The organism is Colwellia sp. BRX10-9, from assembly GCF_014077405.1.
Taxonomy (GTDB): domain Bacteria; phylum Pseudomonadota; class Gammaproteobacteria; order Enterobacterales; family Alteromonadaceae; genus Colwellia_A.
In genome coordinates this window covers 1-54,423 of record NZ_JACGVV010000028.1, presented here as the reverse complement: position 1 = coordinate 54,423, position 54,423 = coordinate 1, and the positions used below count along the sequence as shown (strand labels likewise).

Annotated in this window: 48 protein-coding genes and 1 tRNA gene; 23 read left to right on the top strand and 26 right to left on the bottom strand. The window is 37.3% G+C overall.

Annotated elements, in window-relative coordinates:
* Positions 1–175: 175 nt before the first annotated feature.
* Positions 176–844, bottom strand: a complete 669-nt coding sequence (locus tag H4J69_RS15075) for a hypothetical protein (protein WP_182244921.1) — start codon at positions 842–844, stop codon at positions 176–178.
* A gap of 274 nt (positions 845–1,118) precedes the next feature.
* On the opposite strand from H4J69_RS15075, the gene H4J69_RS15070 reads away from it, so the two are divergent.
* The gene (locus tag H4J69_RS15070; protein WP_259364943.1) at positions 1,119–2,198 is read left to right on the top strand and encodes a hypothetical protein; all 1,080 of its coding nucleotides are present in this window, start codon (positions 1,119–1,121) and stop codon (positions 2,196–2,198) included.
* Positions 2,199–2,789: 591 nt separating this feature from the next.
* Here the strand turns inward: H4J69_RS15070 and H4J69_RS15065 are convergent.
* Positions 2,790–3,956 (bottom strand): methyl-accepting chemotaxis protein, encoded by a 1,167-nt coding sequence (locus tag H4J69_RS15065; RefSeq protein ID WP_182218333.1) that lies wholly within the window; start codon positions 3,954–3,956, stop codon positions 2,790–2,792.
* A gap of 662 nt (positions 3,957–4,618) precedes the next feature.
* Here H4J69_RS15065 and can point away from each other — a divergent pair.
* The 5 genes from can (at position 4,619) to H4J69_RS15040 (ending at position 8,979) form a co-directional block, all read left to right on the top strand.
* Complete coding sequence (can, locus tag H4J69_RS15060; RefSeq protein ID WP_070376043.1) at positions 4,619–5,218, top strand: carbonate dehydratase; 600 nt, start codon at positions 4,619–4,621, stop codon at positions 5,216–5,218.
* Between the two features lie 3 nt (positions 5,219–5,221).
* Complete coding sequence (gene cobA, locus H4J69_RS15055) at positions 5,222–6,028, top strand: uroporphyrinogen-III C-methyltransferase (protein WP_182218332.1); 807 nt, start codon at positions 5,222–5,224, stop codon at positions 6,026–6,028.
* A 138-nt stretch (positions 6,029–6,166) separates the two neighbouring features.
* Complete coding sequence (locus H4J69_RS15050; RefSeq protein WP_182244920.1) at positions 6,167–6,730, top strand: PH domain-containing protein; 564 nt, start codon at positions 6,167–6,169, stop codon at positions 6,728–6,730.
* Positions 6,723–8,321 (top strand): PH domain-containing protein, encoded by a 1,599-nt coding sequence (locus H4J69_RS15045; RefSeq protein WP_259367762.1) that lies wholly within the window; start codon positions 6,723–6,725, stop codon positions 8,319–8,321. The genes H4J69_RS15050 and H4J69_RS15045 overlap by 8 nt, the downstream gene beginning before the upstream one ends.
* Before the next feature lie 7 nt (positions 8,322–8,328).
* Positions 8,329–8,979 (top strand): sulfotransferase, encoded by a 651-nt coding sequence (locus tag H4J69_RS15040; protein ID WP_182218318.1) that lies wholly within the window; start codon positions 8,329–8,331, stop codon positions 8,977–8,979.
* Positions 8,980–9,030: 51 nt separating this feature from the next.
* Here the strand turns inward: H4J69_RS15040 and H4J69_RS15035 are convergent, their stop codons facing one another.
* Positions 9,031–9,402, bottom strand: coding sequence for a DUF2750 domain-containing protein (locus H4J69_RS15035; RefSeq protein ID WP_070376038.1), 372 nt, complete (start codon positions 9,400–9,402; stop codon positions 9,031–9,033).
* 139 nt (positions 9,403–9,541) lie between these two features.
* Here H4J69_RS15035 and H4J69_RS15030 point away from each other — a divergent pair, with 139 nt between their 5' ends.
* Positions 9,542–10,741 (top strand): HD-GYP domain-containing protein, encoded by a 1,200-nt coding sequence (locus tag H4J69_RS15030; protein ID WP_182244918.1) that lies wholly within the window; start codon positions 9,542–9,544, stop codon positions 10,739–10,741.
* A gap of 321 nt (positions 10,742–11,062) precedes the next feature.
* Here the strand turns inward: H4J69_RS15030 and secF are convergent, their stop codons facing one another.
* The 5 genes from secF to queA form a co-directional block, all read right to left on the bottom strand.
* The gene (gene secF, locus H4J69_RS15025; protein WP_070376037.1) at positions 11,063–12,010 is read right to left on the bottom strand and encodes a protein translocase subunit SecF; all 948 of its coding nucleotides are present in this window, start codon (positions 12,008–12,010) and stop codon (positions 11,063–11,065) included.
* Positions 12,011–12,023: 13 nt separating this feature from the next.
* The gene (gene secD / locus H4J69_RS15020) at positions 12,024–13,871 is read right to left on the bottom strand and encodes a protein translocase subunit SecD (RefSeq protein WP_182218315.1); all 1,848 of its coding nucleotides are present in this window, start codon (positions 13,869–13,871) and stop codon (positions 12,024–12,026) included.
* Between the two features lie 102 nt (positions 13,872–13,973).
* Positions 13,974–14,309 carry a preprotein translocase subunit YajC gene (gene yajC / locus H4J69_RS15015; protein WP_182171028.1) on the bottom strand — a complete coding sequence of 112 codons (336 nt, stop codon included), beginning with the start codon at positions 14,307–14,309 and terminating at the stop codon, positions 13,974–13,976.
* Between the two features lie 58 nt (positions 14,310–14,367).
* A complete protein-coding gene (gene tgt / locus H4J69_RS15010) occupies positions 14,368–15,483 on the bottom strand; it encodes a tRNA guanosine(34) transglycosylase Tgt (protein WP_182171367.1) in 1,116 nt (371 codons plus the stop codon).
* 126 nt (positions 15,484–15,609) lie between these two features.
* Entirely contained in the window at positions 15,610–16,662 is a 1,053-nt protein-coding gene (queA, locus tag H4J69_RS15005) for a tRNA preQ1(34) S-adenosylmethionine ribosyltransferase-isomerase QueA (RefSeq protein WP_182218313.1), read from the bottom strand.
* Between the two features lie 238 nt (positions 16,663–16,900).
* Here queA and aceK point away from each other — a divergent pair, with 238 nt between their 5' ends.
* From aceK to rimI, 5 genes are all read left to right on the top strand, one after another.
* The gene (gene aceK, locus H4J69_RS15000; RefSeq protein WP_182218311.1) at positions 16,901–18,634 is read left to right on the top strand and encodes a bifunctional isocitrate dehydrogenase kinase/phosphatase; all 1,734 of its coding nucleotides are present in this window, start codon (positions 16,901–16,903) and stop codon (positions 18,632–18,634) included.
* A gap of 152 nt (positions 18,635–18,786) precedes the next feature.
* Positions 18,787–18,863: transfer RNA gene (locus H4J69_RS14995), tRNA-Trp, on the top strand.
* Positions 18,864–19,059: 196 nt separating this feature from the next.
* Complete coding sequence (locus H4J69_RS14990) at positions 19,060–22,221, top strand: EAL domain-containing protein (RefSeq protein ID WP_182244917.1); 3,162 nt, start codon at positions 19,060–19,062, stop codon at positions 22,219–22,221.
* Positions 22,222–22,373: 152 nt separating this feature from the next.
* Complete coding sequence (locus tag H4J69_RS14985) at positions 22,374–22,724, top strand: DNA polymerase III subunit psi (protein WP_182217604.1); 351 nt, start codon at positions 22,374–22,376, stop codon at positions 22,722–22,724.
* A gap of 1 nt (position 22,725) precedes the next feature.
* Complete coding sequence (gene rimI, locus H4J69_RS14980) at positions 22,726–23,175, top strand: ribosomal protein S18-alanine N-acetyltransferase (RefSeq protein WP_182217602.1); 450 nt, start codon at positions 22,726–22,728, stop codon at positions 23,173–23,175.
* Positions 23,176–23,373: 198 nt separating this feature from the next.
* Here the strand turns inward: rimI and H4J69_RS14975 are convergent, their stop codons facing one another.
* The 6 genes from H4J69_RS14975 to napF are packed head-to-tail and all read right to left on the bottom strand — an operon-like array spanning position 23,374 to position 27,977.
* Positions 23,374–23,964 (bottom strand): NapC/NirT family cytochrome c, encoded by a 591-nt coding sequence (locus H4J69_RS14975; protein ID WP_182217601.1) that lies wholly within the window; start codon positions 23,962–23,964, stop codon positions 23,374–23,376.
* Between the two features lie 36 nt (positions 23,965–24,000).
* A complete protein-coding gene (locus H4J69_RS14970; protein WP_182217599.1) occupies positions 24,001–24,459 on the bottom strand; it encodes a nitrate reductase cytochrome c-type subunit in 459 nt (152 codons plus the stop codon).
* A gap of 41 nt (positions 24,460–24,500) precedes the next feature.
* The gene (gene napA, locus H4J69_RS14965) at positions 24,501–26,996 is read right to left on the bottom strand and encodes a nitrate reductase catalytic subunit NapA (RefSeq protein ID WP_182217597.1); all 2,496 of its coding nucleotides are present in this window, start codon (positions 26,994–26,996) and stop codon (positions 24,501–24,503) included.
* On the bottom strand, positions 26,993–27,298 hold the full coding sequence (locus H4J69_RS14960) for a chaperone NapD (RefSeq protein WP_182217595.1): 306 nt from the start codon (positions 27,296–27,298) through the stop codon (positions 26,993–26,995). The genes napA and H4J69_RS14960 overlap by 4 nt, the downstream gene beginning before the upstream one ends.
* A gap of 2 nt (positions 27,299–27,300) precedes the next feature.
* Entirely contained in the window at positions 27,301–27,441 is a 141-nt protein-coding gene (locus H4J69_RS14955) for a TIGR02808 family protein (RefSeq protein ID WP_070376027.1), read from the bottom strand.
* Positions 27,438–27,977, bottom strand: coding sequence for a ferredoxin-type protein NapF (gene napF / locus H4J69_RS14950; protein WP_182222710.1), 540 nt, complete (start codon positions 27,975–27,977; stop codon positions 27,438–27,440). Before napF ends, H4J69_RS14955 begins: the two co-directional genes overlap by 4 nt.
* Before the next feature lie 421 nt (positions 27,978–28,398).
* On the opposite strand from napF, the gene prfC reads away from it, so the two are divergent.
* From prfC to H4J69_RS14930, 4 genes are all read left to right on the top strand, one after another.
* The gene (gene prfC / locus H4J69_RS14945) at positions 28,399–29,982 is read left to right on the top strand and encodes a peptide chain release factor 3 (RefSeq protein WP_070376025.1); all 1,584 of its coding nucleotides are present in this window, start codon (positions 28,399–28,401) and stop codon (positions 29,980–29,982) included.
* 164 nt (positions 29,983–30,146) lie between these two features.
* The gene (gene argS, locus H4J69_RS14940; RefSeq protein ID WP_182250779.1) at positions 30,147–31,901 is read left to right on the top strand and encodes an arginine--tRNA ligase; all 1,755 of its coding nucleotides are present in this window, start codon (positions 30,147–30,149) and stop codon (positions 31,899–31,901) included.
* 109 nt (positions 31,902–32,010) lie between these two features.
* The gene (locus H4J69_RS14935; protein WP_182245046.1) at positions 32,011–33,150 is read left to right on the top strand and encodes an HDOD domain-containing protein; all 1,140 of its coding nucleotides are present in this window, start codon (positions 32,011–32,013) and stop codon (positions 33,148–33,150) included.
* A 75-nt stretch (positions 33,151–33,225) separates the two neighbouring features.
* Positions 33,226–34,044 carry a TatD family hydrolase gene (locus H4J69_RS14930; protein ID WP_182231027.1) on the top strand — a complete coding sequence of 273 codons (819 nt, stop codon included), beginning with the start codon at positions 33,226–33,228 and terminating at the stop codon, positions 34,042–34,044.
* 33 nt (positions 34,045–34,077) lie between these two features.
* Here the strand turns inward: H4J69_RS14930 and H4J69_RS14925 are convergent, their stop codons facing one another.
* Positions 34,078–34,710 (bottom strand): AhpA/YtjB family protein, encoded by a 633-nt coding sequence (locus H4J69_RS14925; RefSeq protein WP_182217587.1) that lies wholly within the window; start codon positions 34,708–34,710, stop codon positions 34,078–34,080.
* A 105-nt stretch (positions 34,711–34,815) separates the two neighbouring features.
* Here H4J69_RS14925 and serB point away from each other — a divergent pair, with 105 nt between their 5' ends.
* Entirely contained in the window at positions 34,816–35,874 is a 1,059-nt protein-coding gene (gene serB, locus H4J69_RS14920) for a phosphoserine phosphatase SerB (protein WP_310733616.1), read from the top strand.
* A gap of 6 nt (positions 35,875–35,880) precedes the next feature.
* Here the strand turns inward: serB and H4J69_RS14915 are convergent, their stop codons facing one another.
* The 11 genes from H4J69_RS14915 to H4J69_RS14865 all read right to left on the bottom strand — a co-directional run bounded on the left by H4J69_RS14915 (position 35,881) and on the right by H4J69_RS14865 (position 49,293).
* The gene (locus tag H4J69_RS14915; RefSeq protein ID WP_182222706.1) at positions 35,881–38,349 is read right to left on the bottom strand and encodes a PilZ domain-containing protein; all 2,469 of its coding nucleotides are present in this window, start codon (positions 38,347–38,349) and stop codon (positions 35,881–35,883) included.
* 1,032 nt (positions 38,350–39,381) lie between these two features.
* A complete protein-coding gene (gene nqrM, locus H4J69_RS14910; RefSeq protein WP_070376020.1) occupies positions 39,382–39,603 on the bottom strand; it encodes a (Na+)-NQR maturation NqrM in 222 nt (73 codons plus the stop codon).
* Between the two features lie 62 nt (positions 39,604–39,665).
* Positions 39,666–40,700 (bottom strand): FAD:protein FMN transferase, encoded by a 1,035-nt coding sequence (locus H4J69_RS14905; protein ID WP_182245045.1) that lies wholly within the window; start codon positions 40,698–40,700, stop codon positions 39,666–39,668.
* 231 nt (positions 40,701–40,931) lie between these two features.
* Entirely contained in the window at positions 40,932–42,155 is a 1,224-nt protein-coding gene (nqrF, locus tag H4J69_RS14900) for an NADH:ubiquinone reductase (Na(+)-transporting) subunit F (RefSeq protein WP_070376018.1), read from the bottom strand.
* 72 nt (positions 42,156–42,227) lie between these two features.
* Positions 42,228–42,851 carry an NADH:ubiquinone reductase (Na(+)-transporting) subunit E gene (gene nqrE, locus H4J69_RS14895; RefSeq protein WP_182175777.1) on the bottom strand — a complete coding sequence of 208 codons (624 nt, stop codon included), beginning with the start codon at positions 42,849–42,851 and terminating at the stop codon, positions 42,228–42,230.
* Positions 42,852–42,855: 4 nt separating this feature from the next.
* Complete coding sequence (locus tag H4J69_RS14890; protein ID WP_146800034.1) at positions 42,856–43,479, bottom strand: NADH:ubiquinone reductase (Na(+)-transporting) subunit D; 624 nt, start codon at positions 43,477–43,479, stop codon at positions 42,856–42,858.
* Positions 43,479–44,261 carry a Na(+)-translocating NADH-quinone reductase subunit C gene (locus H4J69_RS14885; RefSeq protein WP_182245044.1) on the bottom strand — a complete coding sequence of 261 codons (783 nt, stop codon included), beginning with the start codon at positions 44,259–44,261 and terminating at the stop codon, positions 43,479–43,481. Before H4J69_RS14885 ends, H4J69_RS14890 begins: the two co-directional genes overlap by 1 nt.
* Positions 44,254–45,465 (bottom strand): NADH:ubiquinone reductase (Na(+)-transporting) subunit B, encoded by a 1,212-nt coding sequence (locus H4J69_RS14880; RefSeq protein ID WP_182217581.1) that lies wholly within the window; start codon positions 45,463–45,465, stop codon positions 44,254–44,256. Before H4J69_RS14880 ends, H4J69_RS14885 begins: the two co-directional genes overlap by 8 nt.
* Before the next feature lie 2 nt (positions 45,466–45,467).
* Complete coding sequence (locus H4J69_RS14875; protein ID WP_182217580.1) at positions 45,468–46,805, bottom strand: Na(+)-translocating NADH-quinone reductase subunit A; 1,338 nt, start codon at positions 46,803–46,805, stop codon at positions 45,468–45,470.
* Positions 46,806–47,192: 387 nt separating this feature from the next.
* Positions 47,193–48,383, bottom strand: a complete 1,191-nt coding sequence (fabV, locus tag H4J69_RS14870; RefSeq protein WP_182251979.1) for an enoyl-ACP reductase FabV — start codon at positions 48,381–48,383, stop codon at positions 47,193–47,195.
* 586 nt (positions 48,384–48,969) lie between these two features.
* Entirely contained in the window at positions 48,970–49,293 is a 324-nt protein-coding gene (locus H4J69_RS14865; protein WP_182217577.1) for a BolA/IbaG family iron-sulfur metabolism protein, read from the bottom strand.
* Positions 49,294–49,546: 253 nt separating this feature from the next.
* Here H4J69_RS14865 and H4J69_RS14860 point away from each other — a divergent pair, with 253 nt between their 5' ends.
* The 6 genes from H4J69_RS14860 (at position 49,547) to H4J69_RS14835 (ending at position 54,071) form a co-directional block, all read left to right on the top strand.
* On the top strand, positions 49,547–50,698 hold the full coding sequence (locus H4J69_RS14860; RefSeq protein WP_182217575.1) for a methyltransferase: 1,152 nt from the start codon (positions 49,547–49,549) through the stop codon (positions 50,696–50,698).
* A gap of 16 nt (positions 50,699–50,714) precedes the next feature.
* Complete coding sequence (locus H4J69_RS14855) at positions 50,715–51,311, top strand: YajG family lipoprotein (protein ID WP_182245150.1); 597 nt, start codon at positions 50,715–50,717, stop codon at positions 51,309–51,311.
* A 33-nt stretch (positions 51,312–51,344) separates the two neighbouring features.
* Positions 51,345–51,926, top strand: coding sequence for a peptidylprolyl isomerase (locus H4J69_RS14850; protein ID WP_182217571.1), 582 nt, complete (start codon positions 51,345–51,347; stop codon positions 51,924–51,926).
* 260 nt (positions 51,927–52,186) lie between these two features.
* Positions 52,187–52,516, top strand: coding sequence for a hypothetical protein (locus H4J69_RS14845; protein ID WP_182217569.1), 330 nt, complete (start codon positions 52,187–52,189; stop codon positions 52,514–52,516).
* 110 nt (positions 52,517–52,626) lie between these two features.
* Positions 52,627–53,901: an AmpG family muropeptide MFS transporter gene (locus tag H4J69_RS14840; RefSeq protein ID WP_182217568.1), complete on the top strand. Its 1,275-nt coding sequence runs from the start codon at positions 52,627–52,629 to the stop codon at positions 53,899–53,901.
* The gene (locus H4J69_RS14835) at positions 53,898–54,071 is read left to right on the top strand and encodes a hypothetical protein (RefSeq protein WP_170246384.1); all 174 of its coding nucleotides are present in this window, start codon (positions 53,898–53,900) and stop codon (positions 54,069–54,071) included. Before H4J69_RS14840 ends, H4J69_RS14835 begins: the two co-directional genes overlap by 4 nt.
* The last annotated feature ends 352 nt before the right edge of the window (positions 54,072–54,423 follow it).

The window sequence follows — 54,423 nt, the reverse complement described above, 5'->3', positions numbered from 1 at the left end:
AAATCGAGCTTTCATGTGTTACACGCATAATGTCTGAGATTGATCTCTTCAGATCACTTTTACTACAAAGACGACATATCTTAATTTTAATAAGTAGTCCGCTTAGCCACCACAGCGGTCGTTCACGTGATTGTAATGGCATGACTTCAAAGTGCCAACAGTGCTCAAATACTTACTAGTCTTGTTGCTTATAAAATGAAAGCATATCTTGCCTTAGTTTTGCTGCATCAATACTTTTTTCTTTAAAAATCTCATCTAGTTTTATTTGAGCTTCTGCGTCAAAATAATCGTATGAAGCAACAATAAAATATCTACCCCCTAACTTAAAAGCATCTTCTACAGGAATAGAAGTTTCAATTTTAGTAATTAATGATAAGTATGCACCAATAGAATATGCAACCAATTGTTTAGCTTCTTTAACTAATACACCAGATAAAGATTTATCAACATTTAATCTCCATCCATTGTTCGTATTATCAAATGTCAGTGTATTCCCTTCAGCATCCTTTAATGTGAATTGCTCGTTACTTTTTGACTTTAAGGTATAATCACTCAAATCAATGGGAGAGGTGCTGAACTTAAAAGCATCATTAAATTCAAGGAAAGCTTCTTCACCATACGTAGAAGTATATAAAGTTGAGAACTCATTATTAAGTGCCATTAATTTTAAAGTGTCTGCTAATAACAGTTTCGTTTCTGCGGCACCTTTAAGCAAGCTTGTACATGTTAAATGTACCTTTTCTAAGCAAACGGTTTTGAACTGATTGAGGACTTTATGATAATCGGTACTTGCTTGTATGTAAGTTGAAATAGTAATCAGTAAAGCAATGATAACTCGAATCATATAAGTTCCTTTTTATTAACTTTCTTCAATCAGTATTGAGTTGGGGTTATCGCTCTATGCTGACATTAAGCTTTTCAAGTGGTTACGTCAACTATGAGCATTTCAGAAGACATATATTTCAACTAATCAATAATTCATCTCATGATTGGCAACTCGGCCACCACAGCGGTCATAGAGATTTTAAATCAAGGTTACAACTCCTCTACCAATATAGTCTTTCAATTAGATAATAAATAACTTAGATTATTAAAGATAAAAATAATGGATCTCAATAATGAAAAGTTCATGGATAATATTGTTTGGCCTTTTACTAGTAATGCCGAATTATGCAGTATCAAACACTCTTGATAAAATACTTCAGCCTCAAACTTACGTTTGCCCTCCATGCCCTCATGTGAAAAGCCTTTTTAAAACAGAAGTCTTCGAACATAAAGGCATATGTAGTGTTTGCGGTATGCATTTGGTTGAAGACACTCAATCAAAAATTACAAATGATATTGATATCCATAATGGGTCAGGTAATTTCGTCATTGAAGGAAGCAATCATGCTGAAAACAGACCTATACCTGTTTTCTACTATAAGCCTAAGAGTTTTAAAAAGGATTCTCGTGTTTTAATAGTCATACCAGGAGCAGGTCGGAACGCATGGGATTATCGAGTTGCTTGGATTAAATCTGCTGAAAAACACGGTGTTTTGATTCTTTCACCTCACTATTCTGAGAACCATTACCCAAGGTTTTGGAATTATAATATTGGACGAATGATTTCAGATGTAGCAATAAATAAGTCAAAGTCGGCAATTGAAAGCTTTAAGATGAACAAAAATCAACAAGACTGGATATTCAGTGATTTTGATAGAATGTTTTCCAATGTAGTTATAAAGCTAAATATGAAAGCTAAATCTTATGACTTATTTGGTCACTCTGCTGGAGGTCAAATTTTACATCGCCTCGCATTGTTCAATCCCAATAACAAAGCTAATAGGATATTAGCTTCGAACTCTGGTTGGTACACAGTACCTTCTTTTGAAAAAGATTTTCCTTATGGTTTAAGGAAATCATCACTAACAACCAATGAGTTAGAACAGGCATTCAATCAAAAACTCGTTTTGTTTATTGGAGAGCAAGATAATGGAAATGAAATGAGAGGCCATCTTGTAAGGAATGAAGAATTAGACCAGCAAGGAACTCACAGATTAAGCAGAGCCAAGCACTTTTATACTATGGCAAAGCAAATAGCAAAAGAAAGAAAGTTCGATTTCGACTGGAAATTTAAGGTTGTCGCTAATACAGGCCATGATTATAAAGCCATGAGCAAAGCGGCTTCTAATTACTTATATGAAGATGACATTTAGCTTATTGGATTTAATCATTTAGGCTGTGCGATAAGGGCCGATTTTACCCTTTATTACCATTGGCCGGAAACATTACTAACGGCAGTTCATGACAAAAAACAACCAAAAAATGCTTCTACGATTTTACTTTGTTGATGACACCTTTAGGCTAATAGTTACGTTCAATAATCGAATATGAATGGCAGCAATGAGCTTAAAGCGGACTTAGAAATTAATGAATGACTAACTATAATGTACATAAAATGATTATTAGTATTGCTGGCTGAAGATCAGAGGTTTTCACTAAAATGCAATTTCTAAAAAACAAGATAATCTGTTTATCACCTATTAAAAGTCAACTGTCGTATATGATGCCAATATCAAACATTATACTACGTCTGTGGAGCTTCACTCGGTATCGACATACACGAAAGTAATGATGCCATTGAATGGTCTTGCTGCTATAGGCATCGTCACACCTTATGATGATATACAAGGATGTACTTATGATGTTTCGCAAAAATAATCACCGTTCATCCTGAACATAAAAAAGCCCATGTTTAAATGGGCTTATGATATAACGTTACTCTCTGTGCTTTTACATGCTAGTTTTTAAACACAAATCCTATTTAGGGTCGTAGCAACATCAACAGATACCTTTTGCTGTTGCTCTGCATGCTGGGCAACAGAACTTAAGCCATTAGTGATATCTCGACTCAAAGAGGCAACTTCAGCCATATTGGTATTAACCGCTGCAGTTGATTGCTGTTGCTGTTCAGTGCCACTAGCAATTTGAGAGGTTAAGGCATTAACCTCTTTAAAGACTCGACCTATTTGCTCTAACGCTTCAACCACTTCGGCTGAATGCGTTAAACTGTCTTGCGTCAATGCTTGACCACGCGAAATCGCCGTTACAGCATTAGTTGATTTCTCTTGCAGACCTTCAACCATTGAATGAATTTCAACCGTTGCTTCTTGTGTTCTATGCGCAAGAGCTCTTACTTCATCGGCAACAACTGCGAAACCGCGACCTTGCTCACCTGCTCGCGCTGCTTCTATCGCTGCATTTAATGCGAGTAAGTTTGTTTGGTCGGCAATGCCACGAATAACATCCAGAACAGAACCGATATTTGAACACTCTGTTTGCAGTAGCGCTAAGTCTGTCGCCATTTCGGTAACTTCTTTAGAAAAAGCTTCAATGGTTTGCTGACTGGTATTTGAAGAAGTTGTACCTTGCGATAAAATGTCAATAACTTGATTAGTCGTCTCACTTACCTGTGAAGCACTCTCTGAAAGTATACTAGACGTTGACGCAACTTCATCAATAGAGTGAGCCATAAGTTCTATTTGACGGGCAGAATCATCAACGGCTCTCACTGAATCAGTCATTTGTGTGGCCAGTAAAAATGACCCCTCTTTTAACGATTCAGACTCGGTTCGCAATTCAGCAAGCACATCGGATAAATCTCCAATAAATGCACTAAGCTCATTGGTGACTTGAGCGAGTTCATCATTACCTTCATCAACTAATGGGCCAGGAGGCGCCTGCTTGGTACTCACCACAAGCGTTAAGTAATGAAGTAACTTTGTTAATCGAGACGACAGCTGACTTTGAGTAAATATATAACCTGATATTAATTGAGCAATCACTAATAGAGACAATATACCGATAACAGACGACTTACTTAACTCATCTGTAAATAGCAAAATAAATAATACAGCTAATAATCCAAAAACAGCAGTCGGTATAAGTAATTTCACGCTTAAGCGAGTAAACATAGAGTATCCATGATGTTAGTTTAAAAAAAATAGCTGAGATTAAAGCTACTTGTCTTTATTTCCTTATAAATTACCTATTATTTAGCAGTTTTGCTAATAATATTTACTAATTTATACCATTCGACAAAAATCAGCTGTTATTTTAACTATACCAAGTAACAATTGATTGTCGAACATTCAACGTTAACCGCCAGCACTTATAATATAATGATAAGTGCTGGCGGATAAATAAAAAGAGAAAGACAATAAATAGTTTAGCTAAAATCAAAGCCAAACTTTATTTTTATTGGGACATAAACCATTTAATTTTCCCTTTATAACGACATGATTAAAAGTCTTAGCTATTTGCTTTGCTTAAATTCACCTAAATCGCCCTTTTTTAGCTAATAGATAAGTTGATTTCTTCTTAGTCAGTACACCAAACTCAGCTACTTTGATTGTTTTTCTTTTTAGTACAACTGCTTTAGTTTTTGTATTGCTAAAATTGTCGCTCACATAAGGTTGAGATGACTCTGCCTAGTTAAGTTTTCATAATATCGGCAGTTATGGCTAAGTGCCCAACTAAATGGATATACATCATAAATAATTGATATCACATTTATCTTTCACTTTTTGGTGTATTCTCATAAAATCAATGAATAGATTATTTAACAAGGCATTCCGTGACTTCAATTCAACATTTGTTCGACAATAATCAGCAGTGGGCTGAAAAGATAAAAAAAGCAGACCCCGATTTTTTTAAACGCTTGTCAGAACAACAAAAACCGGAATATTTATGGATAGGTTGCTCTGACTCAAGAGTACCAGCCAATGAATTGCTCGGTATGTCTCCAGGCGAAGTGTTTGTTCATCGTAATATTGCTAATCAAGTTATCCATACCGATTTAAATTGCCTTTCTGTTATTCAATTTGCTGTAGAAAACCTAAAAGTTAAACATATAATAGTATGTGGTCACTATGGCTGTGGCGGTATTACAGCATCAATTGATAATAAGCGTCATGGGCTAATCGATAATTGGTTAGGGCATATTAAAGATGTTTATCGTTTTCACAAAGAGCGCCTTGATGCCGTTGAAGACCAGCAAACAAAGGTCAACTTACTTTGTGAACTCAATGTGATTGAGCAGGTAGCCAATGTTTGTCATACCACCACATTAGTCAGTGCCTGGAATGCCAATCAAGATGTCACCGTACACGGCTTTGTCTATAATATACACGACGGTATTTTGAAGAACTTAAACGTTTCTTCTAATGGTAAATAACCAATGACCTTAATAATGCCTGACTCACCTAACAGTAAACAACCTTTTGCTTGTGGCGAAGTCGCTTTAGTTGGCGCGGGTCCTGGCGATCCTGATTTATTAACCATACAAGCTTTTCGTTTTATTAAACAAGCTGAAGTCGCCATTTATGACCGATTAGTAAGTGCTGAAATATTAGCGTTATTACCTGAAAATTGTCAGCGAATTTATGTCGGTAAAAAACAAGCAGAACACAGAGTACCCCAAGATCAAATTAATCAGTTATTAGTTGATTATGCTAAACAAAACAAAAAAGTTTTACGCTTAAAAGGCGGCGATCCTTTTGTTTTTGGTCGAGGAGGTGAAGAAGCACAATATACCTTAAAAAATGGCATCGCTTGTCATATTGTACCAGGAATGACCGCGGCCTCTGCTTGCACTAGCTATGTAGGTATCCCTTTAACGCATAGACAAGTCGCACAAAGTTGCACATTTATTACTGGTAACGTCCAAGACAATGGTGAATTATCACTGCCATGGCACACGCTTAACGATAATAAACAAACCGTTGTCTTTTATATGGGGATCAAAAGCTTACCCATTATCAGTGAGCAACTAATCAAGGCGGGTCGTAAAGCTTCAACACCCGCAGCATTGATTTATAAAGGAACAAATCCAGAACAACAAGTTTACCGTGGTACGTTAGCGGGATTGAACCACTTAGTTGAATTACATGATATAAAACCACCAACATTAGTCATTATTGGTGATGTTATTAACACCTTTGATGAGAAGCGCTTGATGAATTTAGGTTATTTATCACCAGAATAATACTAAACACCCAAAAAATCTTTTAAGAAAATCAAGCTCCGCACTGCGCCAATATTAATCATATTGTTCGGTTTATATTAATAATTATAATAACAATTACCCACTCTTTTGATAATAAAAATAATAGGAATAGCGATTATGCAGGGCACCGAGAATATCCCAGGAACGGTTAACTTTTCAAACACAGGTTTAACGAGTAACGATTTACCAAGATTAGACTCTCTAAAATTTGAAATGTTATCGCCGCTTTATGCAAAAAGTAACCGCTATATCACCTTATTTCTCACCCTGTTTATTATAAGTATTTTATTTATCGTTCAGCTACAACACTTTATTACCTTAACTACTGCAGTAAGTAACTTTGTAAGTTATGTTATTTGGGTAGTAGCTCTAGTTGGCTTTATGAGTACCCTTTACACTATAGTTGCTGATAAAAGAAAGTTTTACGCACTTCGCCAACAAGATCTTAGTTATCAAAGTGGCGTTATTTTTCTCAAAACTGTTAGCCAACCCATGCTACGTATTCAACATGTAGAGCTAAAGCGTGGTCCTATTGATCGAAAAATAGGTTTGGCTAAACTGCAAGTTTTCAGCGCTGGTGGTGCACTGCACACTTTTGAAATCCCAGGTTTACCGTTAGAGAAAGCAGAGAGCATTCGCCAATTTATTCTTGATCACAAAGATGTTAACCATCATGGATAAATCAACACCGACGCTAGAGAGCGACGGAGAAGTAACAATTCCCCCTCTTGGCTCGAAACAAAACACCAAAGACTGGCAGCGTATATCACCTATCGCTATTATTTATTTTTTAGCAAAATTTGTGATGGGATTTTTAAGTAATATCGTCGTTTTTTTACCCGCATTATATTTAGGTTACGATAATTTTATTGCACATCCCCATTTGTGGCTACCAATAGGTTTATCCATACTCGCCATTATTATGATCTCGACCTTTTTAAGTTTCTACTTCTTTCAGTATCGATTATATCAGGATCATATTGAAATACGCTCTGGCGTAATTTCAAAGAAATACGTTAATTTACCCTTTGCTAAAATTCAAAACGTAAAACTAGAGCAGCCGTTGTATTATCGACTATTCGGTTTTACCTGCCTCCAGCTTGATACTGCAGGCTCCGCTATGCAAGAAGCTAAAGTCGTCGCTTTAAAAGTAGACTTTGCCGAACAACTTAAAGTAGAAATTTTAGCTCAGCATAAAATAGCAAGTTCAACAGTCGCCGATGCCGAGACCGAAACAGTTAATGACTTAGCATCAAAGGATCAAAACAACGAAACTATTTTAAACACACGCAGTATTACAGACCTTATTATTCATGGCTTAACTAACAACAGAATCTGGATTTTCCTCGGTGGCTTAGCACCATTTTTTGATGATTTTGGTCGCTATATTGTTGAATTTTTTAATGGCTTAGGTATCGACCTTGAAAAATTCTTAACGTTTGCTGATAAACCCATGTGGCAAGTTGGTTTATACGCACTGACCTTAACTTTTATTATTTTATTACCTTTTACCTTATTTTCTATCGCCGGTTCTATTATTACTTTTTACCAGTTCACCTTAAGTAAAGTCGACGATCGTTATATTCGCCGTAGTGGTCTGTTAACCAAGTATGAAGTGATCATGCGGTTATCCCGCCTGCAAATGGTAGTTCGTCAACAAGATTGGCTTGATGTGATACTCAAACGAATTAACCTTAAATTTGAGCAAAGCAATAGTGCTTTAAATCAGTATCAAGCGAGTGCAGAAAATAATCGTATTATTGTTCCATCAATTAATCCTAGCGAATGTTTGGCGTTGGTTAACAACGTATACCCAACTAATAAAATGATGACTGTTGATTATCAAAGCATTAGTAAACGCTTTCTTTTGCGTAATCTTGGCTATATTCTCACCCCGATATTTATTTCACTGTTAGTCTTTTTCATCACTGTTGATAAAACTAATTTATTAATGGCTATAATTCCGGGTTATTTATTTGTTGGTTTGTTAATTTTTATGCGTTGGTTTCGTTGGGGCTATGCTAAAGATGAAGATTTTATTTATATCCGTAAAGGTTATTTTGGCGTCGACTATTACTGTTTTCCTATTTTTAAAACTCAACAAGTTCAGTTTAAACAAAGTTGGTTTCAAAAGCGCCACCAACTCAGTTCAGTAAGCATAGTATTAGCGGCAGGCGCTCAAGATATTCCTTTTATCAAACAGGAGTTTGCCTACCAATTACTTGATAATGCACTTTACCAAGTAGAAAGCAGCCGCAAATCTTGGATGTAACTAAGAGATGAACAGCACTAAAATATTCATTATCGGCTTACCTCGCACCGGCACCACCAGTATTTGTGCCGCTATGCTTGAACTCGGCTATACCGTCGCACACACAGCTTATACGCAAAAAACTTTTGATCATGCACAAGTGATCGCCGATACGCCCATTTTTGCTGATTTTAAACGTCTAGATACATTTTACCCTAACAGTAAATTTATCTATTTGTCCCGTGAGTCACAAAAATGGTTACCGTCGATTAAGCAATTACTTCAACGAATGTATATCAATGTCACCCGAGATGATGGTGGTTTTAATACGATCATTAAACGCTGTTACCAGAGTACATTTTCACCTTTTACGTCAGATAATATTGAAGATGATAATTTTTTATCATTATGCTACCAGCGGCATAAGAGTGAGGTTGGGCAATATTTTATTGCTCGCCCACAAGACTTACTCACTATAGATGTTAGCGAGTCAGACAGTTATCAGAAATTACTCAACTTTTTATCTTTAGCGCAAGGAAATGAGTCGGCAAGCTTTGAGCGGCTCAATACGGGTGGCAAAGTGACCGCCTGGAAAGATTTAATCAATAAAAATAAAATAGCGTCGACCAAGAATGGTCGAATAAGTTTACTAACTTATTTAGATGTATCAGGCGAATAACAACAGCACGTTGAGCTCTATAATAAAGTCAACATACTGCTTTTTCTAACGTTACAAAGCTTCAATTTCAGCGAGTGCTTGACTAAACTCGGCTAAATCTAACTCAACATATGTATTATCATCTGTATCACTAGTTTCTTCTTGCCAGTTAATACCAACAATAACGCCGTCTTCACTAAGGTCTTCTAACCAAAATTCCAACCAGTCACTTAAAGTTATTTTAGTCGGTACATATTCCTGCCATTCATCAACACAATGCTTCTGAGCGAGTTCTTGGCTTGACCATAATGGCATAACTTCAGTGTTTTCAAAATTAATAGAGTCAAGTACCACCCAATCTTCTGCTGACTTTTCTTGCAGTGCCCAGAACGATTGATTGTTTTTAACGTCGACTAAAAAGGTGCTTAAGATTGTTGAATTCATGATTATTGGTATCAATTAATTAATGAGCAGTCTTTAATTATCTCACACCATCTCATTTGCTAATATAACAATTTATTGTAAAAGTATAAAAAATAAGCAAGTATGAATGAATATGGAACAATAATAATAAAAATACTATATGACTGAAGAAGTTAGATTGAAGACATTAAGCATTGATGAATTAGAAATTGGTATGTTCGTTACCACAGTAATGCTTAAACACAGCAAAACAAAAGTAAAAAACCAAGGCAGAGTTAACTCTCAAAGCACAATAATGTCTTTAAAAAAACAAGGCGTTACTCAAGTTATTATCAAACTTGAGTCTGATAAGGAACAAAATAAAAATTTAACAGCTAAAGAAGAGAAATTATCAACTGCAGAGTCAGTGACTTTACCTTGCTCATTAAATGAAGAATTTTCACGTTCGTGTGAAATCTATGATGATAGTAATAAAAAAATTCAGGATTTATTCAACCAAGCAAAAAGTCAAAAAAATCTATCACCACAGGCAATCAGTTTGCTCGCGTCAGAGATAACCAATTCGGTTATTCGTAATCAATATGCCATAACTATTTTAACGCGTATTCGCCATCACTCTACCTATCAATGGGAGCATGCCACTAACTGCGCCATCTTAGTCTGTGGCTTTGCACTTTTCCTTGGCTTAAATAAAGAAACCGCTGAAAAAATGGCATTAGGCGCTTTATTACATGATATTGGTGTTGCAAAAATACCCAAAGGGATCATTGAAAAACCAGATAAACTAACAATTAATGAAATGGATATTGTTAAAAAACACCTTGCATGGGGACATCAGCTTTGTAAAAAAGATGGCTTTAATGATCCTATTATTATGGATATGTTGATTAATCACCATGAACGATTAGATGGTTCTGGCTACCCTAGGGGTTTAAAAAAAGAAAAACTTTCTAAACTTGCTCGTATTACTGCAATTATTGATGTTTATGACGCTGTAACAGGTGATAAAGCTTATAAAAAAGGTCAACAACCCATTAACGCGTTACGTTATTTATTAGCAGAAAAAGGCAAGTTTGATCAGCAACTTGTTCAACAGTTTATTAAATATTTAGGTGTCCATCCGGTGGGCTCACTGGTTAAACTATCAAATGATAAAATAGCCATTGTAGTTGAAGGCAACAGAGCTGACCCGCTAAAACCTAAAGTAAAAATTTTTTATAGCTTAAAACTCCAAAATTATATTAATTCAAAAGATTGCGACCTTTCACTTGTCGCTATGACCATCGTTGGCTCGGCCCGAGCTGAAGACTATAATATTAACATTGCTAAAGTGATACACGACATTGCCAATAAAGCCTAACGTACCTTAAATGTCCTTTTTTAGGCAAAAAAAAGCCGCGTAAGTTACGCGGCATAAAAACATTTGTAAGGGAATAACAAAAGTTTGGTAAGAGCATCGCCCTTAAGAACTAGAGTAATTATACTAATAAACTATTTAATGTAAATACCATACACTAATAAAATTGAAAATTAGCACAATTTTATTTCAAATATCATCTTAATAGTTATTAATAAGCCCTTTTAAACGGTGCTAATCAGTTAATCTTCTTGATAAGACAATAAAAAGCCGAGTAAGAATACTCGGCTTTTAGTTAACAACTTTTATTATCTGATTGATACGTTAAGGCGTCATCTCTTCTTGATCTGCGCCTTCTTTATCAATCACTTCTGGTATCAAGTCTTCTTTAGAAATACCAAAAGCGAGTGCAACTGAGCTTGCTACATAAATAGATGAATAAGTACCAACAAAGACCCCAAACAATAACGCGGTTGCGAAACCATGAATAAGCTCACCACCTCTAAAAAACAGTGCAGCTAATACTAATAACGTGGTTATTGACGTTATAAAAGTACGACTTAAGGTTTGTGTTAACGAAATATTGATAATATCTGCTGGCCCGCCTTCACGTAATTTACGAAAGTTTTCACGAATACGGTCAGATACAACAATCGTATCATTGAGTGAGTAACCTATAACCGCCAATATCGCTGCAAGCACCGTCAGGTCAAACTCAAGTTTTAATACCGAGAACAAGCCCAGTGTTAACAATACATCATGAAATAAAGCAAACACCGAACCTAAAGCGAAACGCCATTCAAAGCGGAATGCTACGTAAACGAGAATACAAATTAGCGCAGTTAACATCGCTAATCCGCCCTGCTCTGCTAATTCATCGCCGACGCTGCCACCCACAAATTCAATACGGCGCATTTCCATGGTTTGCCCTGTGCCTTCTTGTAAGGCACTAAGTACTTCATTACCGAGCATTTCAACGTTTAAACCTTCGCGCTCTGCTAAACGAATAACCACATCACGGCTAGTACCATATAACTGCACAACCGCATCTGGATAGCCATTACTGTCCATTACCGCACGAATTTTGTTTAAATCAGCCGCTTTTTCAAAACCCACCTCAATTAATGTTCCACCCGTAAAATCTAGGCCAAAGTTTAATTTATTGGTCATTAAAGAAAATACAGAAGCAAGCATCAATAAAACACTAAACATCAATGCTCCCTTGCGGTAACTCATAAAGGCGACAGTTTCTTTTAATTGTAAAATTTGCATAAATATCTACGCCCTATATTGAAAGTTTGTCGAGACGTTTTCCGCCCCAAACAGCATTAACTACGGTTCGTGTACCAACAACCGCTGTAAACATTGAGGTAAGAATACCGATAGATAACGTTATCGCAAAACCCTTAATCGGACCTGTACCAACAGCATACAAAATAAGTGCCGCAATAAGCGTGGTAATATTGGCATCAATAATGGTTGAAAATGCTGCCTCATATCCTTGGTGAATAGATTGTTGAATCGACTTACCTTCACGTATTTCTTCTCGTATACGTTCGAATATAAGTACGTTGGCATCTACTGCCATACCAACTGTTAGTACAATACCTGCCATACCGGGTAACGTTAACGTAGCCCCAGGAATTAACGACATCACCCCAACAATTAAGATTAAGTTAGCACCAAGCGCTAGATTTGCTACCACACCAAAAGCACGGTAATAAATAATCATAAAAATAAACACTAAGCCAAAGCCCATTAAAATAGCTTCAAAACCAAGCCTAACATTTTCAGCACCTAATGTAGGTCCAACCGTTCGCTCTTCAACAATTTGAATAGGTGCGACAAGCGCTCCAGCACGTAATAATAATGCTAAATTATGTGCTTCACTTTGGCTACCCGCACCAGTAATGCGGAAGGTTTTACCTAAACGTGCTTGAATGGTTGCTACTGAGATAACTTCTTCTATTTTTTCAAAAATAGTATTCCCTTCAGCATCTTTACGGTCAGTGGGTTTATATTCAATAAATACGGTCGCCATTGGCTTACCGATATTACTTTTAGTCCCATTGGACATTTTTCCACCGCCGGCAGAATCAAGCGAAATATTTACTTGTGGACGGCTATATTCGTCAAAGCTTGAGCCTGCATCAACAATATGATCACCGGTTAGCATCACACGTTTTTTCAATAAAACAGGTTTGCCGTCACGTTCATATAATAACTTAGAGCTCGCTGGCACTCGGCCATTGAGTGCAGCACTTAAATCGCCGTCGGTATCAACGAGTCTAAATTCGATAGTTGCCGTTGCATTTAAAATTTCTTTTGCTTTAGCTGTATCTTGCACGCCGGGTAATTCAATGATGATGTGTTTTTTGCCTTGGCGTTGCACAAGCGGCTCAGAGACACCCAATTCATTAACACGATTACGAATAATGGTAATGTTTTGTTGCAAGGCATATTCGCGAACTTCTTTAATTTTTTCATCGGTCATTTTTGCAGACAAAGTTAAATTATCCGCATTTTCTGACATTAAAAAGTCACGGTAGCGTTTTTTCAAAAAGTCATGTGCTGTAGTTAAGTCTTCCGCATTACGAAACTGAACATTGATGGAGTCGTTCGATTTTTTGACACTGCGGTAACGAATTTTTTCGCCACGTAAATCAGTACGAAAGTCATCAACTAAGGCGTCTTGCGCTTTAACTATCGCTTCACTCATGTTCACTTCCATTAGAAAGCTAACACCACCACTTAAATCTAAACCTAACTTCATCGGTGTACCACCAACACTTGCTAACCATGCAGGTGTTGCCGGCGTAAGATTTAACGCCACCGAAAATTTATCGCCTAAACTTTCCTCAAGCAAATCACGGGCACGAAGTTGTTGCTCGGTATCACTAAAACGGACAAGTAATTGGCCATTTTCAAGCACAATACTTGAGAATGAAATATTATCTGCAGTCAAATCGCTCTTTACGCTATCAAGCGTTGCAGCATTGGCTTCAACGCCACGTAAACCTGAAACCTGCACGGCAGGGTCTTCAGGGTATAAATTAGGTAAAGCATATAAAGCACCAAAAGCGACTATAAATAGCACCATCAGTGTTTTCCATAAGGGGTATTTGTTTAGCACAAGTTCATCCTTTTTATTAACGTTCTTTTAAATCATTGCAGGTTAGTCATAATGCTAAACTTGTTTAGCAAGAAGCTAAGCAAATAACTAACCCACTACGAATTACAATGACTTCATTGTGCCTTTAGGTAATACCGCATTGATTGCTGCTTTTTGAAGAACAACTTCAGTACCTTCAGCAACACTTACTACGATATAATCTTTTTCGTCTGAAACTTTCACAATTTTACCGACGATGCCGCCTTGTGTTAAAACTTCATCGCCTTTTGATAATGCTGACATTAGGCCTTTATGCTCTTTTACACGCTTAGCTTGTGGGCGGTAAATCATAAAGTAAAAAACTAAACCAAAAACGGCTAGCATGATCAACATTGATGTGCCATCGGCACCTGCTGGTGCGCCGGTTGCTGCGTGTGCTTCACTGATAAATAAACTCATAATTTCCTCTGATTTTTATTGTTAATAAATGGATAATTCTTTTAATTTGTGTAAATAGCTATTTTAGTTCTGGAACGGGTAATCCGCGTAACGCATAAAACTCGCTCACGAAGTCGTCTAACTTACCTTGCTCTATAGCCGCACGCAATCCTTTCATAACACGTTGATAAAAATGTAAGTTATGTAAGGTATTTAATTGTGAGCCTAGAATTTCATTACACTTATCTAAATGATGCAAATAAGCGCGTGAATAATTTTTACAGGTATAACAGTCACATTCGCTGTCTAATGGCCCTGTATCTGTTTTGTGGCTGGCATTACGGATTTTAATAACGCCGTTAGTCACAAATAGATGACCATTTCGGGCATTACGTGTTGGCATAACACAATCAAACATATCAATACCACGACGCACACCTTCAACCAAGTCCTCAGGCTTTCCAACACCCATAAGATATCGGGGTTTATTCTCAGGGATCAAGGGGGTGGTGTGATCAAGAATGCGGATCATATCTTCTTTGGGTTCACCTACTGATAAACCACCGATCGCATAACCATCAAACTCGATGTCTTTTAAACCTTTAACAGAAACTTCACGTAAGTCTTCATACATGCCGCCTTGTACAATACCAAACAAAGCTGATTGATTATCGCCATGAGCAACTTTAGAACGCTGTGCCCAGCGTAGTGATAATTCCATCGAACTTTTTGATTCTTCATGTGATGCAGGATATGGCGTACACTCATCAAAAATCATCACAACATCGGCATCTAAACTGCGCTGAACTTCCATTGAACGTTCAGGGGTTAGCATTATTTTATCACCGTTAATAGGAGAACTAAACTTAACCCCTTCTTCGGTAATCTTACGCATTTTACCTAAACTGAACACCTGAAAACCACCAGAGTCAGTAAGAATTGGTTTTTGCCAATTAATAAAATTATGTAAACCGCCAAACTGTTCAACAATTTCAGTACCAGGACGTAGCATAAGATGAAAAGTGTTGCCTAGAATAATTTCAGCGCCTGTTGCCTCAACATCTTCCATTTTCATGCCTTTAACCGTGCCATAAGTCCCTACTGGCATAAACGCTGGCGTTTCTACTGTACCGCGATCAAACGTTAAACGGCCTCGACGTGCTTTACCGTCAGTATTGATTAATTGATACTTCATCTTGCTTTTTACTGGTTTAGTCACTGGTGCTACTGTTTTATCTGTCATATAGACTTTCTCCAAACCCTCTAGCGAAACAGGCTAGCGGTTGTTTATTATAAATTATTAAACGCTTTGTATGTCATCTTAAATATTGTAATCTTTTTTCGTTAAAAACATCGCATCGCCATAACTGAAAAAACGATATTTTTCATGCACTGCATGTTGATATGCAGACATCATGTGTTCGTAACCCGAGAAGGCGCTAACGAGCATTAACAGTGTTGACTCTGATAAATGAAAATTAGTGATTAAGGCATCAATCACTTGAAATTCATATCCTGGGGTAATAAAGATATCAGTGTCACCATAAAAAGCGCTAAGCGGTAAAGCTTTATCTTTAGCCACCTTAGCGGCACTTTCTATAGAACGTACCGATGTTGTACCAACTGCGATAACGCGACCGCCATTCGCTTTTGTAAGGGCTATCTGTTGAACAACTTCGTCAGATACTTCAACATACTCAGCATGCATAATATGGTCGGCTATTTCATCGACTTTTACTGGCTGAAAAGTACCCGCGCCAACGTGTAAGGTAATAAAAGCGAGATCGACACCCTTAGCTTTTATTTTTTCTAATAAATTTTCATCAAAATGTAAACCTGCGGTAGGTGCAGCAACCGCACCAGGTTTTTCATTATAAACAGTTTGATATCTTTCACGATCGCTGTCTTCATCAGGACGGTCTATGTACGGAGGTAATGGCATATGGCCAATTTCTTCAAGCACAGATAAAACTGATTGTTCACCCTGTATTTCTAATTCAAATAGAGCACCATGGCGACCAAGCATAGTCGCAGAGACTTTGCCTTCTAGAATAAGTTTGTTACCCACTTTTGGTGACTTACTGGCACGAATATGAGCAAGAAAACGTTTTTCGTCGAGGATCCTTTCAACCAAAACTTCAATTTTCCCACCACTTTCTTTTTGTCCAAACATACGTGCGGGTATTACGCGGGTATTATTGAAGATAAGTAGATCACCAGCATTAAGTTGTTCAATAATGTCGGTAAATCCAAGATCAAGGATTTCACCACTATTACCGTTAACAGACATTAAACGACTTGAGGTACGATCCGCTTTCGGATATCGGGCAATAAGTTCTTCGGGTAAATCAAAAGAAAAGTCAGCTACGCGCATGTAAATACCAATTAGAATATCTATTTTAAGAGAATAAAAAACGCGTAATTTTAGTGTTCAGCGCCAACAATAGCAAGTAATAACGCCGATACAGTGGCAATAAAGGGTCAAGAGACCTTAAATATAAAACAGCTCTGTATTTACCTTGTTTATAATCATCATATTGGAAACTTTATCTCCCCTTTTTGACAATTTACCGTATGCTGAGATTATCGATAAATTTATAGTTGAAAATATCATGAACAATATTGCTTTTGCTCTCGCTAAAACCATCCTGAATGGCTTTGAGCGACATATCTATCTTTTTAGTGAAATTACTCAATCCGCAAAAAAACGCTTTGAACTCTGCCAATGGCAAGCGGTTCAAGATGCAGCAAAAAGTAGAACAGACTTTTATGATAAACGTGTTGAAGAAACACTTGAGACCATTAAAAAAGATTTTTTTGTCTCGAATCTTGACGAGCTTTTATGGCAAAACGTTAAGGTAAGTTACGTCGATTTATTAAAAGAACACCATCAACCAGAGCTAGCAGAGAGTTTTTATAACTCTATCTTTTGTCATTTATTTGAACGTAAGTACTACCACAATGCTTTTATTTTTGTAAAAAGTACCGTTGAAAAAATAGAAAACATTGCCAGTCCGGTTATATACACGCGCTATTTGCCAAGTGAGTTAGGCCTAGAGCAAACTATTGCGGCTATTATGAATAATGCCAACTTCAACATTCCCTTTGTTAACTTAGAAAGAGACATGAAAAGTCTTATAAAGTCTTTTCGCGTTCAAGCACATAAAACACGATATAAACTTAGCGAATTGAAGTTCGATATTCTTGATTTTATATTCTATCGTAACAAAGGGGCTTATATTATTGGTCGCGTTATTTCTCCTGGCGGTGAAACACCTTTTATTGTCCCTATTGTTAATAATGAAAAAGAAGGAAAAGCAGCAGGATTATACATAGATGCTTTGTTAACCGAAGGGGCAAATATGGCGGTAGTTTTCGGTTTTGCCCGCGCTTACTTTTTTGTCGACTGTCAGCACCCTTTTGCTTTAGTGCAATTTTTAAAACGCTTAATTCCTCATAAAACCTTAGCCGATTTATATTCAGCCATTGGTTTTCATAAACAAGGTAAAACACAGTTTTATCGCGATTTTCTCAATCACCTCGACGCAAGTGATGACAAGTTTGAATTAGCTGCAGGTATTAAAGGTATGGTGATGTCAGTATTTACCTTACCCTCTTACCCTTATGTTTTTAAAATTATAAAAGATAAATTTGCCCCAAGTAAGACCATGACTAAGCAAGAAGTTAAAGGAAAATATCGCTTAGTTAAATTACATGACCGAGTTGGACGAATGGCTGACACCATGGAATACTCTGAAGTTGCTTTTCCCAAAGACCGTTTTAGTGAAGAATTATTAACAGAGCTGCTCAATGTTGCTCAATCTATTATTCGTTTTGAAGATGAATTAATTATCATCAAACATTTATATATTGAGCGTCGTATGACACCGCTCAATTTATATTTAGCTAAAGCGAGTGATGAGGAAATTGAAGAAGCAATGTATGGCTATGGCAGCGCGATCAAACAGTTAATTGCTGCCAATATTTTCCCCGGCGACATGTTACTCAAAAACTTTGGCGTAACCCGACACGGACGAGTCATATTTTACGATTATGATGAAATAACCTATATGGATGAAGTTAACTTTAGGGTGAAACCAGAAGCCATTACCGAGGAACAAATTTATGCAGCAGAACCTTGGTACTCGGTAGCACCTGGCGACATGTTTCCAGAGGAAATTGCGACTTTTGCGTTGGCAAATAAGAAATACCGCAATGCTTTTTTATTACATCATGCCGATTTGTTAGAAGCCAGTTTTTGGCAACAATGCCAAAAAAGTGTGGCTACGGGTAAATTTGAAGATGTATTCCCCTACCCAGAGGCACTACGTTTTTGTAATAATTAATATTGTATCTGTGATTGTTTGCTTTACCTGACAATAATTGAGTTTAAAACAAACGCAATGTTGTTATTTTAAGCAAACAGTCATTTATTTCATTTTTTTTGACTTTAGCGCTTTACCTTTGCTATTGCTTGCGTATAATTCGAATCCGTTGCAGGGGTGTAGTTCCAATTGGTAGAACAGCGGTCTCCAAAACCGACGGTTGGGAGTTCGAATCTCTCCACCCCTGCCAATTATTTTCTTAGCTATTTCTAGCTAAGATCAATAGTATTATCTTTATAAATCATCGTAAACCTAATAGTTACTCTGTCATATCTAAATAAGAGCGGTCGTTATACTTATTAAAGTATAATTTATATTTAGGTGAAGAAATAAAAATATAACCTATAATATATTTATTGCTTCTAATAATATCTGACTGGAATAATTTGACACTTTTTAGTACTGTGCCCCAAATAAAATCACCCTCTTTATTATTTTCTTTATATTTTATAATATTTAGCGCTGTTGCCACAGAAATAACCAGTGAAGTAAATTTAGATACCGATTATCAGTCTATCCGTAATAATACGTCGATTTCATTTCAAGAAAAAGAAAATAGCTATACTAAACTGCTTGAACAAGTAACGCCGTTTGAAAACAAGCGCTTTGAAGCACTAATTATTAATCAGTTGCATTACAATGCTATCTTACAAGGAGATACTGTTAATGCTCAACGATGGCTAGATCGCTTTAAAAAAAACCTTAATCAAATCATTTCAAAAAAATCCTTACTCGCGTTAAATCTTCTATCAAAAAAAAATCAGCTGCTTGAGTTACAAAATGATCAACAACATCTGCCAGCATTAAAGATTTCCTTGGCGTTATTTAATCAGATGAACAACGTAATAATAAAAAAAAATAACAGTATTTTAAATGATGATGTCTACCTGACCAACCGAGATGTTGCTGAAATTAATAATTTAACTGGTATTTCGTATTTCTCAATTGGCGACTATGACCAAGCACAACAGTATTTTATTACTAGTTTGCGTTTATATGAAGACTTGCAGGCTTTACAAGGTGTCGCGGCGGCGCTTAATAATTTATCCCTAATTAGCTGGGCACAAAAAGATTTTCATGCTGCCTTAAAATATTTAGAGAGACCTATAGAGATATCACAACAGCTTAACGACAGTGCGCTTTATATCATTAACATTTCAAATCAAGGTATTTATTATACCGAGCTCAAACAGTATGAGAATGCAATCGTATCCTATAAAAAAGCGATTAATCACCCTGACAGTAAATATTTTCCTAAAGAGACATTAGGCGCCATTATTGGTCTCGCCGATGCCTACATTACAATTAATGAATTAACATTAGCAAAAAAGCAATTAGAAGAAGCGTTGCAATTAACTGCAGCAACTAAGAATAAAAAATCACAAATTAGTGCGGAAGGCTTTATTGGCGATATTTATCTACTGCAGGGAGAGCCTCTTCGAGCTTTAGCCATTTATAATCGCGCATTACTTTACTATCAAGAGACCAAACTTCAACAACTTGAAGCAGAGACTTATAAACGCATCAGCAAAGCTTATCAAGCGCAGAAAAAATGGCAACAAGCCTTTAATTTTTATGAAAAACATATCCTGTTAATTAATAAACTTAATGACGAAGCACAGCAAAAATCAATCAGGGTCCTACAAAATCAATATAAAGCAGAAGTAAAACAGAAAAAGATCAACTTATTACAAGCTGAAAATCAATTACAAACATTAGAGCTACAGTCAGCAAAAAATCAAAGTGTTGTGACCATTGTTATTAGTCTATTTTCCTTAATCATTTTATTACTTACGGTAAATCGTCATTATATACGAAAAGAAAAAGTACGTTTAACACGCCACAATAATGAAATCAGAGCCAATGAAGAACAGTTGATGTTATTGTCTATTGCTTTTAAGAATACAGCTGATGCAGTATGGATAACCAATAAAAACTTCGAAATTGAAGTAGTAAACAATGCTTACGTGACACACACCCACAAGCATAAGTCTGAAGTAATAGGTCAAAAGGTAGTTTTTGCAGAAATAAATGGCCAGCCTGCTGATTTATCTGAAAAATTGCGCGCTCAGGCTATGGTGCATGGTAGTTGGTTAGGAGAGCTTTTTGATCAAAAATCTACCGGTGAAATTTATAGTTTAGAATTAGAGATTGAAGCGATAACAAACGATAATAATGAAATTATCCATTATCTTGGTGTTTTTAGAGACATTACTGAAAAAGTAAAAATACAACAGCAATTAAGTAAGCTTGCTACCCACGATGATTTAACCGAATTGCCTAATAGAACCCTATTGCATGAATTGATTGTCCAATCTTCTTTGAACTCTCAACGCTCTCAAAAGTCACCAACCGTACTATTACTTGATGTAAATAGTTTCAAAAAAATTAATGACACTTATGGCCATAGTGCCGGTGATGAAGTTATCCGTGAAATTGCCGATCGTTTAAGTACGGTATTATACCCAAAAGACGTTATTGCACGTATTAATGGTGCTGAATTTTGTATTTTAGTTGAGCTTTCTGACCCTAATTATGGCGCTATCGCTGTTGCACGGAAAATACTGTCTTGTTTTGACACTGCATATGTATTTGATGACCACCAGTTGCCTGTTACCGCAAGCATTGGCATTACTCGATACCCTGAAGATGCTGATGTTCCTCAGGAGCTATTAAGAAAAGCAGCGTTAGCAATCTTTGATATTAAAGCTCAAAAAAAGAATAATTATCAATTTTTTGAACAGCGCATGAACAGTGAAGTTGCAGAACAATTAGCGCAAGAACAAAGGCTACTCACAGCAATAAAAAATGAGACCTTTGAATTTTATTATCAACCCTTTGTTGATACTAAATCTGGCTTGATTTCGGGGGCAGAGGCCTTAATCCGGTGGGTTGAAGCGGACGGTAATATTATTTACCCTGACAGTTTTATTCCCTTTTCTGAAAAGCTTGGTCTAATAGACCAACTTGATAAAATCGCAATAAATAAGGTCTTCGCTCAAGTTGCTTTATGGCAAAAACAAGCGTTAGACTTTGGACCTATTGCCATTAATTTATCAGCAAAAATGTTTTCTGATTCAGCAGCCCTTATTGCACTTTTAAAAGCGAAACTAAACCAATATGGCATCTCTCCCGCCAGGATAAAAATTGAAATTACTGAAGGCATGTTACTGGATAAAATAGATATCGCTATTTTAACCATGCAACAGCTTAAGGCACTTGGCTTTAAGCTTTCATTAGATGATTTTGGTACAGGTTTTTCTTCTTTAAGTTACTTAAAACAATTTCCTATCGACATTCTCAAGATTGACCGTTCGTTTATTATGGGAATGCATGAATCTTCAATCGATCAAAGTATTGTTCGCTCTATTATTAACTTAGCTAATAATTTAAATTTAAGTGTTATCGCAGAAGGCGTGGAATTAAGTGAGCATTTAGCGTTTCTCCAACAATTAAACTGTCAGGAGTATCAAGGTTATTATTTCAGTAAAGCCATTGGTTTTAAAGAGTTAGAGCAACTAGTCATGACTCAAATCAAAACGCTATAAAGTACAATGGCTTTATCTTTTAATTTGCGATTAATTGAGAGTCACAGGATTAATACACCACCAATAATAACGGGTATATTTGGTATTAAGTGAAAATTCTGTCATTATGTGCTTCTTACTTACGCTATGCTTTATCGCCTTAATTTATGACCATGACTAAAAGACAGTTTTCGCACTTGCAGGCTATGGGTATTGAACTTTGGCAGTTAAAAAATAGCGAAAAAACGAACAATAGCGACCACCCTCTTTATTTAGACATTGAACTTGCTACATTAGTTGATACTCATATATTTACCGACATCCTGCATTCTTTAGGTTGCTCTATTGGTGAAGTAAGTTGCAATAATAATGCCTTATCGATAGGTTTATTAACCTGGCAATTTAGTGAACAGACTGATATATCACTAACAAAGCATCACTTGGTTACCCCGTCGATTAACGTTTTGAAAAATTCTCCGCTATTAAAACAAACACTTTGGCAAAAACTACAAGAAATTCAATAAAATGACCTTTAGCTATCATAAAATATCAAGTAACGACGTAGACTTATTAATCCCTATAGAGAATGCTTGTCACTCTCACCCATGGAGTGAAAAAACCTTTAACAGCTGTATTGGCGCGCGATATTTTGGTCATTACTTACAAGTGGATAATGAGTTAGTGGGGTTTTATATTGGCGAGCATGTCGCTGGTGAAGCAACGTTAATGGATGTTTGTGTATTACCAACACTGCAGGGCAAGGGTTATGGTAAAGCATTACTAGAACACTTTTTTATGCAATCAAAACAACTTAACAATACAGTTATTTGGTTAGAAGTTCGAGCAAAGAACATCAGTGCTCAAATGATGTATATCAATAGTGGTTTTATTGAAACTGGCAGAAGAACAGGTTACTACCCAAGTGCCTCTGGTTTCGGTTATGAAGACGCTATAGTCATGAAAAAAGTGCTCTAATACCTAATAAAGCAGGCATAAATGAGATTCCAGTTAATAGGGTTCAGTAAAAAAGCTGCTTCAACAATAAGAGCGACAAGAGTTAAAACCATCATACACGAAACAAAATAAAGCCTCTTTAATCATGACAATTAAAGAGGCTTTTACATATCACGGTTTCACGAATAAGCGTTTAAGCTATTCACACAAGTAAGTAAACTACCAATTTTCAACACCTTTCATGTCTGGTAATTCATGGGCGATACCCTTATGGCAATCTATACAGGTTTTTTCGCCAGAAGCCAGTGCACTTGAGTGCATTTTAACACTGCGATTACCTTGTTCTGAAAAGTCCATGTACTCAAAGTTATGGCAATTACGACATTCCAGTGAATCATTCTCTTTCATGCGTTTCCATTCACGTTCTGCCAATTCACGGCGATGATCTTGAAACTTTTCTCTTGTGTCGATCAAGCCAGTAAGCATACCCCAAACTTCTTTACTCGCCGCAATTTTACGAACGATTTTATGAGTCCATTTTTTGGGAACATGGCAGTCAGGACAAGTAGCACGAACGCCAGAACGGTTAGAGTAATGAATAGTTTCTTTGTATTCTTCATAAACATTATCTTCCATTTCATGACAACTAATGCAGAACTCTTCGGTATTGGTCACTTCAAGGGCGGTATTAAATCCCCCCCAAAAGATAACACCGCCAGCAAAGCCGATAGCTAAAATAAACCATAAGGCGGCACTGCTTGGCGACTTTAAATACGAAAGTAAGCTTTTTATTTTTGATTTTTTAGTCATGTTAATCCCCTAAATTACGTTTAGATAAACCATTATTTAATCATTACCTAACGATTCAACGGGTTTAAAAAGATTATCAACTAACTCAGGTGCATCAGCTTGTGTAACATGGCATTGAGAACAAAAGTAGCGACGCGGAGAAACATCTGACAGTGTTTTACCGTCACGTGTTTCAAAGTGCGTTAAACTTATTTTGGTTGCGCCGGTTTCTCTCGCATATTTCCAACCATGACAAGTTAAACACTTATTACTGTCTTTATTGACCCGATAACCACGTGTTTGATGAGGCACAACAGGTGGTTGATGCACATAATTACGCTGAATAGGATTTTTATCTTTAATGACACGTTTAAGCGCTTCTGCACTTTTGGTTTCATTAATTTTAGCTATGCCACGAATAGTCTCTAAACCGCCTGTCGTTACTTCTTGATAAGCTTGTACGCTTAATGCCATGGCTAAACTGGCTGTTATCATTATTATTGATAATATTTTCATTTTTTACCTCTACCCGGTAGATTAAGTAAATTTAATTAGTGCTAAACAGTGACTTTTTTCACTTTCACCGCACATTTTTTGAAGTCAGTTTGTTTAGACAAGGGATCGGTAGCATCTAGGGTTAACTTATTAACCAATTGTTTTGCATCAAACCAAGGCATAAAAACTAAACCTTTCGGGGGTCTATTACGGCCACGAGTTTCAACACGAGATTTCACTTCACCTCGACGAGATTCAATCAAAACCTCATCACCACGGCGTAAACCTCTTGCTTTAGCATCGTCAGGGTGGATAAATAACACCGCATCAGGAAATGCTTTATGAAGTTCAGGTACACGCGCAGTCATAGAGCCTGAATGCCAATGTTCAAGAACACGACCGGTACTCAGCCATAAGTCGAATTCTTCATCAGGTGACTCTGCCGCTGGTTCGTAGGGTAAGGCAAATATATTGGCTTTTTTATCTTTATGGCCATAAAACTGCACTTCACTGCCTTTCTCTACATAAGGGTCGTGCCCCTCACGAAAACGCCACTTAGTTTCTTTACCATTAACAACCGGCCATCTAAGGCCACGCTCTTCGTGATAGCGATCAAAGGGGGCTAAATCATGACCATGTCCTCGGCCAAAGGTTGCATATTCTTCAAATAAGCCTTTTTGAATATAGAAACCAAAATAATCACCTTCAAAGTTAGTATCACCTTTGGATTCACTCATTGGGAATTTATCTACGTTACCGTTTGCATAAAGCACGTCAAACATAGTTTTGCCACGGTATTCAGGATTCTTGGCAAGTAATTCTTCAGGCCATACTTCTTCAATTTTAAAACGTTTAGAAAATTCAACTATTTGCCATAAATCTGAACGCGCTTCACCTGGCGCATTCACTTGTTGATGCCAAAACTGTGTACGGCGCTCTGCATTGCCGTACGCTCCCTCTTTTTCTACCCACATAGCAGTAGGTAAAATCAAGTCAGCCGCCTGTGCCGTTACCGTTGGGTAAGGGTCTGAAACGACAATGAAATTTTCTGGATTACGATAGCCAGGGATCCCTTCTTCATTAATATTTGGTCCGGCTTGCATGTTGTTATTACACATAACCCAATATGCATTTAATTCGCCATCTTTAAGCATACGATTTTGCAGAACTGCATGGTAACCGGGTTTAGGTGGAATAGTGCCTTCAGGTAATTTCCATATTTTTTCAGCTATCGCTCTATGCTTAGGGTTTTTAACAACGAGATCGGCAGGTAATCTATGTGAGAAAGTCCCTACTTCACGCGCCGTTCCACAGGCTGACGGCTGTCCGGTTAATGAAAACGGGCTGTTACCCGGTTCAGATATTTTACCCGTTAATAAATGCACGTTGTACATGAGGTTATTTGCCCAAACACCACGAGTATGTTGATTGAAACCCATCGTCCAAAACGAAGTCACTTTAACTTTAGGATCCGCATAAAGTTTAGCCAGCGTTAATAATTTATCTTCAGAAACACCCGAAAGTTTTGATGTATATTCAATACTATAAGTGCTAACAAATTTAGCAAAGTCATCGAAGCTCATCGGTTTAGATGCGCCACTGTCAGGATTTTTAGCCGCTTTTTGTAATGGATGAGTAGGACGTAAACCATAACCAATATCAGTAACACCTTCGCGAATATTGACATGCTTTTTCATGAAATCTTCGTTAACGGCGTTATTTTGAATAATATAATTAGCAATAAAGTTTAATATCGCTAAATCTGTTTGTGGTGTAAAAATCATACCGTTATCAGCAAGTTCAAAACTTCGATGCTTATACGTTGATAATACGTTTACTTTTACATGAGGATGACTTAAACGACGGTCAGCTAAACGCGACCATAAAATAGGATGCATTTCCGCCATATTAGAACCCCAAAGGACAAATGCATCGGCGTGTTCTAAATCATCATAACAACCCATAGGTTCGTCGATACCAAAGGTACGCATAAAACCACCCACAGCTGACGCCATACAGTGACGAGCATTAGGATCAAGGTTGTTGGTTAAAAAGCCCGCTTTCATTAATTTTGAAGCGGCATAACCTTCCCAAACAGTCCACTGACCCGAACCAAACATACCAACTGAGGTCGGGCCTTTTTTCTTTAAAGCGGCTTTAAATTTTTCAGCCATAACATCAAAGGCGGTATCCCAGCTTACCGGTGTAAACTCACCTTCTTTGGCATAAACACCATCTTTCATCCGTAATAACGGTTGAGTTAATCGGTCTTTCCCATACATAATTTTGGATAAAAAGTAACCTTTAATACAGTTAAGACCTTTGTTAACTTCTGCTTGAGGGTCACCTTGAGTCGCCACCACTTTTCCTTCTTGTGTTCCAACAAGCACACTACAACCTGTGCCACAAAAACGACAAGGGGCTTTATCCCATTTAATGGTAGTATCCGACGATTTAGTCAGCAAGTTTGAAGCTGAAGATGGCACGGCGATACCTGCGGCGACAGCTGTTGCTGCAATGGCGTTCGCTTTTATAAAATCACGTCTTGTTAATGTCATACCTTTATCCCCTGATGTTGTGGTAGCCCATAATCATTATGATGAAAAATCAATGATGAAGAGATCACACCCGGTAAATTACTCATATCTGTAATGGTGTTAATAAGGCCTTTGCCTTTTTCACCTCTGTTTAAATCATTTTCTTCTATGGTAACCACCATAGAGCCGTTATCAGCAATCTCATGCACTTCAGCGCCAGGAAATCCGCCCAGTTCTTCGGCCACTTTCGCGGTATTACTTGGCTGAGCAACAAAAAGCACACCAGCAATATTAATAGGTTTTTCTTCTAGTAGATTGATCACGATTATTCCCCTGCCGGCTTAATACCTAACATTTTTAAAAGTGCGATAGCGACTAAAGCGGTACCGGCAAAACCAGCTAAAAAAATAACAGGCATCGATGAATATCCTAAGATATTCCAAATCATTTGTTCAAGAGCGCTCATATAACTCTCCTATTAGTATGTGTGGGTTGCTCACCCACAGAATTTTTTGGTGTTAATTCAATAGATGATTGCGGGCAAATAGCAACACAGGCCCCACAATTTGTGCAGTCACTAAGTTTTATCTGGGGTTGTGGTACTGATGAATTTATATATTTAAAAGATATAGCTTCTGTCTCACAGCTATCTTGACAACTTTGACAAAACACATCGTTAACCGCTAAGCAATCGCCCTTTATGGAGATATCTAAATCCCAAGCATTTACTTCTGGAGCAAGTGCACGTTCGGCAAAAAGTGGCTGTTGACAACTTTCAACGCACGCTTGACAAAAAGTACACTCTCCTTTTAAAAAGTTAACTTCAGGGAAACCGCCATCACCTTTTTGAATGATATTTTCAGGACAAGACGTTAAACAGTCACCACATTGTGTGCAGCCATCAATAAAAGTGGCTTCATTGAGCACCCAAGGCAATCTGATTGCCGGAGCGGTTGTTAATTTTTTTGCTTTAAAAAAGTTTCTTCTAGCTAAATCAACCATGCTATCTCGTTATTTTTACATCATATTTCAGACTTTCTACCCAAAGAGTAATTTATCTTATACTCGAAGGTGAGATATTGATTTCGATCAAGACTTTCAAATAACATGACTATTAATCTCTTTATTAAATTCAAAAAAACCAGCTTGTATTGAATTTATTATTGAATCTCAACCTTAAAAATAACCAATCAAATAATTATTATCTGCACGATCACTTACCACTTAATCAAATAACAAAAGAAAAAGTGTTAATGTCTCGGATTCTTGCTAAAAATAATCATTTAAAGACAGTCCCCTAATGCGGCTATTTATATTTATGGTACAATGCGCGCAAAATTTAGGATTGTTCACATGTCCTTTCAGTATTTAAAAAAAGCATTTTATGTGCATCAGCATGTACACCAAAGAGAACTTTTAAAACATGACAACGCTACAGGCTAATGAAGTCAATCTAAGACGTACTTTCGCAATTATCTCTCATCCTGATGCGGGTAAAACCACCATCACTGAAAAAGTATTACTTTTTGGTCAGGCTTTACAACGAGCCGGCACGGTAAAAGGTAAAAAATCAGGCCAGCATGCAAAGTCTGACTGGATGGAAATGGAGAAAGAGCGTGGTATTTCTATCACGACCTCTGTAATGCAATTTCCTTATAACGGTTGTTTAGTTAATTTACTGGACACACCTGGTCACGAGGACTTTTCAGAAGATACCTACAGAACACTCACCGCGGTTGATTCATGCTTAATGGTTATCGACGTAGCTAAAGGTGTTGAGGCACGAACTGTTAAGTTAATGGAAGTAACGCGTTTACGTGATACGCCCATCATTACTTTTATGAATAAAATGGATCGTGATGTTCGTGACCCAATGGAAGTTATGGATGAAGTGGAAGATGTGCTGAAAATAAAATGTGCCCCTATTACTTGGCCGATTGGTATGGGTAAAGAATTTAAAGGTGTCTATAACATTTTAACTGACGAAATATTTTTATATAAGTCAGGACTTGGCCATATGATCCAAGAAGAAAGAATTATCAAAGGGCTTGATAACCCAGAGTTAGATAAGGTCATTGGAACTTATGCTGACGATTTACGTGAAGAATTAGAACTGGTTGCGGGTGCATCACATGAATTTAATTTGGAAGAGTTTTTAAAAGGTGAACTAACGCCAGTATTCTTTGGTACGGCTTTAGGTAATTTTGGTGTTGACCATATGCTTAATGGTTTAACTAAATGGGCACCAAAACCTTTACCTCGTTTAACTGATGTTAGAGAAGTAACCGCTCAAGAAGAAAAATTCACTGGCTTTGTTTTTAAAATTCAAGCGAACATGGATCCAAAACACCGTGACCGTATTGCTTTTATGCGTATTTGCTCAGGTAAATACGAAAAAGGCATGAAAATGCGTCAAGTACGTATTAACAAAGATGTAAAAATTGCCGATGCCGTAACGTTTATGGCTGGAGACCGTGCACATGTAGAAGAAGCATATGCCGGCGATATTATCGGTTTACATAACCACGGTAGTATTCAAATCGGTGATACCTTTACTTCAGGCGAAATGATGAAATTTAGTGGTATTCCAAACTTTGCCCCTGAAATGTTTCGTCGTATTCGTTTACGTGATCCATTAAAAGCTAAACAATTACAAAAAGGTTTAATACAACTTTCAGAAGAAGGTGCTGTGCAAGTATTCAGACCTTTCAACTCAAACGAGATGATAGTTGGCGCGGTCGGTGTATTGCAGTTTGAAGTCGTTGTACAACGTTTAAAAACTGAATATAAAGTTGACGCTATATACGAACCGATAAGTGTAGCAACTGCACGCTGGTGTACTTGTGATAATGAAAGAACACTAGAGCAATTTAGCAAAAAAGCTTATGACAATTTAGCACTAGATGGTGGTAATAACTTAACGTATATTGCTCCAACTATGGTGAATTTGAATTTGGCACAAGAGCGTCATCCTGACATTCAGTTCCACAAGACCCGAGAACACTAAGTTTTTCTGCGTAGTAGGTATTTTACCCGCGTTGTTCGATACTTTTTATTGGCTTATTTAGTAAACTAAACTCACCAATAAAAAGTAACAAACGCTTTGCTAAAATGCCATATACTTGCAAAAAATGAGCAAATAATTTCTATTAAAAGAAAACAGAGATCAAAATGAATATTAAGCAATTACTAAGTGAAAAAGTATCTGCGGCCATGGTTTTGGCTGGATTGCCTGAAGGCACTAACCCAGCGGTAAGCCTGTCAAGTCGCCCTAATTTTGGTGACTACCAAGCAAATGGTGTTATGGGTGCAGCTAAAAAACTGAAAATGAACCCACGCGAATTAGCGACCACCGTTGTTAACCACTTAGATTTAGCTGGTATTGCTGACCATATAGAATTAGCCGGACCGGGGTTTATTAATATTCATTTAGACAAATCATGGTTAGCCGCTCAACTCGCTAAAATGACTGATGATGAAAAATTAGGTGTAACCCAACGTGGTGCCACTGAAGAAGACAAAAAACAAACGGTTATTGTTGATTATTCAGCGCCAAACCTTGCCAAAGAAATGCATGTTGGCCACTTGCGTTCAACCATTATCGGTGATGCAGTAGTACGTGCATTAGAGTTTCGTGGTGACAAAGTCATCCGCCAGAATCACATGGGTGACTGGGGCACACAATTTGGCATGTTATTGGCGCACTTAAGCGACAAACTCAATGCCAACGAAGTTGCTGAAACTGCACTTTCTGATTTAGAAAACTTTTACCGCGAAGCGAAAGTACGTTTTGATAACGAAGAAGGCTTTGCTGACCGTGCTCGTAATTATGTGGTAAAACTGCAAGGTGGCGACAAAGATTGCTTAGTCTTATGGAAATTATTCATTGATATATCTATTGCCCACAGTGAAGATATTTATCAAAAACTTAATGTTACTTTAACCCGCGACGATATCATGGGCGAAAGTGCGTATAACGAAGATTTACCCAAGGTTGTTGATGAATTAATGACTAAGGGTATTGCTGAAGTTAGCGAAGGCGCAAAAGTGGTTTTCATTAATGAAATGGCGAATAAAGACGGTGATGCCCCCGTTTTTATCATCCAAAAAACCGGTGGTGGCTATTTATATGCGACCACAGATTTATCTGCTTGTCGCTACCGTAGCAATGAACTAAAAGCTGACCGTATCATTATTTTTACCGATGCCCGTCAAAGCTTACATTTTAAACAAGTAGAAATTGTAGCGCGTAAAGCAGGGTTACTGCCAGAACATGTTGGTTATGATCACTGCCCGTTTGGTATGATGATGGGTGACGATGGTAAGCCATTTAAAACAAGAACTGGCGGTACTATAAAATTAGCAGAATTACTTGATGAAGCCATTGTTCGTGCAAAAGCGGTCATTAAAGAAAAAAATCCAGATTATCCTGAAGATAAGCTAAATGAAATTGCAGTAAAAGTAGGTATTGGTGCGGTTAAATTTGCTGATTTATCTAAGAATAGAACCAGCGACTATATTTTTAACTGGAAAACCATGTTGAGTTTTGAAGGCGCTACGGCTCCTTACTTGCAGTATGCTTATTCACGTGTTCAAAGTATTTTCAGCAAGGCAAAAATTGAACAAGTAAACTTTAGCGCTGATATCACCATTATTGAACCACAAGAAAAAGCCTTAGCGTTAAAATTACTCCAGCTCGAAGAAGTGCTAGATGCGGTCATTAGCGAATCTATGCCTAACCTATTGTGTAATTATTTATATGAGTTAGCGAGTTTATACATGAGCTTCTACGAGGCTTGCCCTATTCTCAAAGAGGGTATTGACCAAGATGTAAAACAGTCTCGCTTAGCACTTTGTTTAAGTATCTCGAAAACCTTAAAACAAGGCTTAGATATTCTTGGCATTGACGTTATGGAACGCATGTAGTCTGCATAAAAGCACATATGGCATTAGCCCTTGTTTACTCAAGGGTCAATGCCAAAAAATTGAAATAGTTTCAGCATAGAGCAAGTATTAAGGTAGGAAGTGTCAATAAATGAAAGTGCTAATCGTTGATAATACAGACCAAAAACTCTTGCCATTAAAGCAGGCATTTTATAATGGTCCTTGCCAAACCGCTTATGTTGATAACGGCAAACATGCCCTGAAAGCCTTAAAGAAATATAAATTTGACGCTATTATTAGCGTATTGGATTTAGGACAAATAAGTGGCTTAGATCTTCTTAAAGCCATAGCACTTAAACATCCTGCTATGATACGAATAGCAATTACTAATGATAACATTGCACAGAGCCAGCTTAATGGTCAAGCCGCTAATAATTGCCATTACACTTACGCACTGCCGCTTAACGTTGAAAATATTCATCAAACCATCACAGCCCTTGGCGATGATAATAAAGCGATCACCAAAGATCATATTATCAAGGCAGTTGCCAAAGTTAAAACATTACCAAGCCCACCCAAAGTCTATTTACAACTCAATGCAATTTTAGAAGAAAGTAATACCGATTCAGGAAAAATATCAGAGATAATTTCTCAAGACCCAGCATTAGCCGCTAAAGTATTGCAGTTTTCCAATAGTTCCTTTATGAACCAAGGCAAGCCAATCAACGATATTAGCGAAGCAATAACACGTATGGGACTAGAAACACTCTGCTGTATTGTTATGACGGCTGAACTTTTTTCTTATGAACCCGACATTGCTGACTTTTCATTGATCAAAGAACAACTACACTGTTTATCAACGGCCCGCTTGGCCGCTTCAATGGTGAAAGTAGAACTTAAGCGAGATGCTCTACTTGCGGGTTTATTGCACGACATTGGTAAAATTGTACTATTTGAGATGGACCCAACACTTACAAAAACATATTTTGAATATCGGCTTAAAAATGCCAACAATAATGCCTTAGAGCAAAAAATATTTGGCACAGATCATAACCATGTTGGTGGCTATCTCCTGCACCTGTGGAGCTTTTCTTATCATTTAATTGAGGCGGTAGTTATGCATCATCAGCCGGATAAGCTCTTAAAAAAATCATTTGGTATCGCACAAGCCGTTTATCTAGCCGATATATTATTAAGAGAGCAACAACCCGAGCCAAAATTTATCGAGCATTTTAAATTAGAAAATGTGCTTGGCGCTTTGGAAAAAAGAGCAGCAAAGCTAAGACAGTAATCACCAAGCTAAACTTTAGATAAGCTATAATTTCACACATCCATTATTTACACTTCAAGTAAAGCCGATTAATTTATGAAATTTACCGATAGCCACTGTCATTTAGATTTCAAAGCTTTTACCCATAAAGGTAGTGCTTCAACAAATTTACTGCTTGAGCAATGTGCAAAAGAAAGTATTCATCAAATTATTGTTCCTGCGGTTAGACCAGATAACTGGCAAAATGTTTTAGCCTTAGCCCACCATAATAAAAACCAACCTTTGAGTGGTTGCAATGTTTTTGCCTGCTTAGGTATTCATCCTTGGTTTTTAGAGGGATTAGCGCAAAAAAATCTCGATGACTTAGCGCAAAAAATATTAGAGAATAAAACGCAAATAATTGCAATTGGCGAAGCTGGGCTTGATGGCGTTATCGCAAAGCAGCAAGATAATATTAACCAACAAATGTTATTTTTTGAATTCCAACTTAACCTTGCACAACAGCATCAACTGCCGATTATTGTTCATCACCGGCGCACGCACAACGAAACGATCACACTGTTAAAACAAATAAAAGTTTCCCGAGGAGGTATTATTCATGCTTTTTCAGGAAGCTACCAGCAGGCTTGCCAATATATAGATTTGGGATTTAAGTTAGGCATCGGTGGCACTATCACCTACCCTAGAGCGGAGAAAACAATAAAAGCCATTAAGCGCTTACCTTTGAGTAGCCTAGTATTAGAAACAGATGCACCTTCGATGCCGCTAAATGGTTTTCAAGGCGAAGATAATTCACCTCTGCGTGTTATTGATGTTTTTGAACGATTAGCCGAATTGCGCCAAGAGAGCAAAGAAGAAATAGCCGAAAAAATTGAAGATAATATTTCAACCCTCTTTCAGTTGGCTCAGCGATGAAACGGATTAACTAGCTCCATCAATGATGCCTACTTAAGTCAGCCTTTTATCTTTATCGACTAATCTAAACCCCTGACGACTAAACCGGTTGAGACCTCTGGTAAGCAGAAAGCCAACGACGCCAGCGATTATCATCATTAAACGTAACAGCGTAAACTGTTGATCATTATTTTTTAATAACTTAGTGGTTAAATAGTTTTTGTCTAGGGTTAAGCGAACGTAGCCAATTAATCTTTCTTTACGGATTTCACTAACGAAAGGCACGGCGAATTCACTCTTATTTAATTTATATTCAGACAGCCCAAAAAGAGCTTTGACACTTTTTGCATTTTGACTGCTAATAATTAATTGCCCTGATAAATCATAGAGATGAATTTCTTTTATTACCTCGGCCAGTTGCAATTCATCAACGTAGTTTTGCAGTAATTGTCGACTCTCTTTCGTGTTAACCTCGGTGATTAATACAGATAAACCTGCTGAAGCTTGTTGCAAATACTGCTGACCAACATCATAAAAATGTTGATCGATAGTTTGCTTATTTTGTGTCTGGCTGTATATCCATAGATTCATTAGCACGACAATAAAGACAATCGCTATAGCTAATTGCATAATTTTATTATAAATGGATGATAATTTAGGGTATAAAGGCTGTTCTATTTGTGTCATAAGCACTACAAATGTATAAAATTTATCATTACGTTCATTTTTATACTATAGCATTATTCATTGAAAATAATCGCTAAAACTAACATTCACATAAAAGGCGGTACTGTGTCCATTGCTATTAAACGTTTTTCCCTTGAGCATATTCAACAACTTACTTTGGCTGAGTTTATTTCTTCAACAACATCAGAAAAATGTTTACCTTGCTTTACCACTTTCGAAGGTAGCGACTGGTGCGTTGATCAGCGCCTTACCCAACAACAAGGTGGTCAAACATGTTTAGCCGAGAAGAGACACGCTAAAACAGCCTTAGAGCTTGTAGTTTTTAGTGAAATTAGTCTTAGTATGCTCAGTAATTTAATCAGTCAATGCCAACTATCAATTTGGGCGGTAAATGCTATCAATCTAAGGAATAATCTTACTAGCTATCGCTTTAGCGTTACTTGTACAAACTTAAAAACTGCAAGAGAAAGCTTAGTCAACTTTACCCTCAGCAATAAAATCGAAGCCGCACTGATTGAAAACGCGCCAAAATTATCAGAACCAGGTATTTTGGTTATGGATATGGACTCCACGACCATAGAGATTGAATGTATCGATGAGATCGCAATACTTGCAGGTGTTGGAGAACAAGTGGCAGCCGTTACTGAACTTGCTATGCTTGGTGAACTTGATTTCGCACAAAGCTTGCATCAACGGGTCGCCACCTTAAAAGGTTCCTCAGAAAACATCTTGGCTGAGGTTGCTAAGAATATCCCGTTAATGGCTGGTTTAGAGATACTTGTTAGTACATTAAAATCCCATGGTTGGAAAGTTGCGATTGCCTCAGGTGGCTTTACTTACTTTGCCGATCACTTAAAAGATTTACTGGCACTTGATGCCGCCCACGCTAATACCTTAGAAATTATTGATGGCAAGTTAACGGGTAAAGTTTTAGGAGATGTTGTTGATGCACAAGCAAAAGCAGATTGTTTAGTCGCTTTACAAAAGAAATATCACTTAGCTAAGGAGCAAACCGTCGCTATGGGTGATGGTGCCAATGATTTAGTCATGATGGCCGCTGCACATTTGGGCGTAGCATTTCATGCTAAGCCACTAGTTTTAGCAAAGGCAGACACTGCCATTAATGCCGATGGTCTTGATTGTCTTTTACATTGGCTTGCGTAGGACCCTTTAAATAACGTTACTTAATAGCTCATGACGAACTAAAGTTTCTTGAGTAATATCAAGAAACTGCATAACCCCAGCAACACTCCAAATATCTTGCTCTATTTGTTTACCACGGTGAATAGCATAGGAACTTATGTAGCTTAATTCTGGGTTAAGATGGTCCATATCGGGGTCATCTGTTCGAGATAATCTAACCTGTACGCAAAAGAATAAACCACGATTTAATGCCCGCGATATAAACATTCGCTGCAACATCGGCGACTCTAATTCGCTTGATGTTTTGGTCGTAACCGCTTGATCAATGATTTCATTATCTAAATTTACAGCAATATATAATGTTTCAAGCACCGGAGTATCATCGGTTTGCATTTTCTTCAATGGTAAGGTTAAGGTACTAGTTGCTTGTAAATTATTGAGTAATGGGTATAGATTATACTGTGATGGCGAATCACTTAACTGTTTCATAACCGGCAATAACTTATCTTTAACAGTACCACAAACGATAGCTTCTAACTTATAGCGACTGCCACTGGTTTGTACCATTAATGTCGGAATAGTTAAACTTCTACTGTAAATATTTCTCAATGCCTTAGCAAGGCCAGGTATCATTAAGGCATATTCATCTGGCGTTAACTTATCACGATTTTTTGTAATTAATGCTTTAAAGAATGCTCTTCCCATGTGTTGATGCTTTTCAACATAAACCCGTAAGTTAAGTATGTTTTTCTTTTTATTAACTCGCATAACTTCATAAGGCAAACCTTTTAAATCAAAGGCAGAGGTAATTTTTTGCAAGCCAGGAAAAGTTAAATAGACAACGTCTCCTTTGTTTAATACCGAAGGTTTATCAAGTTCTAGTTTTAAACCTAAAATGGAAAAATCATGCGATTTACCTGAGCAACGAACACCTGCAATTTCAAGTTCAACAGGAGTAACATATTTAAATCTTGACTCTTGTCGTTGATTTTTATAATTAATGCCTACTTCATCCATCAATAGCGGTAATGTAAGTCGTTTATGACCAAAGTTTTTTAACCGAATTGTATCAATGTTTTCAAATGATAGTTGTTGATACTGCCTAGTTGATGCTGGGTTGGTTACATCACTAGCGACCACGATACTTTGCAGATTATGAAGGGTTTCTATTGCATCACTAGGGATAGGGAGATTTAAGTATTCATTCTTTTTTGTTAGCGTATTCGATAACGTTAACGGCGAATGCGCTTTATCATTATCAACGTCCATAATCGATAGTTGAGTAATAGCAAAGCTCGGCTTTGACGCAGCAAATCCTAAAAATTGTACCTTAAAATCACTATCATTATTTAATTGCTCCACATCTGCCGTATAAAAAAATGATTTACCTTGGCTTTTGTGCACGAAACTATAGACTAATAATGACTTACCTAAAGCATGGGCTTTTCTCATTCTGAGCAAGCGTTCAGGTGTTATCAGACAGTATAAGGTTGAGTGGCGATTTTCATCTTGCCAATATTGAAAAGTGGCTTGGTTATTATGACAGGTGAGCGCGTATCTAGGTAAAAGATCGCCTTTGTTATCTTCTACAAAAATCGGTAATTCATTTAATTTAGGTAAACTATATTGCTCAAAGCTACGTGATTGAATAGCATGAATAGTATTGTCTAGGTTAACTTTATAACGGCGTTTATTGCCTTGGATGAAGCCCTGAAGAAAAGTTTGAAAACCGTCAACGCGTTTATCTTTCGAGTAAACTCTCTGACAGCCAATTAACTGAGTTTTCTCAATTTTTTGTATGTTTTTAACTTCAAAATGAAAACTTTTTTCTTTACCAAATTGAAATTCGTCTTCGAGACCTCGAAACCGAATACTTATATGTTGTCCAACCGTAATTGTATTTTTGAAATTAAAGCGAAACTTACACCCTTCAACACTGATATCTGAACTCGTACACTCGTATTCATTTTTATCGTTTTCAAGCAGTATGTCTAAGGTAATAGCGAAATTCATTCGCTCTTCACTACGATTATGATACGGACCAAAAGTAAACAAACTTGCTGGGTACTGCGTTTTTTCAAAGGTCTTACTGGCTTTAGTCGTCTCAACTTGTACCGGTTTACCCATGTTACTTTTTTCTTTTTGATATATAACCCGAAAGTTATTTTCAGTGTTCATTACTGCTTCGTAAACACCAAAAGTATATCCCTGATAAAAACCTATATTTTCTTGATAAACTTTAATCGCAATATCATCAAGATAGTGAACGCGTCCATCATGCTCAAAAGATCGACATTCACCATCAACATGACCACGCAAATCGATTAGACGCGTACATGGAACAGCTAAACGCTTGAGCTCCATTTTAAGCAAAAAGCGCTCTGTTTTGGGGATATGTTGAGTCATCGCAGAAAAATTTGTTTCAAAATCGTTCTTTAAAACCTTCCCACGAAACTGTTCAATTATCTTTTGGTACTTTAAAAAATCTGTAGTCATATCTGCTTTAATTTCTTTTAGTAACACTTGTGATATGCAATGAATTGAAAGAAATAATCATTTACTTTCTATGTAGTAAATCTACTATAAATTAATTTGTAATGAAATAACATCAGTAACAAATATCATTAAAAATAATGTGTTATCTAGATAATAGCTTATATAAAACATAATAATGCAAAAATTATGCCCAGTAAGGGAAGTGGTCAAGAAAAAATAAACTAACATCTATAAGTATAGTTAGTAGGATCGAGTGTATACACGGGCTTGAGCAGTAAATCAACGATGTAAGATACAAGAATAGAGATGAATTTAATTTGGCTAGGTAAGCCGATCACAATAACAATTTACCGTATTTATCACAAAAAATCGGCAAGAATTAAAAAGTACAAACATTTGACACTATTGCGCCTAGTAAGAGAAGACGATTTTTATCTAAGTCGCCTAATTCTATCCTATGATGATTAAGCGATGGTATTAAACAGTTCGCTGTAGATTTCTAATAACAATAACGCGCATAGACACATCTTCTGACTACAATGATTTACCACTTTTCAACAATCTTGCACTTAGTGTTACACCCATCATAATAGCGACTAAGTAATAACTAAGCACTTCTTTAAGACGTTTACACATGCTAGCTATCACCTAAATTACGCAGTGATTTAACCTATATAGTAATGCTTATCTAAGTTTATAGTTGAGTACTACAAAAGCGCTCATCACCCCGGGTAACAATGACTTAGAAGATGAATATTCAGGTAAGCTTTGTCGATACTTGTAGTCGTTTATTAACTGCGCATACCTGCAAGTATGCTATCGAGCTTGTTAATCATATAATTTTTAATCGTAGGCGAAATCTCGCATTGGAGGGGATGGTAATTTTTATTATGAATAAGTTAAGTGTGGCTTAGCAAGTTATTGGTGGTGTAAATTAATAACCAATTTTATTAAAATCATTAGTGTTAAACAGTATCCGCAGTTAGCAGATACTGATTATGTTTCTCAAGCTAGGATAAAAGTGTTACTCAGCTAGATAATTTTAATATCAATCATCTGCTCTTTAGCCGCAGCAATACGTTCGCGCTCTTGGCGTTTCTCACAAGGGTTATCGCAATTACACGACTTATCAATACCCACTGTTGCTAATCCGCCGCAACTGCCTGCTAACGACTTTTGTTGAAAGATATAGCCAACCGACATAGCAACAACAACTACAAGGAAAAAACCTAAAGTGATCATAAATATCATCATAAACTAACCTACTTATTTTCTTTATCTATTAAGATGAATAAACAGTAACTCGCTTTAACCAGTTACTTTAAATACTGCATGAATTTTACCGTGCTTTGCTCAACAAAGCCATGCTCTGTCTTAGCAATAATGTAAGCAGCTATACCATTTTTCTCTGCAAAGTCGATGGCTTTTACTTCACCCATAACCATCATCGCGGTAGACAGACCGTCTGCGGTCATAGAAGACGGATGAATGACCGTTACTGAAACTAACTTATGATTGATGGGTTTGCCCGTCGCTGGATCAATAATATGTGAAAAACGTTGACCATCTTTGGCTTGGTGATAATTACGGTAATCGCCTGATGTTGCCACTGCATTGTCTTTTGGAATGATCACTTGATAAACAGAGCGATGCTCACCACTTGCATCCTGAATAGGCTTCTCTATCGCGACATGCCAAAGTTCACCGGTGTGTTTAAAACCTTTTAAACGCATTTCTCCACCAATTTCTATTAGGTAATTATTAATGCCTTTTTCTTCTAAATATTCTGCGACTAAATCGACCCCATAACCTTTGGCAATAGTTGATAAATCAACATAAAGGCTAGGCGTTTTTTTAGAAAGTTTATTCCCGTTTAACACCAGCTTTGACAAACCTATTTGTTGGCGCGCTAACAGTAAATCCTCCGCCGTTGGTATAGTATTTGGCCGATATTCTGGGCCAAATCCCCAAAGGTTGACTAAAGGCCCGACAGTAATATCAAGATTGCCTTCACTTAATTGCCCCAAGCGAATCGCTTCTTTAATAACGCGTTGTAACCCAACAGATATTGCAACAGGCGTAAGTGATGTCGATGTGTTAAATCGTGATAATTCAGAGTCAACGATATAGGTCGACATTTCTTGATTTAATTGCACCAATAGTGCATCAATGCCTGTGTGGACTTGTTTAGTATCAATCGCATTATTCTCGATGACCACTTTAATATGATACGTAGTCCCCATAGTACGACCTTGCAACAAGACTTCTTGCTTACTTAAATCACTACTTGGAAAGCAACCGGCAAAAAACACCAGCATAAAACTGATCATCAATACTTTTACTTTAATCATTTTGATACCTATAAATTTATTATTTAGGTAAAACGTCTAGGGAAAACGTCTTATATAAATAATAAAAGACGACCAAAGTCGTCTTTTATTTGAAGCTTTCATTCATTGAGTAAAGGTTTAATTTAAACGCTGTATATTGCCTTTAGTTCGAGAAGGCTGCGCGGAGTTGACGTTAGTCAATGAGCACAGCAGCCGACGAAATAAAGCCAATAGGCAAGTTAAAATAAACGATTAGCCGCCGAAGTCATCTAGCATGATGTTCTCGTCTTCTACGCCTAAATCTTTAAGCATATGAATAACAGCAGCATTCATCATTGGAGGACCACACATGTAGTACTCACAATCTTCTGGTGCTTCATGATCTTTTAAGTAGTTTTCATAAAGTACATTATGAATAAAACCTGTCATGCCTTCCCAGTTATCTTCAGCTTGTGGGTCTGATAACGCAACATGCCATTTGAAGTTATCATTATCAGCGGCTAAACCATTGTAATCATCTTCATAGAACATTTCACGTTTAGAGCGAGCGCCATACCAGAACGACATTTTACGTTTAGATTGTAAACGTTTAAGTTGATCAAAGATGTGCGAACGCATTGGCGCCATACCAGCACCACCACCGATAAACACCATTTCATTATCTGTTTCTTTAGCAAAAAACTCACCAAACGGACCAGAAATAGTGACTTTATCGCCAGGCTTAAGGCTAAAGATATATGATGACATTTTACCTGCTGGTAAATGTAAACGTCCTGGAGGAGGCGTAGCAATACGCACGTTAAGCATAATAATGCCTTCTTCCTCTGGATAATTAGCCATTGAGTAAGCACGTAACGTTGGTTCATTAACTTTTGATTCAACATCAAAAAAGCCAAAATGGTTCCAATCGCCTTTGTACTGATCATCAATATCAAAATCACTATATTTCACATGATGAGCTGGAGCTTCTATCTGTATATAACCACCGGCTTTAAACGGAACAGATTCCCCATTGGGTATTTGAAGTTTAAGTTCTTTAATGAAAGTTGCTTGGTTATCATTAGAGATAACTTCACATTCCCATTGTTGAACACCGAAGATTTCATCTTCTACTTCAATAACCATGTCTTGCTTAACAGCAACCTGACAGGCTAAACGACAACCTGTTTTAGCTTCACGCTTAGTGATATGACCCGTTTCAGTTGGTAAAATATCGCCACCACCTGAATGCACGTCAACACGACATTGACCACAAGTACCACCACCACCACAAGCAGAAGGAATAAAAATCCCTTGATCTGCTAAAGCGCCAAGAAGCTTGCCACCAGCAGCGGTTACTACTGATTTATTTGGGTCACCATTTATACTAATTGTTACGTCACCTGAAGAGACTAACTTAGATTTAGCAAACAAAATAACTAAAACTAATGCTAGCACTATCGCGGTAAACATCGATATGCCGAGAATGATTTCCATCGACTTTTCCTTAAATTATCTAGGGCCTAAGTTCAAATTATTTTGGTAATAAGTGACTTAGACCGATATTTTTTAAAGTGAAATACCACCAAAAGAAAGAAAGCCAAAAGCCATCAATCCAGCGGAGATAAACGTGATACCTAAACCTTTCAAACCGTCTGGTACGTCAGAATATTTCATCTTTTCACGTATGGCAGCCAATAGTACAATAGCTAACATCCAACCAACACCAGAGCCAATGCCGTAAACAACACTTTCACCCAAAGTTAAGTTTTTCGCTACCATGAAAGAAACCGCACCAAAAATTGCACAGTTAACAGTGATTAAAGGTAAAAATATACCTAAGGCTTGATACAAAGCAGGAAAATATTTATCTAAAATCATTTCCAAAATTTGTACTAAAGCAGCAATAACACCGATAAAGGTAATAAATGATAAAAAGCTTAAATCAATTGAATCTTTCTGTTCAGTAATTCCCATCATGCTGTCTAAAGCACCTGGCGCTAAAATAGCTTGATAAATAATTTGGTTAGCTGGAACAGCTAAACCTAATACCACCACAACCGCAACACCCAGACCAATGGCTGTACTTACCTTCTTAGACACAGCTAAGAAAGTACACATACCCAAGAAGAAGCTTAACGCCATATTCTCAATAAATATGGTTTTAATAAAAATACTTAAATAATGTTCCATGGGGCTAATCCTTCTCTACTTGTTCTGGTTTCCACTGGCGTACAGCCCAGATGATTAAACCAATAATGAAGAATGAACTAAATGGTAAGACTAATAAGCCATTACCTTGGTACCAACCATCGTTTTGAACTAATTTAAACACTTCAATACCAAAGATCTCACCAAAACCAAATAATTCACGGAAAAAAGCAACAATCATCAAAACTGCGCCGTAACCTAAACCGTTACCAATACCATCTAAAAAGCTAACACCCGGCTTTTCTTTCATAGCAAAGGCTTCTGCACGGCCCATTACAATACAGTTAGTAATGATCAAACCAATGAAAACTGACAACTCTTTCGACAACTGATAAGAGAAGGCTTTTAATACTTGGTCAACCACAATTACTAATGACGCTATAATCGCCATTTGCACAATAATACGCACACTTGATGGAATATGATTACGCACAAGTGAGATAAAAAAGTTAGAAAAGCCAGTAACTAGCATTACCGCTATGGTCATAACCAAAGCGTTTGCCATTGAACTGGTTACCGCTAGAGCAGAACAAACACCTAGTACCTGTAAAGCGATAGGGTTGTTATCTACAATAGGTCCAAATAGTACTTTTTTAGTATCTGAAGACATTAGTTCATCTCTCCTTCGCTAGCAACACTGCGGTATTTAGTAATAAAAGGTCCATAACCTTGCTCACCTAACCAAAAATGTAAGGTGTTTTGCACGCCATTACTGGTTAATGTAGCGCCTGACAATGCGTCAACGCCGTGAACATCACCGGTTTTAGCACCACCTTTAATCACTTTAATAGCCACTTCATCGCTATCATTGTAAATTTTCTTACCTGGCCATAAAGCTTTCCACTTAGGGTTAAGTACTTCAGCGCCTAAACCCGGAGTTTCCTTTAAGTCAGAATAAATAAGACTACGAACGGTATTTAAATCTGGCGCTAAACCAATATAACCGTACATTAAGTCCCACAGCCCTGAACCAACAATAGGTAAAACTAAAGTATTTAGCTGACCTTGCTCGTTATTAACTAAGTAAACAACAGCGCGGTTAGCACGGCGATTAATACCTGCGGTATCGTTAGTAAGCTTTGAGCTTTTAGCGGCATTACGAGCGTCTGCACGTTCGTCAAATATATCGGTGTTACCTTCAATAATTTTCCCTGAATCTAGGTCAATCATTTTAGCAACAACATACTTGTTGTAAGTACCAACAATATCAGTACCTGCTTTTTCTAATAAGCCGGAAGCTTCAAGAATTTTAGTTTGCTTATCAAGTAGTTTATTAGCTTGTTGTAACGGTTTTAAGCTAATCGCAGCAACAGAGACTAACGCAGCACAAACCAGACAAACTAAAAACACAAAGCCGATTGTTTTAATTGGAGTTTCTTTATTACTAGACATTACGAGCGAGCCTCCGTTTGATATTCCCTTGAACAACAAAATAGTCGAAAAGAGGGGCGAATAAATTAGCGAATAAAATAGCTAACATAATTCCTTCAGGGTATGCCGGGTTAACTACACGTATGAGTACAACCATTACACCAACTAATGCACCAAACCAGTATTTACCCGTATTAGTAAAAGACATAGTGACAGGGTCAGTAGCCATAAACATCATACCAAAAGCAAAACCACCGGTGACTAAATGCCAGTACCATGGCATAGCAAACATTGCGTTAGTATCGCTACCAATACTGTTAAACAGTAATGAAGTGAACACCATTCCGGCGAAAACACTTAAAACAATACGCCACGAAGCAATACCTTTATACAGAATGTATGCACCACCTAGGAAAATAGCAGCTGTTGATACTTCACCCATAGAACCAGGGATAAAGCCCAAGAATGCATTCCACCAGTTAGTATTGATTGCAAAATCAACCGATCCTGGAATGGCTGCTGCTGCTGCACTTAATGGTGTCGCACCTGAGTAACCATCAATAGCAACCCAAACAGCATCACCTGATAATTCACCTGGATAAGCAAAAAACAGAAATGCACGACCCGCTAGCGCAGGGTTCAAGAAGTTTTTACCTGTACCACCAAAGATTTCTTTAGCAATAACAATACCGAAAGTAATACCAATAGCAACTTGCCATAATGGAATTGTTGCAGGTAAGATCAAGGCAAACAAGATTGAACTAACAAAGAAACCTTCGTTAACTTCATGCTTGCGTACTGAAGCAAAGAGAACTTCCCAAAAGCCACCAACAATAAAGGTAGTCGCATAAATAGGTAAGAAGAACATTGCTCCATAAAGCATCATACCGAAGACACTCGAGTCAGCAGATAAGCTACCTCCAAGGAATTCGAACAAGCCTACTTGCCAAGTATCAGGTAAAGCATAACCAGCAGCTAAGGCATCAGCTGCTTGAAAACCAATGTTGTACATACCAAAAAACATAGCAGGAAAAACAGCTAACCATACCGTTATCATGATGCGTTTTAAGTCAATACTGTCACGAACGTGAGTAGCACCTTTGTTCACTTGACCAGGAGTAAATAAACCGGTGGCTACAGCTTCATACAAAGCGTACCACGTTTCTAGCTTACCGCCTTTTTCAAATTGCGGTTCAATATCTTCAATAAACTTTTTCAAGCCCATGTCTAACCTTCCTTCTCTATTGTGGTTAGGCATTCACGAAGAATAACGCCGTAATCTGTTTTGCCAGGGCAAACAAATGTACACAAGGCTAAATCTTCTTCATCAAGCTCTAAAGCACCAAGTTGCTGCGCGCTATCGGTATCACCGGCACATAAATCACGCAATAACATTGTTGGGAGAATATCTAATGGCATCACACGTTCAAAGTTACCAATTGGCACCATGGCACGAGGACTACCGTTAGTTGTAGTGGTCATATTGAATAATTTCTTTGGGAAGAAATGAGACATATATGCACGTGTTACCGAGAATTTATTAGGTCCAGGATACATGTAACCAATAAACTCTTTTTCGCGACCTTCTAAAATCAACGAAATTTGCACATGGTAGCGACCTAAATAAGCGTGAACACCTTTTGCTTTTGCTCCTGAAAGTAAAGAGCCCGATATAATACGTAATTCACCGTCGGCAAATTCACCAGCGATTAATTCGTCAGTATTTGCACCTAAAATAGTACGCACTAAACGAGGGTTCTTAGCAGCAGGACCAGCAAGTGAAATAATACGGGTGTTATTTAACTCACCAGTAGTAAACAACTGTCCAAAAGCAATCACGTCTTGATAGCCTAAGTTCCATGAAGACTTCTCTGCACTAACCGGCTTTAAAAAGTGCATGTGTGTGCCAACTAAACCAGCAGGATGTTTTCCTGCAAATTCGTTAACTTGCACATTAGCTTCGACGGGAATATTAGCACCCGGCGCTTTACTAACAAACACTTCACCACTCGTTAAACGAGTAAGTATTGTTAAGCCATTTTTAAAGGCTTCACTTTGTTCATTAATAATCACTTCAGGGTTAGCGGCTAGCGGATTAGTATCCATTGCACTAACAAAAATGGCGGTTGGCGTTGAATCAACGGCAGGAACTTTACTAAATGGACGTGTACGCAATGCTGTCCACAAACCTGAATTAACAAGGTTATCAACAACATCTTGACGTTTTATTGAGTTAAGTTCATTCGCTGTGTATGAAGGAAATGTAATTTGCTCATCGCCGTCAATTTTAATAACGACTGATTGCAAAACACGTTTTTCACCACGGTTGATTTCTTTAACAACACCGGCAGCATGAGCTGTGAATTTAACGCCAGGGTTCTTTTTATCTTCAAAAAGAATCTGACCTTTTTTAACACGATCATCCACTTTAACAAACATGGTTGGTCGCATACCCACAAACTCTTCACCTAATGCTGCAACGGTTTTGATGGCGTTGCCATCATGGATTACCTGCTGGGGAGAACCAACGACAGGAACATCCAGACCTTTTTTTATTGTAATCATAAACACATGCACTACTTTTGATGGGAGTATCAAAACCAATCATCTACTTACCTAAACAAACTATTTTACGATGACTTGTAATCAATATTATTTAGGTAAAGCAAATTATCGATTTCAGTGTATTTCAGTAAGTACTTCTTTCTTGGCAACAAAGGAAGTTGCTTTAGAATAAAAAAGACCCACTGGCTCTAAGTTAAAATTTCTAGCGCGATTTTAACACAAAAACTCTAAGGCTATCTACGATCTCAGTTACTTAAATTACAAATTAGTTGAATATTATTGATTTCGCTCATTTATCAGCCAAAAATTTTGTCAGACCTAAAAAAACCGACATTTTATGTCGGCTTTTTATTATTGATGCTAATCGTAAATAATGAAAGTTAATCGTTATAAAAGATGCTTAATTTCTGCCATTGTATCGACATCAGCTTCGTAATCAACACCTGCAACACTAAAGCCAAATAACTTTAAAAACTCTTGATGATAGCCAACATAGTCAGTTAACTCATCAATATTATCAGAATCAACGGTATTCCAAATGTCTGTCACGCGTTTTTGAACGCTATCTTCAAGCTCTTTATGATTTTGACGGTAACGATTTTTATCATCTAAGCGAGGTGTTTCACTGTAGATGTTCTCAACAAATAGGTTCTGAATTTGTTCGATACACCCTTCATAAGTGCCATCTGCCTTCATCACCTTAAACATTGCTGAAATATAAAGTGGCATGATAGGTATTGCTGAACTCGCCTGCGTAACGACCGCATTTAATGAGGTAACATGGGCTTCGCCCTTAAGGTTAGCAGTAGCTTTGTTAATTGCCGATGCAGCACGGTCTAAATCTTCTTTCGCTTTACCTATGGTCGCTTTTCCGTATATTGGCCAAGTTAATTCTTTACCAATATAGGTATAAGCTACTGATTTAAATCCTTCTGAAAGAACGCCAGCCTCATTCAATGCCTTAATCCATAGTTCCCAGTCAGCGCCTCCCATTACATCAATGGTACCTTGTATCTCAGCTTCATTTGCTGCTTCAACAGAAATTTCATCAATAACACGCTTTGAGGTATTTAGGTTTTTAGTGGTTACACTTTGACCAATAGGTTTAAGCGTCGATGAATAAACTTCACCGGTATCTGGATCAGTTCGACGAGGCGAAGCAAGTGAGTAAACGATTAGATCAATTTCACCTAATTCAGCTTTAATGGTTTCAATAGCCTTTGCTTTAATTTCATGTGAAAACGCATCACCATTAATATTTTTAGACCAAAGCCCCTCTTGTTCAGCAGCCTTTTGAAACGCCGAAGTATTGTACCAACCTGCACTGGCTGTTTTCTTTTCAGTGGGCGGTTTCTCAAAGAAAATACCTAATGTTTTAGCATTATTACCAAATGCGGCGGTTATACGTGACGATAAGCCATAACCAGTAGATGAACCAATAACCAAAACATTTTTTGGCTTGGCATTAGCCTGTTGATGAGATTTTACATAAGAAATCTGCTCATTGACATGAGCTTCACAGCCCGCTGGGTGTGCATTTGTACAAATAAAACCACGAATTTTAGGTTTAATAACCATAAGAAGACCTTTTAATTAATACTATTTTTATCGCCAAACGACTCGGCAATTTAGTAATTATTCAATATTTATTGCGACATAAATTTAAAAATTGTCGCATAGTTTACGCTACTAAAAAGAATACGAGGTATGACCAGTAAACATTTACCTCAAAATAAAGGATTAAAGCCGCTAGCTATTTTAATAAAAAACATCTGCCTAAACATGGCCATCAGCTTTTAACGTATAACAGCGCCTAACATAATGTCCCTAGCATGGAAGTACAATGCAAAATATTGTACCGCATCCCAGCAACATTAAAGTTAAATCGCAACACCACAATAAGCAAAGTAAATCACACCATCAGTCATAATAATCCTAAAATGATTGTTTCGGGTTATCGGTGACCCGTCAATAACCTTGTTAGTTAAATTAACCCATTAAGTGACATAGCCGTTGCCAAATATTATTCATTTTACATAGATAATGATAAGAGTAAATAACAAGTATTTCACGAAAAGTGAATACAATTATGAGGGTAGAATAAATTAGGGGTAAAATCGCGAATCATGGTTAGCTAGCGTTTTACCCCATTTATTTGCAAAAGTTACGCTGTTTTTTTACCACCGCCTAAGCATTTAGGCGACAAAGGGGTATTATCTGCATAATACTTGTCCCACTCATCTTTAGTATAAGTATGAAGCGCTAACGCATGTATTTTTTCGGCAAGCTCTGTTGAAAGCAACGAATTAATGGCTCGGTGACGTTTAATTAAGCGCTCTCCGATAAAGTCGTCGGTAACAATAATCACTTTAAAATGAGATTCACTGCCCGGTGCAACATTATGTTGATGGCTTTCATTAATAACATCGAGATGTATTGGAGAAAATGCGGAAAGAAGTTTTTGTTCTATTACAGCTTCAATGGTCATTATTAAATCCCTGATGTGTTTTTCTGTAGTGGAGTAATTTTAGTTTGTTACAGACAATATGCCATCAGTCTGGATGGCTATAGTCGTTTAATTGGCATTAATGGCGAGTAAACAGTTGCCATTATTGATAAAAAAAAATTCATTTATTTATAAAATAGTTTTTAAGCGCTCGAGGCAACTATCACTGGCTCAATTCCCTATATTTTGTCACAATAGCTGACATTCTTCTAGGTGAAAATCGAACCTCTTTATTATGATCAGCCCTTTTATTGTTAACGCGGATGGCGTTTATGACAAGAACCTTTTTTTAGATCGCTACCCCGTTGGTCAAGTTAACCGTGCACTAGTTGCTTGGGATTCAGCCGACGAGTATTTAATTAATTATGTTAATGAACAAAGTTTAGCGGATAGCCAGCACAACTTACTAATTTTCAATGATAGCTTTGGCGCTATTACCGCTAACTTTACTCAGTCAAATGTGACTACGGTTTCCGATTCTTGGATAAGCCACCAAGGGTTAAAATATAATATTGAGCAAAACGGTTTGTCGCTTGACAATATTAGCCAAATAACGAGTTTGGATGACCTACCCGATAATATTACCGTGGTGTTGTACAAGATACCTAAAAGTAAGTCATTAATGATCGATCAACTTTTATCGATTAAAGCTAAATATAATCAAGAGCTTATTTTTATTGCTAGCGATAAAGCCAAAGATATCCATAGCTCGACGTTAAAATTATTTGAAAAATATTTAGGGACAACAAAAACGTCTTTAGCGGTAAAGAAAGCACGTTTAGTATTCTCTCAACTTGATAACAAGCAAGTTTTATCTTCACCTTTTCCAACAGTTTGGCCGTTAGAAGATAGCGCTTTTATTATCAGTAATCATTCAGGGGTTTATGCTCGTGAAAAACTTGATATTGGTGCTCGCCACTTTATTAAGCACCTTCCTGAAGTCAAAGCAGGTAGTCGTGTTATTGACTTAGGCTGCGGCAATGGTGTGATTGGTTTAGCCGTACTGGCAGAGCAACCCCAGGCATTAGTTACTTTTGTTGATGAATCTTATATGGCTGTTGATTCTGCTAAGACTAATATCAGTAAAAACTTACCAGAGCAACTCGAACAGTGTCAGTTCATGATAAATGACTGCTTAGCCGATATGGAGCCTAATAGTGTTGATTTGATTTTGTGTAACCCTCCTTTTCACCAGCAAAATGCAACCACAGACCATATCGCTTGGCAGATGTTTCGCGATAGCCATAGAGCATTAAAGAACGGTGGTGAGTTACGCATTATTGGTAATCGGCAACTCGGATACCATATTAAACTTAAACGACTTTTTGGTAATGAAAAACTCATTGCCAGCAATGATAAATTTGTCACGCTTTCATCAATAAAATAATGGAGTTAATCAGATCATGAAAAATATATTCATTAACAATAAAATTAAAACATTAGCCGCAACAACTTTACTGCTTGTACTGACGGCTTGTGCCAACAAACCCACTTACGTGGTTATTGCTCCAGATTTAAGCATAAATAATGGTGCATCTAGCCAAAGTGCTTATCAAAATAAACAAGCGAGTTTAACGGTCACTGATTTGCGAAGTGCCCAGCATGTTGTGCAAGTATTAAGAAAAGATGAAGCAGCAGAGGTTTATTCTAGTCAGCAACCATTAAACCGTATTGTTGAGGAAGCGTTAGCCGCTGAATTTAAAAAACAGGGCTTAGACATTAACGCTCAAGCGAGTAATGCAATTGAAATAATTATTGATAATGGCTTGAGCAGCGTGCAACAAGAAATGATGAAATATCAAGTTAACAATGAACTTGTGATCCGCGTAACTGTAAACAATGGCTCACAAACGTTGAGCAACACCTTTAAAGTTCGCGGAACTAGTGAAGGCCCATTCGGCGCAGATATTGCGGTATTAGAGCGAGACTTTAGTCAACAACTTACTCAGTTATTATCTCAAGTTATTAATAACATTGAAATTCAGCGTTTTATAAAGTAATTTTTAACAGCTCCTTTAAAAGAAGAAATGATAATGAAAGGTTTATTTTTTTTACTTATATTTTTATCTGGCACTCTATCAGCGAATAATATTGCCATTGATCCTAATAACTTATTTCCAAAAGTGAAATTAGAAACATCAAAAGGAGTCATCATTGTTGAATTAGACCGCATTCGTGCGCCATTAACTGTTGATAATTTTTTAATGTATGTGGTTAAAGGTGAATACAACAATACGATTTTTCATCGTATTGTCTCAGACTTTATCGTACAAGGCGGTGGCTATGATGAGGACTTCAATTTTAAAAAAGTCACTGGAAATATTGTTAATGAATCAGGTAATGGTTTAAAAAATGAACGTGGCACTATTGCTATGGCAAAAGAAAATCGCCCACACACCGCAAATCGTCAATTCTTTTTTAATATGGCTGACAATAAAAGTTTAGATCCAGGCCGTCGCTGGGGATATACCGTATTCGGCGCCATTATTGAAGGTCAGGCAGTTGTTGATGCTATGAATTTAGCTAAAACACACTATAGCGATGCGATGGGCTGGGACGATGTGCCCGTAGAACCTATTACCTTAATTAAAGCCACTTTATTACCAGAAGAATAAATTTATCCAATAAAATTTCAGCTGTAAATTATAGTCAGGAGGCAATATTTCTGACTATAATAATGCCATAATAAACATTCTTTTTTGTACGTTCTTACAATTAAATGAAAATTAAATTGCCTACACCTTTGACAAACTGTTTTTAATCTACGATATATAAGGTAGTAAATAAACAATAACAACTATTTTCACCATTTCAATAAAGTGGTAGCTACTTTCCTACTCGAATGATTTAAATACGAAAGTGAACTGAGGATGCCATGATAATTGAGCCGTTTATCAACGAAAAAACACAACAAATAGCTTACTATATTAAAGCTGTGATTAACCAATCATTGCATTATACCGAACTCGACACATTCATCCTTGATACCATGGAGGAATGGACATTGCTCAAGGTAAATGATGAAATGCCGAGTAGTGCAAAAGAGCGCGTTTTTTGGCACTTAGTCCATGAGATGAGTTTACATGGAGCACAATCACTGAGCCATGACTTGTATTTTAAAAGTGAAATAACGACCTGTTTAGATTTCTTCACAGGTACTGGCAGTTATCCTATTGACTGTATTGGTTGGCGTCCGTTACCTTAGGCTAACGTTAGTAAAATCCTCGACACTTGCTCACAGAACTCAAGAATAAACTTCTGTTTTCAATAACATTTTGATAGCCTATGCCTACTAAGATTTTTGTAGGCAATTGCATGACCACTCAACAAACATTCAAAGAAGCTATTCTCAATAAAAGAATGTTGATTTGTATCTTCACCGGATTCACTTCGGGCTTGCCGTTATTTATTTTATATCAACTGGTACCTGGTTGGTTAAGATCAGAAGGAGTAAGTCTAGTTGAGATAGGTTTATTCTCATTAATTGGCATTCCTTATGTTTGGAAGTTTATTTGGTCACCATTGATGGACAGGTATTCTTTTCCGATGCTAGGTCGACGTCGAAGCTGGATGTTCGCTACGCAAGTTTTATTACTCTTCTCAATCGCTGGTTTTGGTTTTATAGACCCTACTATAAATATTTGGTCTGTCGCTTATCTTGCCGCTGCTGTTGCTTTTTTTAGTGCAAGCCAAGATATTGTTCTTGATGCTTATCGCAGGGAGTTATTGCAAGAACACGAACTGGGCTTAGGTAATTCTATCCATGTACAGGCTTATCGTCTATCTGGCTTAGTGCCGGGCTCGTTAGCTTTTATATTGGCTGACCATATCAGCTGGCAATCAGTTTTTCTTATTGTTGCTGCGTTTATGCTCATCGGTATTTTACTGACCTTATGTATTAAAGAGAGTAAAAGCGAACATCTTGCTCCTAAAACATTACATGATGCTGTTGTATTGCCTTTTAGAGATTTTATTTCACGAAAAGGTTTTAAAAGTGCCTTACAAATTCTCATTTTTTTATTTTTATACAAATTAGGCGACAGTATGGCTACAGCCCTGCAAACTCCCTTTTTTATAGACTTAGGCTTTACTAAAACAGAAATTGGTGTGGTTGCTAAAACAGCGTCGCTTATTGCGATGACTATCGGGCTTGCTGTTGGCGGCATTGTAATGATAAAGCTCAGTATAAATAAGGCATTATGGTTGTTTGGCTTTGTGCAAATCATCAGCATATTAGGCTTTGCCGCTTTAGCAGAAATAGGTCATAATACTTACGCTCTAGCTTTTGCGATGGGCTTTGAATACTTAGGTGTTGGTTTAGGTACAGCTGCATTTACTGCCTTTATAGCAAGAACAACCAACCCCGCTTTTGCTGCAACGCAATTTGCACTCTTTACGGCGCTAACCGCTTTGCCTAGAACCTTTGCCAATGCAACAACTGGCCTTATTGTAGAGCAAATAGGTTGGACATCGTTCTACTTTCTTTGTACTTTCCTCGCGATCCCAGGAATGCTTATGTTATTTAAAGTTGCTCCTTGGAGCGAAAAAGTCCCTTTCGAAACAAAAAATAAAACCGAGGAATTAATATGATTAAACTGTTCTTTCTACTCCCTATTATCATGTGCCTTTTTTGGTGGCGATATCTAGATGCTAAAGGCTTTAGTGTAAAAGAAGGTGTGAAAGGTTTTGCTTATATTATTGCTTTAAATACCGTACTCATTGGATTTTTAGTGGTAATGATATACGTTACTCACGGATGACGACTGCTGATACCCTGATACCAAATCCATTGTTATGAGACCACCTCAGTCAACCAGATACCGCCTCAGTCATCCTAATAACACCTCTGTCATCCTGATAACAACTCCGTCATCCTGATACCACCTCCGTCATCCTGAACTTGTTTCAGGATCTCATCGTTGACAACACAAAAGCAGATACTGAAATAAATTCAGCATGACGTTAAAGGGATAAGCCTCAGTCATTTTGATACCCCCTCCTTCATCCTGATACCACATCCGTCATCCTGAACTTGTTTCAGGATCTCGTCGTTAACAACACAAAAAGCAGATACTGAAATAAATTCAGCATGACGGTAAAGGGATAAGCCTC

What these genes read in the sequence shown, in the direction of transcription:
- H4J69_RS15075 (WP_182244921.1), bottom strand. Translation starts at nt 844, where the DNA reads ATGATTCGAGTTATCATTGCTTTACTGATTACTATTTCAACTTACATA.
- H4J69_RS15070 (WP_259364943.1), top strand. Translation starts at nt 1,119, where the DNA reads ATGAAAAGTTCATGGATAATATTGTTTGGCCTTTTACTAGTAATGCCG.
- H4J69_RS15065 (WP_182218333.1), bottom strand. Translation starts at nt 3,956, where the DNA reads ATGTTTACTCGCTTAAGCGTGAAATTACTTATACCGACTGCTGTTTTT.
- cobA (WP_182218332.1), top strand. Translation starts at nt 5,222, where the DNA reads ATGACCTTAATAATGCCTGACTCACCTAACAGTAAACAACCTTTTGCT.
- H4J69_RS15050 (WP_182244920.1), top strand. Translation starts at nt 6,167, where the DNA reads ATGCAGGGCACCGAGAATATCCCAGGAACGGTTAACTTTTCAAACACA.
- H4J69_RS15045 (WP_259367762.1), top strand. Translation starts at nt 6,723, where the DNA reads ATGGATAAATCAACACCGACGCTAGAGAGCGACGGAGAAGTAACAATT.
- H4J69_RS15040 (WP_182218318.1), top strand. Translation starts at nt 8,329, where the DNA reads ATGAACAGCACTAAAATATTCATTATCGGCTTACCTCGCACCGGCACC.
- H4J69_RS15035 (WP_070376038.1), bottom strand. Translation starts at nt 9,402, where the DNA reads ATGAATTCAACAATCTTAAGCACCTTTTTAGTCGACGTTAAAAACAAT.
- H4J69_RS15030 (WP_182244918.1), top strand. Translation starts at nt 9,542, where the DNA reads ATGACTGAAGAAGTTAGATTGAAGACATTAAGCATTGATGAATTAGAA.
- secF (WP_070376037.1), bottom strand. Translation starts at nt 12,010, where the DNA reads ATGCAAATTTTACAATTAAAAGAAACTGTCGCCTTTATGAGTTACCGC.
- yajC (WP_182171028.1), bottom strand. Translation starts at nt 14,309, where the DNA reads ATGAGTTTATTTATCAGTGAAGCACACGCAGCAACCGGCGCACCAGCA.
- tgt (WP_182171367.1), bottom strand. Translation starts at nt 15,483, where the DNA reads ATGAAGTATCAATTAATCAATACTGACGGTAAAGCACGTCGAGGCCGT.
- queA (WP_182218313.1), bottom strand. Translation starts at nt 16,662, where the DNA reads ATGCGCGTAGCTGACTTTTCTTTTGATTTACCCGAAGAACTTATTGCC.
- aceK (WP_182218311.1), top strand. Translation starts at nt 16,901, where the DNA reads ATGAACAATATTGCTTTTGCTCTCGCTAAAACCATCCTGAATGGCTTT.
- H4J69_RS14985 (WP_182217604.1), top strand. Translation starts at nt 22,374, where the DNA reads ATGACTAAAAGACAGTTTTCGCACTTGCAGGCTATGGGTATTGAACTT.
- rimI (WP_182217602.1), top strand. Translation starts at nt 22,726, where the DNA reads ATGACCTTTAGCTATCATAAAATATCAAGTAACGACGTAGACTTATTA.
- H4J69_RS14975 (WP_182217601.1), bottom strand. Translation starts at nt 23,964, where the DNA reads ATGACTAAAAAATCAAAAATAAAAAGCTTACTTTCGTATTTAAAGTCG.
- H4J69_RS14970 (WP_182217599.1), bottom strand. Translation starts at nt 24,459, where the DNA reads ATGAAAATATTATCAATAATAATGATAACAGCCAGTTTAGCCATGGCA.
- napA (WP_182217597.1), bottom strand. Translation starts at nt 26,996, where the DNA reads ATGACATTAACAAGACGTGATTTTATAAAAGCGAACGCCATTGCAGCA.
- H4J69_RS14955 (WP_070376027.1), bottom strand. Translation starts at nt 27,441, where the DNA reads ATGAGCGCTCTTGAACAAATGATTTGGAATATCTTAGGATATTCATCG.
- napF (WP_182222710.1), bottom strand. Translation starts at nt 27,977, where the DNA reads ATGGTTGATTTAGCTAGAAGAAACTTTTTTAAAGCAAAAAAATTAACA.
- prfC (WP_070376025.1), top strand. Translation starts at nt 28,399, where the DNA reads ATGACAACGCTACAGGCTAATGAAGTCAATCTAAGACGTACTTTCGCA.
- argS (WP_182250779.1), top strand. Translation starts at nt 30,147, where the DNA reads ATGAATATTAAGCAATTACTAAGTGAAAAAGTATCTGCGGCCATGGTT.
- H4J69_RS14935 (WP_182245046.1), top strand. Translation starts at nt 32,011, where the DNA reads ATGAAAGTGCTAATCGTTGATAATACAGACCAAAAACTCTTGCCATTA.
- H4J69_RS14930 (WP_182231027.1), top strand. Translation starts at nt 33,226, where the DNA reads ATGAAATTTACCGATAGCCACTGTCATTTAGATTTCAAAGCTTTTACC.
- H4J69_RS14925 (WP_182217587.1), bottom strand. Translation starts at nt 34,710, where the DNA reads ATGACACAAATAGAACAGCCTTTATACCCTAAATTATCATCCATTTAT.
- H4J69_RS14915 (WP_182222706.1), bottom strand. Translation starts at nt 38,349, where the DNA reads ATGACTACAGATTTTTTAAAGTACCAAAAGATAATTGAACAGTTTCGT.
- nqrM (WP_070376020.1), bottom strand. Translation starts at nt 39,603, where the DNA reads ATGATGATATTTATGATCACTTTAGGTTTTTTCCTTGTAGTTGTTGTT.
- H4J69_RS14905 (WP_182245045.1), bottom strand. Translation starts at nt 40,700, where the DNA reads ATGATTAAAGTAAAAGTATTGATGATCAGTTTTATGCTGGTGTTTTTT.
- nqrF (WP_070376018.1), bottom strand. Translation starts at nt 42,155, where the DNA reads ATGGAAATCATTCTCGGCATATCGATGTTTACCGCGATAGTGCTAGCA.
- nqrE (WP_182175777.1), bottom strand. Translation starts at nt 42,851, where the DNA reads ATGGAACATTATTTAAGTATTTTTATTAAAACCATATTTATTGAGAAT.
- H4J69_RS14890 (WP_146800034.1), bottom strand. Translation starts at nt 43,479, where the DNA reads ATGTCTTCAGATACTAAAAAAGTACTATTTGGACCTATTGTAGATAAC.
- H4J69_RS14885 (WP_182245044.1), bottom strand. Translation starts at nt 44,261, where the DNA reads ATGTCTAGTAATAAAGAAACTCCAATTAAAACAATCGGCTTTGTGTTT.
- H4J69_RS14880 (WP_182217581.1), bottom strand. Translation starts at nt 45,465, where the DNA reads ATGGGCTTGAAAAAGTTTATTGAAGATATTGAACCGCAATTTGAAAAA.
- H4J69_RS14875 (WP_182217580.1), bottom strand. Translation starts at nt 46,805, where the DNA reads ATGATTACAATAAAAAAAGGTCTGGATGTTCCTGTCGTTGGTTCTCCC.
- fabV (WP_182251979.1), bottom strand. Translation starts at nt 48,383, where the DNA reads ATGGTTATTAAACCTAAAATTCGTGGTTTTATTTGTACAAATGCACAC.
- H4J69_RS14865 (WP_182217577.1), bottom strand. Translation starts at nt 49,293, where the DNA reads ATGACCATTGAAGCTGTAATAGAACAAAAACTTCTTTCCGCATTTTCT.
- H4J69_RS14860 (WP_182217575.1), top strand. Translation starts at nt 49,547, where the DNA reads ATGATCAGCCCTTTTATTGTTAACGCGGATGGCGTTTATGACAAGAAC.
- H4J69_RS14855 (WP_182245150.1), top strand. Translation starts at nt 50,715, where the DNA reads ATGAAAAATATATTCATTAACAATAAAATTAAAACATTAGCCGCAACA.
- H4J69_RS14850 (WP_182217571.1), top strand. Translation starts at nt 51,345, where the DNA reads ATGAAAGGTTTATTTTTTTTACTTATATTTTTATCTGGCACTCTATCA.
- H4J69_RS14845 (WP_182217569.1), top strand. Translation starts at nt 52,187, where the DNA reads ATGATAATTGAGCCGTTTATCAACGAAAAAACACAACAAATAGCTTAC.
- H4J69_RS14840 (WP_182217568.1), top strand. Translation starts at nt 52,627, where the DNA reads ATGACCACTCAACAAACATTCAAAGAAGCTATTCTCAATAAAAGAATG.
- H4J69_RS14835 (WP_170246384.1), top strand. Translation starts at nt 53,898, where the DNA reads ATGATTAAACTGTTCTTTCTACTCCCTATTATCATGTGCCTTTTTTGG.